Raw genomic sequence first — 57,171 nt, 5'->3', positions numbered from 1 at the left:
ATACCGGTTACGGCAAAAAGCCCAAGCGTCAGCGAAACGTCGTGGAATAGCGCGAACAGCGCACCCACTCCGAACTGCCACTCGAACCGGATCCAGATATAGGCGGCCACGGCCAGCGCAGCAAAGCCCAGCGCTTTGAACGCATCCCAGCCAAGCTCTTTGGAAACCTTGCCAGATACCGAATCAACGCCGTCGATCCGCGCATCGGCATGGTTCTTTTTGATTTCAGCCGTGATCGTCCGCGCCATCTTGTCCGACAGTGCTGCATCGCTGTCAGCGCCTTCGGGCAACTTCATCCGGATCGAAATCTCGTTTGGCTTGCCATAGCGCTGGATGATCGGTTCACCATAGCCAAGCTTGTCGACCTGCTCGCGCAGTTCAACCACCGGGGCCGCAGGACTGCGTTCAAACGTCACGCGGATCATCTGCCCGCCGACAAAATCAACACCCAGGTTCAGGCCCTTGGTCAGCACCAGACCCCAAGATGCCGCGATCAGGATCATGCTGACAACGTAAAACGGCACCCGCCATTTCAGAAAATGGATGTTGGTATCGTCAGGAACGAGTTTGAGGAGTTTCATAAGTCCTTATCTCCCCTTACAGGTTCAGGTCAGCAGGGCGCGCGCGGCGCAGCCACTGCATCACCCACATGCGGGTCAGGGTCACAGCCGTGAACACCGATGTCACGATGCCGATCATCAGCACGATTGCAAAGCCCTTAACCGGCCCCGATCCGAACGCGAACATCAGCACCGCTGCGATGACGTTGGTGATATTGGCATCGAAAATGGCGCGGCTGGCTTCTTTATATCCCATTTCCACCGCCGCCACGACCTTGCGCCCGCGATGCCGCTCTTCACGGATACGCTCGTTAATCAGCACGTTGGCGTCAACCGCGGCACCAATCGTCAACACGAAGCCTGCAATGCCCGGAAGCGTCAGCGTGGTGTTGATCACTGCCATAATCCCCAGGATCATGAGCACGTTCACCACCAGCGCCACATTGGCATACATGCCAAAGCGGCCATAGGTCACGAAGATGAAGACCATCAACGCCAATGTGCCCACACCCATCGCAATCATGCCACGACGGATTGAGTCCGCACCCAGATCCGGCCCGACCGTGCGCTCTTCCACTACCTTCAAATCAACCGGCAATGCGCCGGACCGCAGCGAAATCGCCAAAGCATTGGCGCTCTCTGCCGTAAACCGGCCAGAAATAATCGCACTTCCACCAAGGATAGGCTCGTTAATCGTTGGCGCAGACAACACTTTGCCATCAAGGATGATCGCAAATTGCTTGCCGGTGTTCTGCGTTGTCAGCTTGGCAAACTTTGCCCCGCCTTCGGTGTTGAAGGTGATGTTGACGACAGGTTCGTTGGTTTGCTGGTTGTTCGTCTGCTGCGCGTTGGTCAATTGATCGCCGCGGATGCCGCCCAACCGCTTCACCGCGATGGCCGGCACTCCGCCACCTTCAGCAGGGCTGATGAACGGCACGATTTCGCTACCGGCAGGCGCAATTCCTTGCGCCACGTCCGATGGCAAAGCCGCTGTATCAACCAGCTTGAATTCAAGCTTGGCGGTCTGCCCCAGCAGGTTTTTCAGCGCCTGCGGGTCTTGCAACCCCGGTACTTGAACCACGATGCGCGTCGGGCCAGACCGGATGATTGTCGGCTCTTTGGTGCCCAGCGCGTCAATACGCTTGCGCACCACTTCGACTGCTGTGTCCATGGCCTGCGTTACTGCTTGATCCACGCCTGCATCCGTCGGCTTCAGGATAAAGCGATTACCGTCGCTGACGTTTATGTCCCAATCGCGCTGGCCTGTCAGGCCGGCCCCATTGGTCAAGGGCAGGATCGCCTCGCGCACCGCATCTACTTGCGTGGGATTTGCGACAACGAACGTAAGCGCGCCATCACGGTTGGAAATGTCGCTGATGCGGATGTTCTTGCCATCCTGCCGCAGCTTGGTTCGCACAGACTCTTCCATACCCTCAATGCGCTGCTGGCGCACTTGGCTGGGATCGGCTTCGAGCAGAATATGGCTGCCGCCCGCCAGATCGAGGCCAAGGTTGACCTTTGGTTCGGGCAGTACGGATGGCCAGGAAAGGCCCATGGTGGAGGTGAGCGAGGGGATCGCGGCGATAACGCAAGCCAGCGTTATCAACCAGAGCCAGATCACCTTCCAGCGCGGAAATTCGAGCATGGGCGGTCAGCTTTCGGAAAAAATGTTAGTCGTTTGCAGGGGCAGTGCCGGCGGGCGGAATGATGTCGCCCAGCGTCGTGCGCACAGCCTTCACCTTTACATTCGGAGCCAGTTCCAGCTCGACATAATGATCGTCAAGCTTGACCACTTTGCCAATAAGTCCGCCTGCAGTTACGACCATGTCGTTGCGCTTAAGCGCCGCAATCTTGGCCTTGTGCTCTTTTTGCTGGCGCATTTGCGGGCGCAAGATCAGGAACCAGAAGATAAAGCCCATTGCCACTAGTGGCAGAAAGCTCATCCAGGCAGGCGGTTCACCAGCAGAGGGGGCGGCAGCAGCGAGGATCGTTAACATCATAAGTCCATTTCTGGGATCGCGTGTCCGGTATTGCAACAGCGCGCGCTCGGCATTTTAAACACAAAGCACGCCGTACAAGGCTTCGTGGCGCGGTTAGCAGTTAAAAAACGGCAAAGCAATCGAACGCCCGAGCACGGTACAGTCCCTCAGCCAAAAACGTTTTGCCCAATACCGCGCTTGCCAAGGCGCAACGTGCTGCTTATAGGCCCGCTCCAAGGTCGGGACGTAGCGCAGCCTGGTAGCGCATCACACTGGGGGTGTGGGGGTCGGAGGTTCGAATCCTCTCGTCCCGACCAATTTACTAGCGATTTTCATCGCATAAATGGACTAACCGCGCTCTTGTACGCGAGCGTGATAGTCCTGCTGGTATAGTTTTATCCTGCCACTCCGGTTTTGCAACACGCTATGGAGCGGCACCGCGCAGGGTATCATACCACACCAACAGCCAACTAGGCCGTGGAACAGATACAGTGGATCGCTCGAAGTTCGTCCTTTTCCTGGCACGTGGCGCATCAAGTGACATCACACGCCCAGAGGACGCCTACTTACTTCAACAATACGAGACAGACCGCGGCATTATCTTTGATACCTTCCATCGGCCCAACACAGACAGTCCGTGCCCACTGATCATCACAGAATGAGCGACTTCAATTCCGTATAGCCAGCCAGCCCTTCGCGCCCGCCTTCCCGGCCCAACCCGGAGCGCTTGAACCCGCCGAAGGGCAAGGCTGTGTCGAAACGGAAGGCATTTTGCGTAATGGTGCCTGCGCGCATCCCGCGCATCACTTGCATGGCCGCGTCACCATCATCGGTAAATACCGCGCCATAAAGGCCGAAATCCGAGGTGTTGGCGATAGCAATGGCATCGTCGATGCCCTCATGAGTCAGCACCGCCAGCACCGGACCGAACACTTCCTCGTGCGCAATACGCATGGCAGGGTCCACATCGGCAAACAGTGTTGGTTCAAAATAGAACCCGCGGTCAAGGTGCCTTGGCCTTCCGCCGCCCGTAACCAAACGGGCACCTTCGGCAACGGCGATACCGACATATTCCTCAACACGGTCACGCTGGCGCCCGATGGCCAACGGCCCCATTTGCGTGGCCGGATCGCGCGGGTGTCCGACTGTGATGGCGCGCATCGCGGCTTCTACCGCTGCCACGAAATCAGCCTTGTGCGCCGCTGGAACAATCGCGCGGCTCAACGTAGCGCATATCTGGCCCGCCGACATCGTGATCGTCTGTGCAAGTGTGTTCGCTGCGCTTTCGATGTCGAAATCATCAAGCACGATGGCTGCTGATTTCCCGCCCAGTTCCAGCGTGCACCGCGCGATGCGCGCGCCGCAAACAGAAGCAATGCGCGCGCCCGCAACGACCGAACCGGTGAAGCTGACCTTATCGACCCCGGCATTGCGCACGAGGTGATCGGACACGTCACGATGCGCTGTTACCAGATTGATCACGCCCGGCGGCAGGCCCGCAGCTTCGGCTGCTTCAGCAAGAATATAGGCTTCCATAGGCGTTTCAGGTGCAGGCTTCATCACCACGGTGCAACCTGCAAGGAGCGCCGGTGCGATCTTGCCCGTCATGATGCCGTAAGGGTTGTTCCAGGGTGCAATGGCAGCCACCACGCCAACGGGATCGCGCAGCACAACGCCCCGGCCCGGACCGTCAAAAAGCCCCCGCTCTTCCTGCCACGGAAAGGTTTCGGCCATGTCGGCGTATACGCCAAACCAAGCCGTCCCGCCCCCGATCACAAATGGCGCCACCGCAGCGAGCGCGCCGATCTGTTCCACCCAGGCATCGGCAAGATCAGGTTCGCGCCGTTGCAGTTCTGCTTGCATCGCGCGCAAGTAACCCGCGCGTTCGGCAGGCGTTAAGCGCGGCCAAGGGCCATGATCGAATGCTTCACGGGCCGCAGCAACGGCTGCATCCACATCCGCTTCGTCCGCTTCTGCAACGCTGGCCACGACCACTTCTGCCGAAGCGGAGATCACGTCAATCGACCGGCCAGATGACGCTTCCACCCAACGCCCGGCAATGAACAGCCGGTCCGGGTGGCGAAGGTGCGGAGTGCGGATGGTGTCAAAGCTCATAGGGTACTCCAGTGCTCCCGCGCAGGGGAGCGATTTGGCAAATAAGACGGCGGCGGGATCAGGCGATTGCGCGCAGCAGGTGGTCGCTGGCTTTTTCACCGATCATGATCACGGTGGCGTTGGTATTGCCGATGGGCAGTGATGGCATAACCGAAGCGTCAACCACCCACAGCCCTTCAACGCCGCGCACGCGCAGTTCGGGATCGACAACCGAGGCGGCATCCGATCCCATGCGGCACGTGCCGACGGGATGGTAGAGCGGAACCGCCGCCTTTTTTACGAAGGCGCGCAATGCTGCCCCCGTGACATCCGGGCCGGGACGCAATTCCGCTTCTATCGAGTTAGCAATCGGCGCTTTGGCCAAGATCTCTCGCCCTATTTCGATCGCGCGGGCAAGGCGCTCCACGTCCTCTTCAGCGGCCAGCAAGCGATGGGTGATCACTGGAGGTTCATCTGGCCGGGACGAACGTAAAGTGATCCGACCGCGCGCCTTGGGCCGGCCCACGCTGACCGTGACGCTTACCGCTGGCCGATCAAGCAGGATGGCGCGGCCTTGCGCGCTGAATTCAAAGGCAAATGCCGTCAGCGAAATCTGGACATCGGGTATCTCTTCAGCCGCCGACGAGTGCGCGAACGCTTGGGCGTGGCACATCGACGAGGTGATCGCCCCGCGCCGCCGGAACAGGAAATCAAAGGTCTGCCCAACAGCGGCAAACCCGCGAATGTCGCTGTTGATTGTGGGCGTACGGGTTGCGGCGATCAGGTGAGTGCCGACGTGTTCCTGCAAGTTTCGGCCCACTTCAGGGCTATCCACTATACAAGCGATACCGTGGCGTTGCAGTTCGTCGGCCGGGCCGATGCCCGACAGCATAAGCAGGCGCGGCGTGTTCAGTGTGCCAGCAGACAGCACTACCCCTTTGCGCGCGCGCAGGATCTTTTCTGTCCCGGCGCGCCGCACAACGATTCCGGTCGCACGCCCTTGTTCGATCACCACGCGCAAGACTTCGGTCTCGGTCATAACGCGTCGGGTGGATCGGCCAAGCTTGCCGCGCAAATACCCGCGCGCTGCGCTGCAGCGCAGCCCGCCACGTTGCGTGGCTTGCGAAAAATCGGTGCCTTCGCCGGACTTTTCGCCATTATGATCGCGGTTGCGCGGGATACCGAAAGCCGCTGCCGCATCGACAAACTGGCCGATCACCGGATAGTTTACGCGGTTGTCGCTAACCGAAATCGGACCGGAATCACCACGCCAGGCATCGCCGCCCCGGCTATTGGTTTCCATCCGCCGGAAATAGGGCAGCACATCATCATAAGACCAGCCTGTAGCGCCAAGGTCTGCCCAGCGATCATAATCGCGGCGATGCCCACGCACATAGATCATGCCGTTGATGGCGCTGCCGCCGCCCAGCCGCCGGGCTGCGGGCCAGATGTCCTGCCGTCCGCCGATGGTATCATCGGGTTCGGCGGTGACGCCCCGGTCATAGTCAGGATTGTTGACGACAGCGACGGTAAGCGCGGGCACCAGCGTGCGCAGATCGGTATCGGGCTTGCCCGCCTCGATCAACAGCGTATCTACGCCCGCATCGGCCAGTCGCCCAGCCAAAGCGCATCCCGCCGACCCGCCACCGACAATGATGATATCTGCATCGAAGCGGGCCATGTCAGCGCCCCGCCCCTTCGGCCACGAGCGCACGCAAATCAGTCTGACGGCTCAAGGCAAAATCGCGAAACGATTGCGCGGACCTGCCGGTCAAAAGTTCCACATCGCGAGATTCGATATCAAACCAGCCATCGCGTATACCCACTTCCATCGATACGATATCGTCGCTCGACCATGGAATTGCATCGACACTGTGATCCGGAACGGCCTCTCTCGGGACGCCCATGGCATCAAAGAATGCATAACGTTCTTCGGGCGTCACATCGATCCATCGGATCGGGAAGTCCGCTACTTCGGCAATGATCTGCGAAATGGCCTGGTACGTCAGGCACTCCGGGCCAGTGATGTTGTATGTGCGGTTGGCCGTATCGGGCGCGAGCAGAGCAAAAGCGGCGCTGCGGATACAATCGTCGCGCGTTACCACGGGCATGCGGCCTTCACGCGTGGCGCCCTGCCATTCCCCTGTGCGCAACGGCACGCGCGGTGCCGCTTCAACCAGCGCATCGGCATATTGGGCATTGCGTAGCGATGTCCACACCAGCCCGGATTGGCGTAGCGCTTCCTCGGTGCCGCGATGATCGACTACTGCAAGCGAGGGGTTGTCTGGTTCCTTGCCGATATATGATGTGTAGACGACATGGCCTACACCGGCTGCGCGCGCAGCCTCGATCGCGCGGGTGTGCTGCGGGATGCGGAAGCCGACTTTCAGCGCGCTGATCATCAGCATCCGGTCTGCACCGCGCAAGCCGTTGCTCATGCTCTCGTAGTCGTCAAAATCGCCTTGGCGGACCTGCGCCCCGGCAGCAGCGAATGAGGCCAGCTTATCGGGGCTGCGACTCAGCAGGATCAGGTCGGCGGCCGGAACGCCTTGCGCCAAAAGGTGGCCCACAACGCCCCGGCCGAAAGGCCCGGACGCACCAGTGATGGCGTAACGGGTCATTTTACGGCTCCCACATTGGCAGAAGCGGGTATGCGCAGTGCATAACCCTTGACCGGGTGAGTGAAATGCCACGGCGCAAACTGGCGGCCCAAGCCAGGATCATCGGGCAGGCTCGGCAGATCGGGCGGGAACGCTTCGCTGGGTGGCGCGGAATGAAACCATATCTTTTCACGCAGAAGCAGGGTGTAATACGTCATTGCAACGCCCAGCCCTTTTATCTTCCACACCCCGTTTTCTCGGACGTATTCATTTTCATAAATGGCTTCAGCCAGCAGGAAGAATTCGGTCGTGGGCGGCGAGTTGCCCTGCACCTGCGCGCGGGCGCGTGATCGCGCGGTCTTTCCATCCTGCGCGATAGTGACCAATGGCTGCATCTGGACGTGGTTGATCACCTCGTCCCGCAGCAGGCCCCAGCGGCCATCCCCCAGCACGTCCAGCAGGAACGAATGAATACGAGTCTTGCCAAAATAGCGCCCACGCTGCCCGATTTCCATCCACGGAGCATCGTCGCAAAACAGATCGACCATTTCATCGAACATGCGATTGTCCATGAAGTAGCCATAGGAATATTGCAGCCGCTCGATCGCCTCACGGTCCTCTTGATGGGTCATAGCCGCCGTCAGATGCGCGATGCGTTCCTCCTGCGCGGCAAGACGGCGTTCCAGCGCGTCGATGCGGTTGTTCACTGTCCTGCTCCCTGCGCGGAAATCAACGGACGATAGGCCATCCGCCCACCTAGTGGCAGCGAGGCTGGAACCGGATCGCCTTGCTCGGCAAGGCGCTGCGCATATTCGTCGATCACACTGCCTGCATCGGTAATGCCGATGACCGTGCCCGCTTCATCAAGGTGGATCATGGCACCATACAGGATGAACAGAATCTCGGTCCAATCTTCCGCGTCGTCGGCAATTTTCAGCGTGTGGACCGTGCCTGGCGGTTCAAACAGATAGGACCCGGCGACATTGTCCAGGCTGTCAGGATATTCAAGGTAGGTCCACTTACCACTGAAAGTATAGGCGTGGACTTCACCTGTGTGCTTGTGCGGCACGATCTGCAAGCCCGGACGGAACCGCATGCGCACCGCATAGCGGCCGCCTTCTATGTCGGACATCAGCAGCTTAAGTTCGATGGCCGGATTGCCGGACCAGTTCTGCGCCCACGGCATGCCGAGGGTGTCGCTATGGAAGGATTCACCGCCGGTAATGCTCATGTCAGATCTATCCTCGTCCCGTCGGTGCGGACGGCATCCCAGGTATGGGCACCATCTTCATCATTCCGATGTTTGGAAGATAGGGCAGCAATGCCCCTGCGAAGAATGTGGAAACGACCGATCAGGTGGAAGGTTTTACCTTTCCACTTGTGACAAGCATGACAGCAATAATGACGGCAATCCGTCTTTTGAGGAAGTAAAATAACCTAAATATTCCAATATTTTAGACACAACTTCGCTGCACAAAAATGTTCGGCGTCGTGGTCGCAGGTGTTAACCTGCCTTTGCCACTTGCGTGCCGGACCTTGCGGATGATCAATGACGATGATTGACAGGATCGGGTCGGAATTTGACAACACACGTCAATTCCAAAACAAAAATGGCTGGAGAGCATGGCTGACATTTTACTACCGCCAAGTACGTCCCCGGCTGATTTCAGAAGCTTTCTGAAGTCTTGCGAAGCCGCTGTAGGGGCCGAATGGGTCAAATTTTCGGTCGCGGATGTCACTCCCTATGGCCACGTTGCCATGCCGTTTGATGATGACGACCACATGCCGTCTGCAGCCGTTTGCCCATCATCAATCGAAGAAGTGAAGGCTGTCGTTGCCATCGCGAACCGAATGCGTGTACCCTTATGGCCCACATCGACCGGGCGCAACATAGGCTACGGGTCATCGTCCGTAGCGGATCGCGGCACGGTTGTACTGGACATGCGGCGGATGAACCGCATCACCGACTTTGATCCGGACCTTGGCACCGTCGTGGTCGAACCTGGCGTCACTTATCACCAGTTGCAGGATTTTATTCAGGCCACCGGGCATAATTTCTGGCTCGATTTTCCAGGCCCAGGCCCGATCGTTTCGCCCATTGGCAATACGCTGGAACGCGGGCACGGCGTGACGCCCTATGGCGATCATTTCGCACATAGCTGCGGCTTCGAGGTGCTGCTATCGGATGGAACGCTGTTTCGCACAGGGCTTGGCGGGGTGACAGATACTACCAGTTGGCAAGCGTTCCGCTATGGTTATGGTCCGACGCTGGATGGCATTTTCACCCAGTCCAACTTTGGCATCGTAACCAAGATGGGCCTTTGGCTGATGCCTGCCCCGAAAGCGCACAAGACGGTGATCGCACACTGGCCTGATCCGTCGGATATCGTCCGGCTGACCGACGTGGTGCGCGGGTTGCGGTTGGATGGCACAATCCAGACTGAGGGCGTGCTGGGCAATGCCGGCATATTTCTGGCCGCAACACGGCGCAAGGCCGATGTCTATGATGGGTCGGGCGCGATCCCGCAGGAACTGGCCATTGCGGAATTAAAGAAGATGGGCCTTGGTGCGTGGAATTATGTGTTCACGCTCTACGGTCGGCCGGATCGGGTTGAATCTGATTGGAAAGAAGCAAAGGCGCGGTTGGAAGCTGCAGGAGCAACCCTGATACCAGATGCCAAGGATGAGCAGCAGATCAATGAATTGACGCTAAAATCCTTTGCGCTGTTCAATTGGATCGGCGGCGTCGGGCTTACTTGGTGTGCGCCTGTAGCGCCGATGCGGGGTGCAGACATGCAACGTCAGCTGAGATTGGCGCAGTCCATCACTGATCGCCACGGTGTCGATTTCATGGTCGGCACTGCATTTGGTGAACGGGCGGCACTCAACGTAATGCCGTTGATCTATGATCGGGCAGACAAGGCGCAGATGGCACGCGTCAGGGCCTGCTATACTGAAATGGTGGACGCAATGGCCAAGGCAGGTTTCGGCATGTATCGCACGTCAGTCGGCTTCATGGATCAGGTGGCAAGCCTTCACGGACAGGCCAATCTCGACATCAATCGCCGGATAAAGCGGGCGCTCGATCCTAGCGGGATCATCGCTCCCGGCAAATCGGGAATTCGGGTATGAAGAGGTCGTCGCTGATCGTTGCTGCGGCCTTGGTTGTGGCTACACCCGTGTGCGCCCAAAAGCCAACAGCTACGAAACCGGAAGCCATCTGGCGCGCAACTTGCGGCTATTGTCACGGCAGCGTGCCGGGCGCGCCGGAATTGCGGGGGATCGGCCTGCCCGAAGAGACTGTGATCACCGCCGCGCGGCACGGCGCGCCGGGAATGCCCGTTTTCCACGCGAGCGAGATCAGCGATGCTGATTTGCGGGCGCTGGCACGATGGATCGGACGGCAACACACGCCTTTAAAGACCACGCCTGTGAAGACTGCGCCATGATCAGACGCCGCGAATTTATACTCACGAGCGCTGCTGCCAGCACTGTCGTATTGCTGCCCGGCGCAGCACTGGCATGGCCTGCGCTCGCAAATTTCGACATTGTTGAAGTGGGCATGATCAGGGGTGTTCCAGGCGTTACTGGGACGCTGAGGATAGCAAACGGTGCATTTCTAACCCCCGATCAGGCCCGACGCCCGGTGGGCAACCGCCTATTGGCGCTGCTTTCCCCGGCCAATGCCGCGCTGCTGGGGGAATATGTGCGTTTCGATCAAGGGGTGAAGCTGGACGATCAGCCCTTCCCGGCGCTCGGCTTGCCAGAAAGTCTGGCGATCAGACCTGATGCACGGTTGGTGTCGGTGCACTGGACAGTCTGAGCGGAACGCCCGCGTGCATTGCTTCAAGCGTTGGTTAGGTTTAGTCTCCTGAAGTGATTTGTCTGCATGTGTAGCGGGCCAACGCGATTGGGGATGAACCGGGTGCAGTGCCACATTACCTTGCGCCAGCTGGAAATACTTCTGCTTGTCATCGAGCAGAGCAGCTTTCGCAAGGCCGCCGCATCGCTGGGCCTTTCACCGGTGGCGGTTGGCGAACATATTCGCGCTTTGGAAGATCGCCTGCGCGTATCGCTTTTCCACCGCCGCCGTGGCGGACCGCCTTTGCTGACGCCTGCCGGCGAACTGGCAGCAGAACGTGCGCGGGCCGTGATCGCCGCCGTCAACCATCTTGAGGCGGATTTGCTTCCGCTTTCGACAAGGCCCAACTGGCGCATTGGTCTTGCTCCCTTTGTCAGTCGCAATTTGCTTGGCCGTGTGGCCGAACTGCGCAAACGCTACCCCGACCGTTCGATTACGACGGATATTTGTGACAGGGAAGCTGAAGCGATCACCACTATGGTCGCAAACGGTGTTTTCGACATCGCCATCACGATTACCGATTGCGCAGACGGCGAAAACCTTGACGGACCTGTGCGTAAGGAAATCATCATCGACGAACCGCTGGCGGTGTTCGTTTCGCAATCGCATCCACTGGCTGGCAAGCGCGGGGTTTTAGCGGTCGACCTTGCCGATTTTCCCATTTCAACGCTGAGCGTTGCGCATCCGTTGCGTCACGTGACGGATGCTTCGCTCAAAACCTGCGGCCTTGGTGAACTGCGGCATGCGATCGAAACCGACGATTACAGCGAAATCCTCGCGTCCGTCAGCCATTCACGAAGCTTTGCCTGCATGTTCGCCGAAAGCGGGCGGGCAGATACGATTGCGCATCGTTTGATCATGCTCGATCTGGCGTTTGCCTTGCCCGCCCCCCAAGTCGTTTTGCTGACGAATGAAACCGCAGCTTTTGATCGGCAGTTGCGCCTCGCTGCAGAATACCTTGCCAATCACTATCGATCAGAAGCGGGAACGGCGCGCCGGTCAAAGGGATCGGCTTCTCGCGACAAAATCCCTGGGCGGCTTGCCCCCGGTACCCAGCGCCCTGCAGCCCGATTGGTACAGCCAACGCCGTCTGTTTCCGGAAACCTCTGTTAGGTTTTCAGCGCAGGCAAGCCAATCCGTCCAGCATCAATCTGCTTGAACTTGCTCCAAGCAGGTCCCGGACAACAGCTTCATGGGCATCAATCACGGCGCGGGCTTTGCGCAAGACCTCAGATCCGGTCGCAGTGAGGTGAATGCCCCGGCGACGTTTGTCATCCGAGGCGAATACCGGTTCAATCCAGCGCAGTGCGATAAGCCGCCTTGCGCACTGGCTTATCGTTGCAGGCGTGATGCCAAGCAAGGCAGCAATTTCCGATTGTGTTGACCCGGGATCCGTATCGATCAGCCAAAGCAAGATCGCCTCACGCGGAGTAATCCGGTGGGCAGCAAGTTGTTTTTGCAAACGTGCTGTCAGGGATGAACCGGCGTTGCTCAGTTGCAGCACAAGGTGGTCTTTAAATCCGGTCGTTTGTGCGTTCGTCCATTCGTTTGTTGACGCCATATCAAGTGCATTCCGGAAAAAGTCGGGCGGGAGCGCGGCTGCGCCCCCGCCCTCCATGTCAGAACTTCTTCTTGACCGAGACCGCCCACTCACGCGGCCTTCCAGGCAGGCCTGAAACTACACCGGCACCGGCGCCCGACAGATCGAACTTCGACAGGAAGTAGTATTCGTTGAACAGGTTGGTGACTTCTAGCGAAATGTCGACATCCCTGTCCGCATTGCGCCAAGTCAGGCGGGCATTGGCCAGAGTATACGCTTCGGCGGTGGAGAACAGTGCCGATGGCGAACCAGCGGCAGGAACCGTTGCCGTGCCGGCAATTGCGCCCTGACGCGAAACGTCAATGCGCGGCGTGATCGAACCTGCCGAACCAAGCTGCGCTTCATATTGCGCACCAATGCTCCACTGGGATTTCGATACACCACGCGGCGGCGCCACCAATTGGCTTACGAGCGCCGGATCAGACGAACAACCCGATGTTGCTCCCAACGGATTGACAACCGCCGGAACAACACACTTCCAGTTCCAGTCAAGAAACGAAGCCGAAGCATCGATCTGTAATCCTTCGATGGGGCGAATATAGAGTTCGAACTCAATGCCCTTTACATCGGCATCGCCTGCGTTCTGGGGCACCGCACACGGACCGGGGCCGCCGAACTGTGGGCACGACAGCAGGGTTAGCTGTGCATCCTTGAACTTGTTGAAATAGGCCGAAACGTTGAAGCGGACCTTGCGATCAAAAAGATCGGTTTTCAGGCCAAGTTCAAACGCTGTAAGCTTTTCCGGACCGAATGGCACTGCTTGTGCAGCATTGAACGGACGCGGTGCAATACCACCACCCTTAAATCCGGTCGATACCGTGCCATAGGCCAGGATTTCGGGCGAGAAGCGGTAATCCAAGCTGGCGCGATAATCGAACCTGTTGCCCGAATAGCTGCCGGTGCGGCCAGATAGCGCCGTTCCGTTGGGACCGGAATAACCAATGCCGTTGGCTGCCCCAACCGGATCAAGGAACGCGTTGATCGTCGTGCCATCCAGATTGTACCGGAAAAACGTATAGTCCTTGGATTCATGCGTATAACGGCCACCAAGCGTTAGCGTCATCGCATCGGTGGGATGAATGATCGCCGTTGCAAACGCAGCCTTGGACTTTGAACGGACCGGATCGTTGCCGATAAACTGCAGCGGGAACAGCGGCAGCGGACCGGTTGGCAGAGCAATCGCGACATAGCGAATGTCCTGCAAGGTATAATATGTCGTTTTTTCGTCAGAGATGTAACCACCCACAGTCAAGTCGGCGATCGTGCCGAGCTTTGCATTGAGACGCAGTTCCTGGCTGACGAACCAGCTATCGAGTTCGCTGATGCCAAAGCCAACGTTGGCAGGAGACAGATCCGTGTCGGAACTGAACGATGTATCGAATGCACGATAAGCGGTGATCGACTGGAGCTGAATGTCGTCGCTCAGCTTGAAATCGGCGTTGGCGGCAACCCCCCAACCGGTATATTCGGTCCGACCGTCACTGTTGACTGCCGGCAAAGGAAGGCCCTGCAACGGTGGAATAGCACCGGCAACAAACGCTCCAGCGGTTGAACCAGTGGTCGCATAGTTGCAGAATGTGCCGCAAATGAAGCGCGAGTCATAAGGCACACCGTTGCTGGTCTGCACATTGGGGTTGCTGTTTTCTCCATAGAGCAACACTTCAGCAGAATTGAAGCGACTATCACGGATGTAGTCACCACTAACCATGACATCGACGGCATCCGACGGGTTGTAGCGCAAGATGCCGCGAAGCGCCTTGTAGCCGACATCACCCTGCTTGTTGACGACGCAATCCGCACCGCCAGCGCGCGTTGGAACGCCACTCGTAGGATTGGCGCAGCCGTAGTCTATGTTTTTGACATAGCCTTCCTGATCCGCGAACGTCCCCGACAAGCGGCCAAACAAACCCTCAGCAAGCTTGAAGTCCGCACTGGCGCGCAGATTGATGCGACTACGGCTGCCGTAAGTCGCCGAAACATAGCCGCCACCTTCACCAGTTGGACGGCGCGAGATAAACCTGATCGCGCCACCTTCGGAATTGCGGCCAGTCAGTGTGCCCTGCGGCCCGCGCAGCACTTCGATGCGCTCAACGTCGAGCAAATCGAAGTTCGCGCCAGTCAGGCGTGGATAATAAACGTCGTCGATGTAGAGGCCGACACCAGGCTCAAGCGCGGGGTTGAAATCGATCTGGCCCATGCCACGGATCGACGCGGAAATAGACGGGCCAAATGCTGCGGTCGTCGGACGCAAGACCACGCTGGGGGCCTGGTTGGCAACTTCAGTCAGGCTCGACTGACTGCGCGACTCAAGCATCTCTGCATCAACCGCGGTAATCGCGATCGGTGTGTCCTGCAGCTTCTGCTCGCGAAATTGGGCTGTCACGACGATTTCGGCGACACCCGAAGATGGTTCCATCGCAGTTTGCTGCGCAGCATTTTGCGCGAATGCCGATGACGAAAGTGCAATACCCGAAAGACCTGCGCACAATGCAGCGCGCGTGAAATTCCTCGATCTGTAGCTTGTCATGTCCACTCCCTCCTGTTTTTCGAACACTTTTTCGGTGCCGCGGCCCTTTGTGCTCTAGTTATGATGTATAACATACGATTTCGGTCATTTCCAACCTAAATCCACCCCGAAATACCTCATACGGGGCATATATTTCAGAAAATATCCTGCCAACTTTCCAGAAGTGACCCCAAATAAAATGCCTTTACGAAATCGGTAGAGTGGTGGTGTCCTTGATCGCTTCCAGCACAAAGCTGGACCGCATATCCTGCACTCCCGGCAACCGCAGCAAAACGTTCTGAGCCAGCGCGGAATAGGCAGTCATGTCCTTTGCCACCACAGTCAGCAGAAAATCAAACTGTCCCGCCGTGATATAGCACCCGATGATCGATGGCTCCCGCCTCACAGCAACTTTGAACAAATCGACAATTGACGTTTCTGCTATTTGGGGAACCTTGACCTCGACAAATGCCATGATGCCAAGGCCCAGTTTTTCCCTGTCGAGAATCGCTGCATAGCGGGCAATGACGCCGCTATCTTCCAGTTGCTTCAGGCGCCGCAAACATGGGCTAGGCGACATGCCGATCTGATCTGCAAGAGCAACATTCGGCATCCGACCGTCAGCCTGAAGTATATTTAGGATCTTTTTGTCCGAATTTGAAAAGGTCATAAAGCGCCCCATATGAATCAAAATTGGTCACGTGATGACGGCACATATAGAATAACTGAACGAAAAGCGAAGGGTTGGCTTTCAAAAATGGGTCGTCTGACATCAACCATTGTCGGGAGGTCCCTCTGCCGGCCGTGAGTATCTGTGGTCACGATCTGACGTTTGGCAATCGTCCGCCAATTTGGCCTTGATGCAAGCGTCAGACTGTCTGATGACGTAGCAAATCGCCGAAAGATAGCTGCATTGAGCGCTGTGATGGTGAACCGTGGCACGACCTTCGATAAAATCAGCGGCACCACACCATGGTTTATGCTTTGCTAGGTCCCCCGCAGCCATGACGAACATGCTGGCGGAATTATTACTGCTCAACGCGCCATATTACGTCACCATATGACCATATATAACGATTATGGCGTCATAAAAGGTCAGAAATGCCCCGAGGTTCCTGATAAATCCTACTTCGATTGTATCCGGAGTTCTTCATGCTGCGTTGGCTTTTGCCCGATCCGTTTATCCTTGGGCTAGTAACCGCGCTTGTGCTGGCAACGGTCCTGCCTGCAACAGGCCTTGCCGCGCAAGGGGTGGCTGCGCTCTCGGTCGCAATGGTCGTGATGCTATTCTTCTTCGTAGGGGCCAAACTGTCGCGCGCCTCGATTGTCGAGGGGATTGCGCACTGGCGATTGCATCTGATTATTCTGTCGAGCACCTTCGTGATGTTTCCATTGTTGGCGCTGGCCTTGTCAAAGGCGCTGGCGGGCGCATTTTCGCCAACTTTGTGGACTGGTGTATTCTTTCTTGCGGCCCTGCCATCGACAGTTCAGTCCTCGATTGCGCTGACCTCGATCGCGCGTGGCAACATCGCTGCTGCGGTGGCCGCAGCATCGGCATCACAGCTTCTCGGCATTTTCCTTGCGCCTGCCATATTCAGCCTTTTGGCCGATGTGAACGGCAGCCACATTTCCCCGTCAGCGGTCGGCAAGATTGCTCTTGAAATCTTTGTCCCGTTCATCACCGGACATCTCGCGCGACCGTGGATTGCGGATTGGGTAACACGGCACAAAGCGCTGATCACGATCACCGATCGCGGTACGATCCTGGTTGCGGTTTATGCTGCGTTTTCGGCGGCCGTGCTGGAAGGCATCTGGAACCGGCTCCCGCCCGGCGACTTGCTCAAGCTGGGAGTGCTGTGCGCAATCATCCTGACGCTAGCACTATCGTTCACTTACGGCTTGGCCCGCGCACTTGGTTTCAACCGCGAAGACCGCATAGCCATTGTGTTTTGCGGCACCAAGAAATCGCTTGTGCAAGGGGTGCCAATGGCGCGGGTCATGTTCAGCGGCCCCGACCTTGGCTTGATTTTGCTGCCGATCATGATCTTCCACCAAATGCAGTTGATGGTCTGTTCTGCCATTGCCCGCCGCTTTGCCACAGGAGTATCCCAAGATGCGTGACGAAAAACCATGGCCGCAGGCGGGCCGCGAAAGGATGATGCTAAGTGCGCCGGTGGGCCGGATCGGGCGAGGCGAAGTCGACCCTGAACCAGAAATGCTAAGGCGCCTGAACCCCAAAACTGTGTTCATGATGGGCGACAACCCGGCGCTGCCCAGAATGCCTGAAAAACCGCGCCTTCTCGACTTTTTCCACTATCGCTTCAACGACATCACGATCCGGCACTTGCTGACCAGTGCAGAGCGGGCGCTGGCAGGTGGCATGGACGAAAAGATCGTTCTGGCGGTTCTGCTCCACGATTTGTCCAACGGTTGCCTGATCCGCTCGGATCACGGATATTGGGGCGCACAGATGATTGCACCCTATGTTGACGAAGAAATCGCATTCGCGGTCAAATACCATCAGTGCTTGCGTTATTTCGCGGATGCTGATGCAGATTATGCCTATCCCGAAACCTACGACCTCTTCTTCGGTCCGGATTACCAGCCGCCCGAATACATCCGCCAGGACGCGCAATTTGCCCGCAATCATCGTTGGTATATGTCAGCGCGGCTGGTGACCAAGTACGATATCTACTTCTTTGACGATCTGCCGCCGGTCAATCCTGAAATCTTCGTGGACATCATCGGACGCCATTTCCGCGAACCCGACGAAGGACTGGGCTTTGATGGATCACCCGTTGCGCATATGTGGCGGACGATGATCTGGCCGAACAATTTCCTGTAGTGACTAGTGTCAGGACCTAGGCCATTCTGATATTTGACAGTCCGTGCGCCACCGCATTGAGCGCGGTATCGAATGCTCGTTCGGGGTCTGCGCTGCCGACCATAAGCGTGTCCAGTTGCCGATTGCCCTCGAACAAAGACCAGCCAAGGGTAAAGGAATTGATCGTCGATTGGGCCAGTCTTGCCTCTGCCGCTGTCATACCCCCGGCCATCAGGTGGGCATCGATCCGTTCAGCCAGTTCGTTTGTCATTGCCTCGGTCGGCGCTACATAGGCGATCAGACGCGCGGAATCACGCCTGTGCAAGTGGCTTCGGCGCAGCGCCCTGCCAAGATCGATCAGCCATTCGCGGCCTTGCAACGTGAAGTCGACCTCGGCCAGAACTTCACGCAGCAAGGCTTCGGCCATGAGGCCATAAAGTTCCGCCCGGTTTTTGACATACCAGTACAGGGCCGGTGTTTGGACCCCGAACGCATCGGCAATCTTTCGCAGGCTCAGGGTTTCGAAACCTTCGGCCTGAAGGATGGCAAGGCCTGCCTCGCGAATGGCAGCAGTATCTATCGTCGGCTTTTTCTCCATCGGCGCCCTATCCACCGGCTCGCGATTTAAGGCAATGTCGCTCATTATAAAGCTGCGCGCCCAAGGATCATATCGGAAACCTTGTCACCCACCGCCATGATCGCCGCATGGGGATTGCCCGAAATCTGGGTCGGGAAGATCGAGGCATCGACCACACGCAGGTTTTCGATACCATGCACCTTGCATTCGGCATTAACCACCGCGGCTGCGTCGATCCCCATCCTGCATGAACCCATCGGGTGAGATGTCGTGCCCGCCACCGATTTCAGATACCTTTCCAGCGCCGCGTCATCATCAAGAGGCGCGGCGGGACGCGTGATTTCGCCGGCTATATCGGCGAAGGGAGGCTGCCTGATCATGCCAGTGAGTAAACGGTAAAAGGCTTTCATCCGCGCCATGTCATTTGGCGCCGTGAGGAGGTTATAACGTATGCGCGGCGGCACGGCGGGATCGGCCGATGCCAGCGTGATGCAGCCCCTGCTTTCCGGATGCGCAAGGCCGAAGCTCATCATCAGCTTGTGCGGGCCGGGTTTGGAGATGCCGGGATACCAGACTTTTGAAAGCATTGTCGCAGCGGCAAGGTTCAAGCGAAGGTCTGGCGAGCGATCCGATACATTGGTCCTGACCGACCCCGTCGCCACAATCGGCGGCCCCGCAGCAATGCCACCAAGCCCAAGTGCCCATTGCGCCAAAGACAGAGCGAACCGGTCGGCGCGCAGATTGCGGACAAAACTAAGCGGTTGCTTCACCGTGAATTCAAAACTGCCCCCGGGCTGGTCATTGAGATTACGGCCAACGCCCGGAAGATCGATCACCGGTTCGATCCCGATGGCCGCCAGTTCATCGGCCGGGCCGACGCCCGACAGCAGCAGGATCTGGGGTGATGCAATTGCCCCTGCCGCGACGATCACCTCGCGACTGGCGCGGACGCGCTTGCGCTTTCCGTTGTGAAGATATTCCACGCCGGTCGCGCAGCCGTTTTCGATAATGATCTTTTGCACCTGCGCGAACATTTCAATCGTCAAGCTCGGGCGGCTTGAAATCGGCCGCAGGAATGCATCGGCAGCGCTGACACGGCGGCCGCGACGATCCACGTTCAGATCGGACAGGCCAATGCCTTCGCCATCATTCGTCAGGAAATCGTCCGTCACTGCCCACCCCATTTGCCGGGCGGTTTCCAGAAAGGCCGGGGTGAAAGGACTCCGGTTGCTCGCCGGGGAAACGGCCACTTCGCCGCTGTCGCCATGGACGGCGTCAGCCCCGCGCCAATGGTTTTCGATACGCCTGAAATAGGGCAGCAAAGCGGCATAGTCCCAGCATTCAAGGCCGAGGTCCCGCCATTGATTGTAATCGTGCGGGCTGCCGCGATTATAGATCGTGCCGTTTATCGCAGAACTGCCACCCAGCCCTTTGCCACGCGGGACAGGTATCTTGCGTCCGTCCAGACCCGGCTCGGGTTCGCTCCACAGGCCCCAACTGGTCTTCGGGTTGAACCAGAGTTTCGTTGCAGCCAAAGGCATCCGGTACAAGATACTGCGGGTAGTGCCCCCTGCTTCCAGTAGCAGGACCTTACCGCCACCTGCCCCACTCAGCCGATTGGCAAGGACGCAGCCTGCAGACCCTGCGCCGATCACGATATAGTCCGGGTTCACAGGGCGTTCCTTGCGCAATCAACCGGCAAAATGGCGATCCACTTCTGTCCACTCTGCGGTTTTCAGGTACTGGCCGATAATCCTTGGATCGAAATCAGCAGGCGGTGCGCCGCTATCTTGGCGGATGGCGTCCAACCCCTGCTGGATTGCCAAGACCACGCGCCACAGGATGGCGGCTGGATAAATGGCAACTTCAATTCCGATCTGCGCAAGTTCTTCCAATGACGGCGCAAACCACGGCGTGCCGGGCACGACAACCGCCATGATGGGAACGCTAACGGCATCGCGCAGTCGTTTAAATGCGTCAGCATTGGCAAGACCGGGCACGATGATCGCATCCACGCCAATGTCTTGATAGGATACCGCCCGCGCAATGGCCTCGGCCAGATCGACGGCATATGCTGCATCGCTACGGCCCACGATCAGGAAATCGTCGCTGCTGCGAGCGGCAAGCGCGGCCCGCAATTTGCCCTGTATTTCCTCTCGGGTTGAAACGGCGGGCGGCCGGTCCAGCCGGGGCGGCAGCACAAGGTCTTCAAAAGCAATCGCTGCAACGCCAAGCTTTTCGAAGCTACGCACGGTGCGGGTCACCGCCTTGGCATCGCCAAAGCCGTTTTCGCCATCGACCATGACCGGCAGTTGCGAGCCTTCCATGATCCGGCCAACCGCATCGCGGTATTCTCCAAAGCTTTGCAAGCCAGCATCCGGCAAAGCCAGTTGCACCGCCGCCAAGGCAGAGCCGCCCACACCATATGCGGTGAACCCCGCAGCCTCGATCATGCGCGCGCTCAAAGCATCGTGCGCTCCGGGCAGCACCAACGGATACCCGGTTGTGGCCAAGGTCGTCAGGTCGAGAGCGGGACGCCCACTTGTGCGCTTCGGCTCAGCAATCGTCATAGCTGCGGCCTTTGCAGAACTCGAAAACTTCGCGAAGCGTATAGGGGTCTTTGCCCGTGATGAATTTGACATGGTGCGAGAGGATCGCGTGAAAACCCATGCTCCAAGCAATATCCGCCGTCACCATTTCATCACTGGCCCACAAATGCGTATCGGGGTGCGCGTCCATGCTTTCCGAATACGTGCGCGGCACGCCCATTGCGTCGAATTGGGCATAACGCTCTTCGGTCGTCACCGGCACGTATTCGATCGGCACATTGTAGACTTCCGACGTAATCGCAGCGATGTCGCGAAAGCCGAACAACTCGGTCCCGCTGATCTCATATGTCGCCCCATTGTGCAGGTCCGGGTGCATCAGGCAGGTGGCGGCGCACAAGGCGATGTCGCGCTTTGACACAGGCGCCATCAGCCCCTCACCCGCCGCCTGAATCCATTTGCCAGTGCGCAGGGCTGGCTGCGAGGCAATGGTGGGGAAAACCTCGGCATAAGTTGCGTTGCGCAGGATGGTGTAGCCCAACCCTGAATCGCGCAAGTCGCCCTCAGTCACGATATGATCGGTGGCCGACAGTGTGGGATTGCGGGGATGAATGCCCGCGACCGATGTATAGACAATATGCTTGATGCCTGCCTTTCTGGCAGCATTGATTGCATTGCGGTGCTCCGGCACGCGCTTGGTCACCGCCAAACCGCTGATCAGCATTAGCACGTCACTTCCCGCATAAGCGGCTTCCAACGCTGCCGGATCGTTGTAATCCCCAGCGTGGACAGCCACACCGAGTTGCGCCCTTTCGGCCAGCTTCTCAGGCGTCCGGGTGACGAGTGCCAGATTGGCAGGCGCGATCTGGTCGAGCAGGATGGCGGTGATCCGTCGCCCCAAATCGCCCGAGGCACCGCTGATGACGATCTTTTCCATATCCGTTATCCTCACTGTACCGTCACGCCGCCGTCCACGCTTAGCAAGGCGCCAACCATGTAGCTGGCCGCGTCAGAGCAGAGGAACAGTGCGGTTTGCGCAACCTCTTGTGGCGAAGCGATGCGGCCGATGGGCGCTTGGGCGTTCATCGCCTCACGCGCGCCGGGCTGCGCCAATGCCCCTGCCAGCATCGGTGTATCGACAAAGCCCGGACAGATCGCGTTCACCCGGATGCCATGACCGATCAAATCTAGCGCCGCCGCCTTGGTCAGCCCGGCAACGCCATGTTTGCTGGCGACATAGGCGGCCATGCCCGGTGCTGCGATCAACGCGGCGATGGAAGCGGTGTTGACAATTGCGGTGCCGCCAGAAGCCTTGAGCGCGGGAACTTGCGCCTTCATCGCATAGAACACACCGCTGAGATTGGTGGCGAGCAAAGTATCCCAGTTCTCGACCGAGAAATCTTCGAACGCGCCACCAATGGCCGATGGCATCCCGGCGTTGTTGAACGCGACATGCAAAGCGCCGTAAATCGCGAGCGCGTGGTCGACCATAGACTGACACGACGCCGGATCGGATATATCGACAAACACCGCACTGGCGATGCCTCCACCGTCCACAATTGCCTGAGCGCCCTGTTCGGCCAAGGCAATGTTGCGGTCGGCCAGCACGACTTGCGCGCCTTCGTCCGCAAAGGCTTGTGCTGCAGCAAGTCCGATACCGCCTGCCGCGCCCGTTACCAGCACCACTTTGCCGGAAAATCGGGCCATCAGGCGACGACCTCCAGCCATTCGACGGTGGGCGGACCTGACAGGCACGCGCTCATCGCGGGCATCATCTCCAAAACGTAATCATAGGTCTGATGCGCAAGCTGCGTTTCCCAGCTTTCGAACAGTTGCATCGAGACATAGCGCGTGTCGCAATCGCGCTGACGGGTCAGGTTATACAACGAATAGCTGGGATCGCGCTCTCGGATATTGTGGACATGCTGCGTTGCCGCAGCTTCGAAAGCTGCCTGTTTACCCGGCGTGATGTCAAAGTGAATCAGCATGGCTTTCATGATCAATACCCCACGGTAAAGCGTTCGCGGTGATGCGCTGGCGTCACAACCTCGTCGATCAGCACCATCGAATAATCTTCAAGCGAGATGCGGCTTGTGCCATCGGCGGCAAACAGCATGTCGTTCGCACTGGTGCGGAAAACGCCGGTGCGCTCGCCCGGCCGCAGCCATGCCGACGGGGCCAGAAACACCCAGTCGAGATCGGTCATGTCCTTGAGCATGTAATAGAGCGCGCGCGTGCCCAATATCGAATTGCGATAGGGGTCGAACTCTTTGTCCCAATGCGAGGAATCAATGTATTCCCTGCCCTCTGGCGTCATCAGACTGGCCGCGCCACCAACGCAGACCAAGCGCGGAACGCCCGCTGCGCGGGTGGCATCAATAATGGCCTGATGACCGGCAACGCTCTGGTCATAGACTTCATCCGGGCTGGACGTGCGACCGGGGTGGAAGGCGTGGATGACCGTATCATGGCCACGCAAGGCTTCGGTCAGCGCAGGCACATCGAACACGTCACCTGCCGTGGCAGTAAGATGATCATGCGCTACCAGCGCCGCCGGATTGCGCACCACCGCAGTGATATCAAGTTCCGGACGAGACAGGGCTTCGGTCAGAATGTGACCGCCGACAAAGCCGGTGGCACCAAGAAGAGCTACTTTGTGTTGCATGATGCGTCCTTGGGTTTTGAAGGTGATAATTGCAGCGTGCCGCGCGCTGAAAGGTCGACGCCGAACAGACCGTCCGCACGCGGCGCGACCTTGATCGACAGCCTTGCTTCGCGGCCCAATTGGCGCAGCATCAAGGCCATATCCCATCGTACCAGCGCAATCGCACCGCTGGCAGCCACACGTTCACCCAGGCCGGCCTGCCATTGCCGAACCAGATCACCCAGCAGGATACTGCCCTCTGGCGCAATCGCCACAAGCCGCGCGTCGAGCAAGGCAACGGGCGCAGCAACTGCCTTTGCTTGCCCCATGACGGGCATGCCGCCTCCCACCGCGAACGCTGTTGCCGAGGTGGCTACCCCCAATAAAGATCGGCGCGTCAGGGCCCCCTTCATTGCGTTTTTCCCTTGGCCAGATAGGCAGCAATCCGCTCAAGCTGGACATCGCTCACCTCGCCCCGGCTGATGCGCGGCATATTGCCAATGCCCTGCCGTGCGGCCATTTTGACATAGTCCGCTGTCAGATCGTTACGCTGTTCCAGCCGCGCAATTGCAGGCGCCATCCGCCGCGCCAGCAAGACCGTACCCATCCCCATCTGCCGATGGCACATACTGCACTTTTCGACGAACAGCGCCTCATCGGGCGACTGCGACGAACGGTCCTGCATCACCCCGCGAAAGGGGTTCAGCACTTGTGCGCCGCTATCTTTGGCAGGCGGCGTTTGCGCGCCGACCGTAGCGGCGCAAAAAGCAAACCCGGCGACAATCAAGCTAGCACGCTTCATGGCCGCTTCCCCTTGGGCCAGATGCCGCTTTTGCCCGGCGCGATAATGCCATTGGGATCGAGTGCATCCTTCACCCTCGTATTCAGCCGGCGCAGCGCATGGCCGTTGAAATCATAGCAATCGGCAACGAGGTCCATATAATCGATATGCGTGCGGTATTCGCCATAGCGATGCGCACTGGCATCGGCCACCAGCGCGCGGAACATACCATCCACCCGGCCCATCATTGCAGGATCGTCCTTGTTGTAGAGGATCTGGTTGACGTTGGTCAGGCTGCGTTCGCCCATGGCAAAGCTGGCGTGGTAATCCATGTCATAGCTTTGATAGAGTGCATAAGTTCGCTTGAACTGATCCATCGCCATATCGCCGCTTGGTGGCAGCACTGGCGAATAACCGACATGCCCGCCGCGCCCGCCATGCCAGTTGGCATTGGCCAGCGGGAAGCTGACCGGAACCCCGGTGACCGGCGAGCCTTCTGGCGGATCACCGCGCTTCCACAACGCCGGTTTTTTGGATTGGATCGGCTTCTTGTCAAAGGCGCGGTCGAGAACCCGCATCGACGCTTCGACCACGTCGAGATGGCCGTAGAACCTCACCTGAACGCTCCACCAGCCGATCTTGAACCGCTCACGGATCGCTGCCACCACTTTGTCGTCGAGCGGCCCCTTGTCTGTCGTCCACTGTTCGCGCGTGGTCATCACCGCCGCCGATCGCAGCCAGTTGCCGATACTGGGTGATTGCTGGATCAAACCATCGCGGCGCAGCGGCATCAGTGTATCGATGGCCCAGCCGAGGTCATCGGGCTTATCAAATTCATAGTCATAGCCCGCTACCGCTTCTGGTTCGGGCATCAACCACAGACCAAGTTTGGTCACGATGCCGAGGTTGGATTGGCAAAACATCGTGTCCCAACCAGGACCAAAGCCGTTACGATACAGCGTCCAGTTGGGTGAGCCGTCCATCGCGCCCATGCCTGTGCGTACCAGATCCCCATCGGGCAGGACCACTTCAAGCCCGCATATGCGCGAGGCATGATCGCCATAGGACGTATAGCCCACCCCCCGGTCAAGCGCGTTGCCCGCAACCGAGCCCCAGCTATTGCCCGGCACCGACAGCCACAACGCAATGCCCTTTGATTGCAGATGGTCGTAAAGGTCGAAAAACCCGACGCCCGGCTCAACCAGCACGGTTCCGGTTGCGGCATCGACCTCGATCTTTTTCATGCGCGACAAATCGAGCACCACCGCGCCGCGCGTTACCGGTGCAGATCCGCCATAACCAAAGTTCTTGCCCCGACTGATCGGCCACAATGGCACACGGTACTGGTTGGCAATACGCACAATTTCGCGCACTTCTTCGGCACTGGCAGGGGCCAGTGCGCCTGCGGGTTCGTGCTTGGCTTCGTCCGCCGCGAAATGATCGGCATAGGCATTGCGATCTTCATCGGTGATCATCACCTGATCTTTGCCAATTGCTGCGGCAAATGCACGCCATGCTGCGGGGTTGATCGAGTTCATGCCAAAGCCTCCCTCCGGCGCGTTCGCACCACCGACAGCGCAACCGGCAGCATCAGCATGATCATGGCCGCGCAGACAAAATAGGGCGCATCGGCATTCTGGCCGAAGGTCCATCCGAAAAATGGCGGCGCAATAATTCGGGCCAAGGCGTTGGACGCCATCAACAGTCCCATCACGCTACCTTGCCGTTCGGGCGGCGTCCCGCGCGAAACCAGCGCGCCCGCGTTGGGGAAGGCAAGGCTATGCCCCATCATCAACAGCGACATCAGCACCACAGACGCGACCGGCAGCTTGATGATCGGCTGCAGCAAAATGGCGATGATCAGCACGGTCAAGCCGCCGACAATGATCCATGCCTCGCCAAAGCGTTTGACCAGCGGGCCGAGCAGGAATGCCTGAACAAACAAACCCGCTGCACCAACCGCGATGAACGTCAGCCCCACCTCATGTGCGCTCCACGCAAAATTGCGCTCGGTCCAAAGGCCGAAGATCGCCTCCATCGACGAAAATGCAGCAATCCCGAAAAACGCGATCAGGAACAGCCGCAGCAACAGCGAATTGCTGCCAACAAATATCCATGCCTCACGGTAGCGTGGCGCAGGTCGGGCCTGTCCGTCGGAGGGCCGGGTTTCAGGCAAAGCCAGCCACGCCCAAGCCGATGCGCCTGCGGCTAGCAGAGCGGCAGCAAAAATCGGCGGATGGAACCCAGCTGCGCCCAGTTCCGGCATCGCCAGCAATCCGCCAATCGCCGGACCTGTGGCGAAACCCAGATTAAATGCTGCACCAAAATAGCCCATGCTGCGCGCCCGATCCTGCGGCGGTGTAATATCGGCAATGACTCCCTGCACCACTCCAAGCGTGCCGCTGAAAAAACCGCTGACGATACGGATGGCAATGGCCACGCCAAGGCTGGGCGCATAAGCAAAGGCCACGTACGTCAATGCTGCGGCACATGTGGTCACGATCAATACCGGCTTGCGCCCGATGCGGTCAGACTGGCGGCCCCAGAAGATTTCGCCAAACACATTGCCCAACGAATAGGCCGCAAACAGGCAGGCCACCCCGAACGAGGATGCACCGAACAGCGAACCGTAAAACGGCAGCAGCGGCAAGATCAGGCTGAAACCGGCGATGTTGAGAAACACCAGCACCAGCAGCAAGGGCATCGGCCCCTTCACGCGCCAAACCTTGGTTCGGGCAGGCCGGTCACGCCAAGCCCATCGATGACAAACATCGCACCATCTTGCGGATCGGCCTCGCGCCCCAGGAACGCCGGGCTCAGCGTGGGCACGAACAACCGGTCAAGCGCCGGTCCGCCGAACATCACGCTGCCGGGCAGTTTTTGCGGAAAATCGATGATACGCTCAATGCTGCCGTCGGGTCGGAAACGGACGATCTTGCCACCTTCGCAAATGGCGCTCCATATATGGCCTTCGGTATCGACCGTAGCGCCATCGGGAATGCCGCCCATATCCTCGGTCCTGGCAAAGGCGCGGCGATTGCTGACTGTCCCTGTGTCGATATCATAGTCGTAAGCAAAGATCGTTTTGCGGATGGAATCGGCGTGGTAAAACGTTGCATCTTCCGGCGACCAACAAGGTCCGTTGGCCAGGAAGATGTCATCATCAATCACGCGCAATTCCGTGGCACCAGGATCGAGCGCGAACAGTTTTCCGCGCGCTTCTTTCATCCCACGATCGCTTGAACCAACGATAAAGCGCCCACGGCGATCCACTTTGCCGTCAGCAAGCTGGACCTCATCGTTGAGGTACGGGCTGGTTGCCAGCAAGGCGCATTCGCCGCTGGCAAAGTCTAGCGTGTAGACGCCGTCACCCAACGCCACAATCGCGCCGCCCCCTTCACACAGGGCCATCGATCCGACAATGTCAGGCAAGGCCCACTGCCGCGTTTCGTGCAATTGTGCGTCATGACGAAACACCTGACGCCCCAGAATGTCGATCCAGTACAACGCCTGTTCGGCCACATCCCAGACAGGTCCTTCGCCGATGACGGCCATTGGCACATCAAGCCGGGTGATCATTTTCCCGATCCTCTCTAAGTGGGCTTTCAGCCTCTATTTAATACCCTTAAATGATGCGCTGCGAATCGCCTTCATGTCAAGCGGGTGAGAGGACGCTTCGAGATTGAGCAACCCTGGGTCACAAATATCAAAAAGAGCTGCGGCATAGAGCATTCTATGACTACAGCGGCCACAAACCCGTCTTAAAAAAGCAGAACATGACACCCTAACAGCGATAATATGATGTTGGAGAAGGAGGGACTTGTCCCGATGAATTTGATCGCAAGAGACAACAGCCAAACACTCACCCAGACTGCAACATGGTCGCGCAGTGATGCAGTCTCGCCGCTGTCTGCCAGTAATACGGCACCCAACGCATATTTCGTGATCCTTGAAAGGAACCCCGCCCGATGAAGCTGCGCCGCACCACCATATTCATCCCCGGCAGCATGGACGAGGCAGCGCAGCGCGAACTCATCCAGACCTGCGGCGCGGACCTCATCTGCCTTGATGTCGAAGACACCGTTGCGGCCCCGCGCAAGGCAGACGCACGCGATCGCATCGTCCGTCTGCTGCACGAGGATATCTGGGGCCGGTCGGCACGCGCAGTGCGGATCAACGCAGTATCGTCGGCCTATGCCGCTGATGATCTGGCGGTGATTGTTGGAAACGCAGGCGGGCGGGTTGACACGCTGTTCCTGTCCAAACCGGACAAGGTTGAGGAAATCCGCTGGATTGACGGAAAGATTGACGCTTTGCGCGCGCAGTCGGGCTTTGCGAATCCCATCGGCTATGTCGTCGGAATCGAATCCGCCTATGCCCTGACGAACATTGACATGCTCGCATCATGCTCGCCCAATGTCGAGGCGCTAGGCTTTGCCATCGGCGATCTGTCGGGTTCTTTGGGGATGCACATCTCAGCCTATTTGATGGATCGCGCACTCTATCCGGGCGACATGTACCATTTCCACCGCGCGAGGATCATTCTGGCGGCCCGCACGTATGGTTTGTGGGCGCTGGATGCGCCGTGGCCTTTGATCAACGATCACGCCACGCTGGCAGAAGATGCCCGCTGGGGCGCGATGATGGGGTTTGACGGTAAGCTGGTGCTGGCTGCCGAACAAGTGCCGATCGTCCATCAGGCCTATCGCCCGACCGAGCCTGAACTGGCGCGCGCGCGCGCGATGCTGGCCCGCATGGCAGAACTGACCGCAGCGAACGAAGGCGCAGGCATGGCCGATGGAGAGTTTCTCGATCCCGTGGTGATCGCGCCTGCGCTGGCCACCATCGCCCGCGCCGAGGCCCCATTGTGACCCCGCGTCAGATCCTGCTGTTGTGCGCGTTCGGCGCATTCCTTGATGGGTACGACATTCAGGCGCTTGGGCTGGCAATCCCCGGCCTTGCCCAACAACTGGCCGTAAAGCCGACGGAATTTGCGCCCGCGTTGTCTGGCTCATTGGCGGGCATGGCCGCAGGAGCACTGCTGCTGGCCCCCTATGCTGATCGCTTCGGACGGCGAAACATGATGGTGCTGGCGTTGCTGCTGATTGGTTTGACCACAGTGGGAGCGATTGCCGTGACCACGCCGGGACAATTGGCGATGTGGCGCACGGCGACCGGGCTGGGCATGGGTGCGCTCTTGCCGCTGGCGGTGACGATGTCGGCTGAAGCGGCACCTGCTGCGCTGCGGGTTTTTATCGTCACGCTGATTGCATCATGTTCAGGCTTGGGTTCGTTTGCCGCAGGCCTTTTGGCACCCGTGCTGGACAAGCATTGGGGATGGCAGGGCATCTTTGCGATAGGAGCCGCCATGCCGCTGGCCGCTGCGCTGGCGTTTTCGATCATGCGCGAAGCGACCCCTGCCCAGCAAAGCGAACGGCCGGTGGTCAAGACTACCACTTTGCCTGCAGCGGTGGCCGGGTTGTTTTCGGCCCCCTACCGTCTGCGCACCACCCTGCTGTGGAGCATCTTCTTCATCAGCCTGTTCGCCACATATTCGCTGATAAGCTGGCTACCCACTTTGCTGACAACCGCCGGGTGGGCGCGGCCCGATGCCATGCGGGCGACAGGTTTTCTGGCGCTGGGCAGCATCGCGGGCGGACTGTTGCTGGCTCGCGCAGCTGACAAAGGCCATGCAGTGCCCGCCCTTGCCAGCGCTTATGTGCTGGCAGCCATCGCCTTTGCCAGCATCGCCACGACCCCTACATCGAAAGCCGCTTGGATCGCGGCAATCATCGCTGTGGGAGCAGGCTCCATCGGCTCACAATTGGCACTGGGGTCACTGGCTTCGACGTTCTACCCTGCCACAATTCGCGCCACCGGAGTGGGCTGGTCAAGCGGCATCGGCAGGGTAGGCTCAATCTTCGGGCCACTCGCGCTGGCAGGCATGATGTCTTTGCAGTTCCAGCCTGCCCATATCATCGGCTTTCTGGCCGTGCCGATGGCAATCTGTGCTGTGCTGGTCTGCTTGCTCAAAAGGGCGCTTGTTCATGAAGTTGCGTAACGCATTTATCATTACCGCGTTGACACTGACCGGCGCTTCCGCGCCGGACGAACACTGGACCAGCTATGGCCGAGACGGAAGCGAACAGCGGTTCAGTCCGCTGAACCAGATCAATGTCGAAACCGTCGCGCAACTGGGATTGGCATGGCGTTTCGACATGCGCGACGGGCGCGGGGTGGAAGCGACGCCGCTGGAAGTAGACGGCGTGCTCTATGTCACATCGGCTTGGAGCGTGGTCTATGCACTTGACGCAACCAATGGCAAACCCTTGTGGGTATTTGATCCTGCCGTTGATCGCTCCGTCGGGGCGAGAGCGTGCTGCGATGCGGTCAATCGGGGTTTGGCCTATCGCAATGGCCGGATCTTTGTGGCGGCGCTGGACGGCAGGCTGATCGCGGTTGATGCCAAAACCGGGAAACAAGCCTGGTCCACGCAAACACTGGACGGCGGTGATTGGCCCTATGTCATCACCGGCGCGCCGCGGGTGGCGGACAATCTTGTGCTGATCGGGAACAGCGGAGCAGACCTTGGCGCTCGCGGATATGTCACCGCCTATGATGCCGATACGGGCAAACTCGCCTGGCGGTTTTTCACCGTTCCGGGCAATCCGGCCAATGGCCCCGATAACGCAGCGTCCGATCCGATCATGGCGAAAGTGGCCGAGACATGGGCGGGCGAATGGTGGAAGCAAGGCGGCGGCGGCACCGTATGGGATTCGATTACGTATGACGCTGCGCTCGGCCAAGTGTACATCGGCGTCGGCAACGGATCACCCTGGAACCGGCAGGTGCGATCAGCCGACAAAGGCGACAACTGGTTTCTCGCATCGATTGTCGCGCTGGATGCGCAAACAGGCCAGTATCGCTGGCACTATCAGGCAACCCCGGGGGACACTTGGGACGCCACCGCCACCCAATCGATCATCCTTGCCGATGTGACGGTCGCCGGAAAACCGCACAAAGTGTTTATGCAAGCACCCAAGAACGGGTTCTTCTATGTGATCGACCGGGTGACCGGAAAGCTGCTTTCGGCAGGCAATATCGTGCCGATGGCCAAGACTGCCGATACGCCAAAAGGCGAACCGATCAGCTGGGCATACGGCATCGACCTTGAAACGGGACGGCCACTGGAAAATCCGGAGGCGCGTTATCCGGGTAACACACGCGTTATGGTGCATCCCACCGGCATGGGCGCGCACAGCTGGCAGCCGATGGCTTACAATCCAAAGACCAATCTCGCCTACATTCCCACCCAGGATTACGCGGCCACCTTTCAAGCCGATCCGCAGTATATGCCAATAGCCAACTCGCGCGCCAGCGGGTTGATGCCGGGCGGCGGTATTCCGCAAGACAATGCCGTGCGCGCCGGGATTGCAAGAAGCGTTCATGCAAAGCTGATCGCGTGGGACATTGGCGCGCAAAAACCGGCATGGGCGCTGGACTATGCCTTTGCCGGAAATGGCGGGCTCTTGGCCACGGACGGCAATCTCGTATTCCAATCAGGCGCCGACGGCATTTTCCGCGCAATCAACGCGGTGACCGGCAAACCAGTTTGGACATTCGATGCCCAGGCAACCGCCATGGGCGGGCCGATCACGTATCGCATCGGCGGCACCCAATACGTCGCGATTGCCATTGGCAACGGCGGCGCGCACTGGCTGGCAGGCGGATTAAGTTCGCCCCAGCGCAAAGGCTTGCCAACCGGCCGAGTGCTGGTGTTCAAACTGGGCGGACGTTTGACGTATGATCGCGTGGACACCGCGCCCGATCCGGTCAGCCCGCCCGATCCGGTAACCCGTGACAAGGCCGTCCTGCGCCGGGGTTCCGAGAAATACGGCGTCTTTTGCGCTGCATGCCACGGCTTTGGCGCAATCAGCGGTCAGGTATTGCCCGATCTACGAAGGTCGCTGGTGATGCATGACACAGAAGCGTTTCGTACCGTGGTAAAAGCTGGGGCCTTGCTGGGCAATGGCATGCCCCAATTCGGCGCCGAACTGCCCGACGACGATGTCGAAGCGATCCGCGCCTTTCTGGCAGATGAGGCCCGCTTTATCGCCGCCGCGAAATGAGGCTGGCCACGGGGGTGCGATCACTTCGATCAAGCTGCTGCCAGTCGCTCCACCAGCCGGTTGTAAATCGTTACGCCCTTGTCGTGAACCGTTGGCATGATTTTTGGGTTCTGCGTGGCGTTGATCACCTTTTGCTGGCCTTCGATCATGGCCTTGTCTTCGGCAAAGGCCATCGCCGCCACTTCCATCAAGGCGTCACGCATGGCTTCATCGCCGTGGTCGCGGTGCGGCCCCCACGAAAAGAAATAGCGTGCGGTGCCATCACCGGTGGGCGTGACGGCCTGGCTCGTAAATGTGGTGCCACCTTCAACCAGCGCAAAATCGGGCGGCCCAAAATTGCTCGCTTGCGCGGTGCCAACAGGGAAGTTTCCGCCGGTCATCAACAGAACTCCGGGGATCAGAAAATCGTATGTGGACCACACATCAGCCGGGCCACTGCCGCCACGCTGCGGCAGGCCCGGAGCATCGGTAACCCAGCGTTCGACACGGATGCCACGCTCCAGTGGTGTGATTTTGGGCAGGCTGTCAGCGAACACCCCAGTGGCCTGAAAACTGGCGGCATGAACATAGGTCAAGTGGCTGAAATCGAGGAGATTGTCGTTGATTAATGAAGCCTCGGCCGCGTAATCAAGAAAGCCACGACCAAGGATATAGTCGGGATTGTCAAAACCGACAGCGGGCGGGATCAAGGCTGGATCGGCCAGAGCCGGGTCGCCCATCCACACCCACGCCCAGCTATGGCGGTCCACCACCGGATAGGACCGGATACGCGCACCATCGGGGATCTTGTCCTGTCCCGGGATTTCCACGCACTGTCCGTCTGCGTCATAACGCAGGCCGTGATACATGCAGCGCAACGAAGCCCCCTCACAACGTCCCTTCGACAGCGGCGCAAGGCGGTGCAAGCAGCGATCCTCAAGGGCGCGCAACACACCATCGGCCCACCACAGCACCACTGGCTCGCCAAGGATGGACATAGCACTGGGTTCATTGCGCGGCATATCGGGAGTCCAACCGGCAACATACCAGGCATTGCGAACATAGGTCATGGCACTCTCCGTTTTCTTTATTGAACAAGGTTCAATGAACAACGTTCACTTGTCAAGTGCCCTCGCACTGCTCACAGTGTATCAATGAAGCTTGATGCCCCACAGATCACCCAAGCCGCCCTCGAGCTGTTGCAGGCCGAAGGGCTTGACGGGCTGTCGATGCGTACTTTGGCAGCCAAACTCGGAGTCAGGGCCTCGGCGCTCTATTGGCATGTCGCCGACAAGGACCGGCTCTACGCGCTGATGGCTGCGCAATTTTACGCCTCTGCCTATACTTACGCAGATCAGTGCAAGTCGCCGCGTGCATGGCTCGAAGCGCTCGGCCGCCAGTTTCGCGCAGTTCTGCTCGATTATCGCGATTCCGCGCGTCTTTGCGCAATTGCCCCGCCCGACGAGCCGCGCTCGCCAGAGATTGCAGGTAGGATTACCGCACGGCTGATTGCGCTGGGCATGGCTGAAGCCGAGGCGCTGGGCGCTATTGCTTCGGTACTCGCGCTGACGCTGGGCTGGGTTGTCTATGAACAATCGCGCAGTATGCACGAGCATCTTGCCGGAATGATGGATCTGGATACCACCTTTTCCGACGGCCTGGTTGCGTTGCTCGATGGCTTGCAGACGCTCTGAAAATACATCCCGCAGCAAGCTCAAAAGCAAAAAGGTGAAAAGAACGATTGGAGTGTTTTGGAGCGACACGACGTTAGATTGCTCCGATACCGCAATCGTTCTCAAGACTTGGATGATTGCCGACACACGCTTCGAAGGAAGCCGGGGTGTTGGGGCCTAAAGACGCTGGTTGTGCGTATTTTTATGGCGCCCCCGCTTGGCCGAACCGCATTTGAACCTTGCAGAGCATCCTCACTTCGCCACGATCGGGCCTGTCCTGCAGCAAGCACGAAAAACTGCTTCAGATGCGCCAGAGATATACGGTGCCAGTGACGTCCTTTGCGTATCAGCCTTGATCTGTGGCGTGCGCACAATGAAGCAATTCAAAGCTCGCTGCTGCACGAGATCCAGCGCGCGACCAATTCACGCGCCTTTGCAATTGTGCTTATCAAAAGCGCTTAATGGAAAGAACGTCAAAGGTTTGCCGAAGTATCTCGGTCGAGCGTTCATAATCGGCCAGTGCCAATGCTGCGATTAGAGCGTCGATGACGCAAAGTTGAGCAATTCGGCTGGTCATGGCTTCGGTCCGAAAGCGCGTTTCGCGGGCCATCGTAAACAGCACAATGTCGGCGAACGCCTGTATGGGTGAGCGCCCGAAGTTGGTGATCACCACAGTCTTCGCGCCCGCCTCATGCGCAAGGCGGGTAGACGCAACTGTTTCATTTGTGGAACCGCTGTGCGAAATTGTCAGCGCCGCAACGTCCGGTCCGCAGCGCGATGCCGAAATTGCCTGGATGTGACTGTCCGTGACCACGCGGGCATCAAGGCCGATCCGCAGCATCCGGTAATGCACGTCCTCGGCGATAGGTGCGGATGATCCGATACCGTAAATCTCCACGCGTTTTGCCGTGCGGATGATATCGACCGCGGCTGCCAAAGCCTTTGGGTCAAGCACAGAAAGCGAATCGCGCAGGGCCTGAATACCGGAATGGAAAACCTTGCGGCACACCGCCTCAGTCGTGTCATCCCGCGACAAGTCTTCGTGAATGAACTGGACTGGTTGGACAATTTCCTGAGCCAAGCTCAATTTTAGATGCTGGAATCCGCTGAGCCCGATTCCCCGGCAGAAATTGATTACGCTCCCTTCGCTGGCCTCTGTCACATCAGCCAGTTCAGTGATCGACATGCCGACCACTTCGGCAGGATTGTCTAGGACATAACCGGCTATCCTTCCCGCAATTCTCGACATTTGCGGCAGGGCTGCGCGAATTCTCGTCAAAGCATTTTCGACAGGTGAGGCTGGATTTACATCAGTCCGCATAGCTTGGCTTTCTCCACAGCCGCGAACGGCACCCATCGCCTTTATCTAACATTGTTTCAGCGTAATGAAAGTCTTACTGATTTTGTCTCATTTTATAAATTGGTAAAAATGAGTTTATTTCACATTGCTGTCATGTGTCTGGCCTAGCTCCCGCTCCGAAGCTGGCCAGCCCGAACCGCGCGAATCAATCGCGGCAAAGGGGGGCCTCCATCATTCGAACAACAATGGGGACGATCAATGATCACTGTGCCGACGCTGCGGCTGACTGCCGCTGCACTTATGCTTTCGTGCAGCGCTTACCCGGCGCTTGCCCTTGCCGCCGATGAACAAGCCACCGCGCAAGGGGCAGTTCCTGCTGCTGAAGATGCGGATGCTGAACAAGGCAACCGGTCCAATATCGTCGTCACCGGCGTTCGCGCAACCGCAACACCGCAGGCACAGCAAGCCGCTATCTATGGCAACTATGTGCAGATCGTTGACGCGCAGCAAATCGCCGCAAGTGGCGCCAGCAACTTTGCCGAACTCGCCCAGTTCCTGATCAAGGGTGCCAACATCGGTTATTCGCCCGATGAAGGCGAATACACGATCCGCCTTGATGGCGGCGGCGACCGTGACACACTGGTCGTTCTCGACGGCGTGCCACTCTATGACCGCGGCCCGGCGCTGGAAGAAATCTGGGGCACCACCACCATCGATCCGCACATGATCGACCATGTGGAAGTCTTCCGTGGCGGCAACAGCCTGTTCTTCGGATCGAACGGCGGCATCGGCGTGGTCAGCATCCGCACCAAGCGCCCCGATGGTACGAACAAGGTTGAACTGGGCGCAAGCTACGGCTCGTTCAATTCGCGCGAATTGTGGGGCAATGCCCGCATGGCGCTGGATGGTGAAGGCGGCGCGCATAGCGTAATGGTCTATGGCAGCAGCCAGAACACCGACGGCCCGCGTATCTTCAATCCGGCAGACTTTGTGGACAACGTCCGTCTTGCAGGCGGCGTCCAGAAGTATACGCTGAACCGCAACAATGTGGGCGTGAAGTACCTGTTCAAGCCCACAGATGACACCGAAGTGCGCCTGAACGCCCAGTATACCCAAATCGAATTCTCGGACGCGTTTCCGGACAACGAAACCTATTCGCCCAACCGCGTACGCTATCCCATTATCGATGGCAGCATCCTGCACAAATGGTCGGATGCCTTGACCAGCCAGCTTGATCTGTACTGGAGCAACCCGAAGCTCAACAACACCGAAACCTTTGCCGAAATCTGCCGTGTCAGAACCGGCTGCTTCGATACGCAGAACGGGCGCGCAATTTCCTTTGGCACGGCAACTGGCCGTTCAATTGCCTATCCCAACAAAGGTTTTGGCGCAGATTCAAAGGTTTCAGGCTTCAAGGAACTTGGCGCAAACTTCCGCAACACCATCACTTTGCCCGAAGTGGGTGAAGCTGTCGCGGGCGTCCAGGTGGTGTCCTACCGCAATGACTCAGACCCTGTTTTCCCGATCAACAGCGACTGGAACACCACGACGGGCGTCTATCTCGACCTGCGTCCACGCTTGCCTTTCAGCCCTTCAACCAACATCAGCCTTGCAGGCCGCGTTGACTTCTCGAAGGTATTCGACAGCAAGTTCATCTGGAAGTTCGGTGTGCGCCAGCCCATAGGCGATTTCTATATCCGCGCCAATGGCGGCACATCCTACAGCCTGCCCAAAACCAACGAACTGTTCGCCGACAGCCCCACAACGGTGGGCAACCCTGCTTTGCAGCCCGAAACGACCAAGACGTACAACGGCGCATTCGGGTATCAGCACACGTCGGGTGATCTGACCATCAGCGCGGAAATCGGCGCGTTCCGCACCGATATCACGGCCCGCATTCAAACCACATCCGGGCTGACCCCCAACACTTACTTCAACAACACTGCACTGACTCAGATCCGTGGCATAACCGCAGACTTCAATCTTGCGATTGGTGAACAGTGGTCGCTCAACGCCGGCTTCACCAAGCAGCAAGCGCGGTTGAAGGGCTCGCTGCTTCAGATCAACGAAACGCCAGAATACATGATCCAGGGCACCCTCGCCTGGAATTCGCCAGACCAGCGTTGGCACATCAATCTGTTCCCCCGCTATCAGGGACCAGAGTTTTCAACCGGCGGCATTGGTGGAAGCCTGCGGAAGAACTTCGGCAATTATCTGGTCGTTAACGGGTCGCTTGGCTGGTGGGCAGGCGAAGACCGCCAGCACCGCTTCCAGGTGCGCCTTGTCAACATTCTCGACGAGAAATACGCCGAGCGTTACGGCTACGGTAACCAGCGTTTCAGTTCGGCGTTTGTGCGCGGTGAAATCACCACGACCAGCCCGAGCTACTTCTACGGCTACCCGTTCGAAGGCAAGCCACGCAGCGTCTACGTTTCATACACGACGACGTTCTGAACCGGCGAGGGCACCGGCGTAAATGCTGGTGCCCTTCCTTCCTTCTGCCAAGTTCCTGATGGGTCACTTGATTGTCATAGCCGGAGCGTAGCTGCGGCCATGGCGGTGACATGAGACTGGACATTGGCAAAGACGGAATAGGAAGCATGCTCGGTATCGGGCTGGTGCTTCTTGCCTTGTTTTTGTCGCTCACCGGCTGCCCTGCAAGCACAGGCAATACGCCCGTCAAAGTGGTGCTTATCCCGGCAGACGGCGGAACGGCCAGCGGGACTCTTGCCGATTTTCAGCCACTGTTTGCCACACTTTCGGAATCGACCGGCATGACCTTCGATCTCAGTGTTACCCAATCCTACAGTGCCGCAGTCGAAGCGCTGTGCACCGGGAGTGCAGATGTGGCCTTCGTTGGTCCGGCAGCGTATTTGCAAGCGCACCAGCGCGGCTGTGCCGACTTGCTGGCGGTGGGTGTGCGCGGCGGAAAATCGCTTTACTACGCTGGAATTTTCGTGCCCGAAACGTCGCCACTGCGCACGATCTCAGATCTGAAGGGCCGGAGTGTCGCGTTTGGCGATCTTAACTCCACCTCGTCTTTCCTGATGCCTGTATCGATGATGATAGCCGCAGGGGTTGATCCTGCGCGTGATCTTGCCGCCGTGCGGCTTACCGGAAGCCACCCCAACAGCCTTGCAGCATTACGGGCCGGTGAAGTGGACGCCGCAGCGCTGTCGTTCGATTCATTCGACCGGGCGTTGCGCGCAGGCATTCCGGGCGTTGAAAACTTTCGCGTCCTCGCGCGCAGTGCGCCGATGCCGTATCCGCCATTTGTCGTCAGCACACGCCTTTCGCCTGATCGACAGGACCGGTTGCGCAAAGGCTTCGACAAACTCTCTCCCCGCGATCTGAGAGGTTATGCCGGTCGCAAACTCGACAGTTATACAACAACAGTTGAGCACACGCCGTTTGATGAACTGGCTGCAGCGCTAGCTCCTGTAACCGCCGAACGCAAAGCCGCAATATTGCACCGCGCGGGTGGGCGTTAAATCTCTGATGCGTGTAGAAACATCTGGTCTGACAATGTGTCAAGCATCCGGAGTGCTGTCCCTTGACGCTGTGTCTTTTTCACTAGCTGAAGGAAGTTTTTGCGCTCTGCAAGGTGCGTCGGGTGCCGGAAAATCAACCCTGCTAAGCCTTCTGGGAGGCCAAATCACCCCAACTCAGGGTCGTGTTTTTATTGATGGGCACTTGTTAAATCCCAACACACTTGCACGATTGCGCCCCCAAATCGGCCAAGTCTATCAGGATCATCGGCTTGTCCGCCAAGCCAGCGTTCTTGCCAACATCGCGGCAGGATTGGCCCCCACCTTGCCCCTGTGGCGCGCGCTAACCCAATCCTTCCCCGCCCCGGTAAAAGCGCGCGCGGCCAGATTGCTTGAGGCTTTGGGGCTTGAGCCGACGCTTCTGCTGCGCCCCGCTTCAACACTCTCCGGCGGGCAGGCACAGCGGGTCGGAATTGCTCGCGCGCTGATGGCAAAGCCAAGACTGGTGCTGGCCGATGAACCGGTTGCCAGCCTTGATCCACAAACGGCGAGGCTGACGTTATCGGTGCTGGCCGATTTCGCACGCGAGCATCATGCCACGGTGATCTGCGCGCTGCACCAGCCTGAACTTGTTGCGACGTTTGCCACGCACACTCTGAACCTCGATCAAGGCCGCTTGGTGAGTACTGCTTCACATGCAGGGATCATGGCAGCATGAGTGTTCCGGCATCGTTCCGCCCATTCCTGTTCGCGTTGGGTACTGTCCTGATGCTCGCATTGCTGGCGTTCAGCGCACAGCGGATGGACCTTGGCCGGATTAGTACCTCTGCGGCAAATATCCTTACGGGGCAGAGCGATAACCGGCCCGCGATTGCAGACCAGTTTTGGCCCCTGCAACTGGAAACCCGCGAAGAGTGGACCGCCCGATCAGCCGATACTGCAAATTTGCCCGCCTTCACGCATATCGAAACGCAGATCGTACAAGAGCGCCAACTCGATCCTGAAACACTACGCACGGTCACTGCCAATGTGCACCGCACATCGCTCGTCCATCCGTTCGGCTATGCTCTAGATGTTGCGGCGAAGATGCTTGAGAGCATTGAGATCGCCATTTGGGGCACTCTTTTGGCGGTTTGTCTGGGTCTGCCGCTGGCATTGCTACGCGCAAGTGCAATTGGACTGCCTGCCCCAATCCGCTCTGCCTCGCGCATGATCTGTGCAGCGCTGCGTGCTGTGCCTGAACTGCTTGTCGCGCTTATTCTGGTTGCTGCCATCGGGTTCGGTCCGCCTGCCGGAATTTTGGCACTGGGGTTTCACGCAGCAGGGTTCCTCGGCCGGTTCTTTGCCGATGCCATGGAAGATGCCGACCAGAAACCCGTGGGCGCATTGCGGGCAACCGGTGCTGGCCGTCTGGTGACGTTTGCGATGGCGATTGTACCGCAAGTGCGCGGACCATTTGCATCATCAACGCTCTACATCCTTGATCGCAATGTGCGGATGGCAGCGGTGATCGGGATCGTCGGCGCAGGCGGCATTGGCCAAGAATTGAAGGGCCGCATCGACATGTACGATTACGGCCACGTCACCACCATCGTCATCGCCATTTTCATCGTCGTACTGGCGTTGGACGAAATCGCCGTCCGCCTGCGCCGCCACACCTGATTGATAGCAAAACCCGGGAGACTGCCCATGTCCAACACCCGTCGTGACTTCCTCAAGACTGCTGCTGTAGCCGGCGCTGCAGGCAGCCTGCCTGCAAGCATTGGCCGGGCGCTAGCGGTTCCTGCCAACCGCCGCAGCGGCACAATCAAGGATGTGCGCCACATTGTCATCCTGATGCAGGAAAACCGCTCGTTCGATCATTACTTCGGCTCGCTTAAAGGCGTTCGCGGGTTTGGGGACCGACATCCTGTGCCGATGGAGGGCGACAAGCCGGTCTGGTTCCAACACAACGGCGCGCGCGTTCTGCCGCCATTCCATCTTGATACGCAGAGCACAAACGCACTGAAAGTGCCGGGCACGCCGCACAGCTTTGCAGATGCCCAAGCCGCCTGGAATCAGGGCAAATTCGGCCTTTGGCCCAAGTTCAAGACCGACTATTCGATGGGCTATTACCGCCGAGAGGACATTCCGTTCCAGTTCGCGCTGGCCGAAGCATTTACGATTTGCGATGCCTATCACTGCTCTGTCACCAGCGGTACTGATCCCAACCGCGTCGTGTTCTGGTCAGGCGCGGGGTTTGATCCCGAACTGTGCGCCAAAGGCATCAATTCGCAGGCTGACCGGTCAGAGCCCGATAATCTGCGCTGCTGGATCAAGGGCGCCCTACCCCAACCCGGCTATACTTACGCAGGCAATGCGCTGACGTGGAAGACTATCCCCGAAGTGCTCGAAGATGCTGGTGTTGATTGGCGCATTTATCAGGACCCGAACGACAACTGGACCGGCGCAATGCACGGCGGCCTTGCCTTTGAAGGCTTTCGCAACACCAAGCCGGGTGAGCCGCTTTATGAAAAGGGCATGAGCCACCATTCATTGGAACAATTGGCGCGCGATGTGCGTGAAGGCACGCTTCCCGCAGTGTCATGGGTGCTGCCACCGCGCCCATGGTCTGAACACCCTTCAGCCTCATCACCCATCGAAGGCGCAGAATTTACGGCCCGCGTTCTGGATGCACTGACGGCCAATCCCGATGTCTGGAGCAGCACGGTCTTCTTCCAGACGTTCGATGAGAACGATGGACTGTTCGATCACGTTCCGCCTGCCGCGCCGCCTTCATACAATGCCGATGGATCGCTTGCGGGCAAGGCCACTTTGCCGCTGGACGGCCATTATTTTGACGATCACGAAGATCGCCACACATCACGTGATGATGCGATCTCGGGCAAATTGCGCCCGTTTGGCCTCGGTCCGCGCGTACCGATGTATGTCGTGTCGCCGTGGAGCAAAGGTGGCTGGGTGAACAGCGAGGTGCTCGATCACACCTCGGTCGGTCAGTTCATCGAAAAACGCTTTGGCGTTACTATCCCCGGAATCAGCCCGTGGCACCGCGCGGTCTGTGGCGACATGACCTCGTGCTTCGATTTCTCGAAGAATGGCGATGCTGCCTTCCCTGACCTGCCTGATGTTGCCAATTCGGTCGCAACGATTGCCCGCCATCAAAAGCAGCCACGTCTGCTGCCACCACGCACCCCGCAAGGCCTGTTTCAGGAACCGGGCCTGCGTCGCTCACGCGCTCTGCCCTATGTTCTGGCAGTCGATGCAGCAGTTTCGGCCAATGGCGGAAACATTGAACTCACCTTCGTCAACGATGGTTCGGCAGGCGCTGTCTTCCATGTCTATGACCGGCTGAATTTGAACCGCATTCCGCGCCGTTATACAGTGGAACACGGTAAACGGATTTCCGATGCATGGGTAATCGAGGCAAGCGCAGGCTTTGACCTGTGGGTGCTTGGACCCAATGGCTTCTTGCGCCACTTTACCGGGAAACCAGCAACAGCCAATCTCGCACCGGTTTTGCAAATACGCCAAGCCGCACGGCGCTCGCAACTGGAAATCACGATTGGCAACACAGGGCTGGAAAGCTGTCAGATGACGCTGGGATCAGACGCTTACAGCATGGTCCCGGCACGACAAATCGCAGTTCCGGCAGGTGGCTCGGCACGGACGCTGTGGAGCGCCGAACGCAGCCAGGATTGGTATGACTTCACCTTGACTGCCAGCGGCATTTCCGTGCGCGCAGCCGGACGCATCGAGCGCGGCCTGCACGGGATCAGCGATCCGCTGATGCCAACCATCGCCTGAAAGGACTAACCATGCTTACACGTCGTCTGTTTATGGGAACCGCCGGTGCCGGCCTGCTGCTATCAGGATCGCTCGCGCGCGCGGCTGTAAAGACCAATCCCTTCACGCTTGGCGTGGCATCGGGTACGCCAAGGCCCGATAGCGTCATTCTGTGGACCCGCCTCGCGCCTGATCCCTTGCAAGGCGGCGGAATGCCGTTTGGGGACGTGACAGTTGGCTATCGCGTTTGGGAGGATGCCGAACGGCGCAAAGTCCTGCGCGAGGGCACTATAACTGCGCCGCAGGCAGATGCCCATTCCGTGCATCTGAAGCTTGAAGGCCTGCGTCCGGGCCGCGAATATTGGTACGCCTTCACCCTCGGTGATTTTGAAAGCCCGCTGGGCCGGACGCGCACATCCAGCCCTTCCAGCAACCAGGTCCGGCTCGCGCTGGCCAGTTGCCAATCCTGGCAGAGCGGATTTTATGCCGCCTATAACGACATGGCATCGTGGACGCCCGATTGCGTCATCCATGTTGGCGATTACATTTACGAAGGCGGCATAAGCACGCTGGGCAACCGCGCGGTTGAAAAGCCCGGCGAGACGCTGAATTTCCGCACGGTGCGCCAGCATAACAGTGCGGAAATCACAACGCTGTGGGACTATCGCAACCGCTATGCCTTATACAAAACGGACCCTGCATTGCAGGCGGCCCACGCCGCCGCGCCATGGCTGGTGACGATGGACGATCACGAAGTCGACAACAACTGGGCCGCAAACGTGCCGCAAGACCCGTGGGCGCAAACCCCGCTAGAATTCAAGGTCCGCAAGCTGGCCGCATTCAAAGCGTGGTATGAACACATGCCGGTTGAGAGGCCGCCACAAATTGATGGCATAGAGGCATCGCTGGACATGACCGGCATTTACCGTTTCGGCGCTGCACAAGTCCATCTGCTCGACACGCGCCAGTTCCGCGACGATCAGGTCTGTGGCAATGAGTTCCCCGGCCAACTGCCATGCGACAGCCACGCCGACCCGAAACGCAGCGTCCTTGGTGCCGCGCAAGAGCAATGGCTGGCCCAGTCTCTGCGGTCATCACAAGCCCGCTATAACGTGCTCGCCTCGCAAATGTGGCTGTCGCCTTATCGCTTTAACGATGCTCCGGCAGAACCAGCCGTAAACATGGATGCGTGGGATGGTTACCCCGCCGCTCGGCAACGCATGATCGATTTGCTTGGCGACGGAATCAGCAATCCCGTCGCGCTAAGTGGTGACTGGCATTGCGCGGCAGCTATGACACTCCACGCCTCGCCATTCGATGCCAAATCGAAACCGGTCGCGCACGAATTTGCAGGCACTTCGATCAGTTCGGATTGCGGATGGATGCACGAGATGGACACAATGCGGCCTGCCAACCCGCATGTTCAACACCTTAATACCCGCCAGCGCGGCTACTGCCGGTTTGAAGTCTCGGATAAAAGCTGGCTGACGACCTACAGGGTCGTTGAGAACGCATACGATGCCGGTTCACTGGTAAAGACCGACGCCGAAATGAAGTTGCACGATTTGTAGGTCCTTGCCGGCACCCTTTGCGCAACAGGGATCACTTGCGCAGGGGTGCCGGCCCTCGGATAGCTTTGCTTCCAGAAGCCTTGGGGAATATTGACTTGTGCGCCGCTGCGCGCCAATGGCCGCTTCGTCCTGTTCTATCGTGGCAGACCAAACAATCGCCCGGACGGGACAAATGCAGAATTATAGCGACGATCTGCGTATCGACGCCGTCATCACATGGGTTGACGGCCTTGATCCGCTACATTTGGCCAAACGCGGCCATTATCAGCCACAAGCAAAGCGCAACGCCAACGCCATCAATCCGCACCGTTGGGCCTGCAATAACGAGCTAAGTTACTGCCTGCGCTCGATTGCCAATCATGCGCCTTGGATCGGGCGGATTTGGATAATCACCGATGCGCAAACGCCCGACCTCTCGCAACTTCCGGACGAACTGGTCGCGCGCATCACAATCGTCGATCATCTCACCCTGTTCGCCGGCCATGAAAGCGCACTGCCAACGTTCAACTCGCTGGCCATAGAGACGCTGCTATGGCGCATCCCGGGATTGGCCGAACATTTCGTCTATTTCAACGATGATGTGTTTTTGACAGGGCCGCTGGCCCCCGGCGATGTCTTTCAGGGAGATGCGCCCGTGTTGCGCGGCGGTTGGGTGGATCAGCGCGCCATTGCTGCCGATCCTGCCAGCCGTGACGACCCTACGCTGCTTAACGCCCTCACCCAGATTAACGCAGCCTCGCTTGCCGGATTTCGACCGGACCGGCTGTTCCGGGCAGCGCACGTCGTCCACCCCTTGCGCCGATCAGTGATGGCCCAGCTTTTTGATCGGCACCGTGCCGCGTTCGTGACCAACATAGGCCATCGTTTCCGCTGCGTTTCGCAGTTCCTGCCACAAGGTTTGCACAATCATGCCTGCATTGCCTCGGGCAATGCGGTTCTTCATGCAAACGAAGATCATCTCCACCTACGCACCGGAGCTGTGCTTGATTACCCGCTGCCGCATGTACGGGCCTATCTTGCCCGCGCTCTCCAGCCCCAGTTCAAATTCCTGTGTATCAACGATCTGCCCCAAGTCGAAGCCGCAATCCCGGACACCCGGGATTGGATCGAACGCGCTATCGCAGCGTGACCATGGTGCAACTGTCTTTGGCGGTGGAATAGCGCGCCTTGTGCCGACCCTGAACCGGGATCAATCCAGCATCATGTCATCGTCTGCGGCGCCCACCACAGCGCGGCCAATGGCATCGATGAGCGCGTTCAACGCCACAGGCTTCATGATCACATCGTTGGCGCCGGCCGCATAGCAGCGATCTTTGAGATCAGGTGCAGTGTCGGCCGTCACCACGATGATCGGAATTTGGCTTTGCGTTTCGGCACAGCGCTGATGGGCAATGGCAGTCAGGCCATCCATGCCCGGCATCCGCAAATCCATCAGCACAAGATCATAGGTTTCTCTGGCCAACATCTGCAAGCCAGTTGGTGCGTCTTCGGCCTCTGCCATTTCGACGCCAATCACGCTGAGCATATCCTGCACGACTCGCCGGTTCAGGGCATCGTCTTCAACGAAGATCACGCGCATTCAATTGCATCCCTAAATGCACTGTTGGTTACAGCCATACTAAGCAACGTGTTGATGCAGGTTGTTATTATTGAAAGCCTTCTTCAACTCGGCGATCAATATCGCGGGCTTCAAAGGCTTCTGCAAGATAACGTCGGCGTTTACGAACTGGGCTGCAACCGTTTGCACCTCATTGTCAGGCGCTAGCAAGAGAAAAGTTATGGCCTGATGTGCCTTTGCACTAGCTAGCACGTTCGCCAGTTCCGCAGCGCAATCCTCGTCTTCCGGAAGTGCCGAAGTATCAATAATCATCAAACCCACATTGCCGAGCTTGAGCAATCCTTCGGCTTGTGCGAGCGTGCGTGCGCCAACTACGCCGTCGACGTGTGGCTCGATCACGGCCTTCACTTTGGCCTGACGCAGTTCGTTGGCATCCACCATCAGGGTAAGCCGCCCGGTCTCTGTGGCCCCAAGGTTGGTCGTCGCACCATCACCACCCTTGGCGACAGATGACGCTGCTTCTGCAACGCCTGCAACCGGCAGAACGATGCGGAAAGTTGATCCCGCACCTTGCTGGCTGGCCGCGCTGATTTCGCCGCCCAATGCCGTTATGATGTTACGGCAAATTGAAAGGCCAAGGCCGGTCCCGCCAAAATCGCGCGACATGCCATTGTTCACTTGATGGAATGGTTCAAAAATCAACTGTAGCTGGTCTTCAGGAATGCCAATGCCACTATCGCTGACCAGGATCTCAAGGTTCTGATCGTCGGTCGGCTTGGCAGTAAGCGCGATTTTGCCTTCGAGCGTGAACTTAATTGCGTTGGCCAGCAGGTTAAAGATCACCTGTCGCAAACGCCCGCCGTCCGTATAACTGACCGGCGGCACCGCAGAGGCGTCGAGCGTCAGTTCGATGCCCTTCAGTTGGGCTTCACCCTGCCACAAGTGGAAGCTTTCGGTCAGAATTTTGCCAACGTCACAGGCCTGCCGGTTCACGGTAATTTCACCGCCCTCCATCTTGGCAGTATCCAGCAAGTCATCGACCAGTGCCTGCATCGTCTGCCCTGCGCCCAGCACCAGACTGACCCGCTCACGCGTGCTCTTGTCGATGGTGTCGTCAGCAAGGATGATCTGCGTCATCCCCATGATACCGTTCAACGGTGTGCGGATTTCATGGCTCGTCATGGCCAGAAAATCGGTCTTGGCGCGCAGTGCGCTTTCCAGCCGCCCATTCACATCGGTTAGAACAATATTGGCATCGCGCACTTCATTGCGACTTTTCCGGATGGAAAGAAACGCCAAGCCTGTCACCACGATCAGGGCCAAAGCCGCAATCAACAGCCCGGTTGCAATTGTGCCCTTTTGCCGCGCGATTTCAAAATCGCGCTGCAACTGGCCTTGCTTCAGTTCGGCGATGCGGGTCTTTTGATTGGCCGAAGTAAATCGCGCCTCAAGCAGTTGCGAACTGGTTGATGTGATCAAATTGCGAACTTCACCGTCCAACCGCTGAAAAGCCTGGAGATGCCGCAAAGCCCGCTCTGGCTGGCCAAGCCGCGCATAGAAGTCCGCCGCAACCTTGTGCAGTTCGCGATAGGAAAGGTCGGTCTTTTCCAAATCCGTCCCTGCAAACAGCCTGTCCAACAATGCTGCGCCTTGCTGATCACGCCCCTGTTTGATGGCAATCATCGCCTGCACACCGTAAACAAATGGCAACCAATCGCGCGCTTCGGGGTTCCTGCCCAACCGCTCAGCCAAGGCCGCGTTTTGCGTGGCTTTGTTCAATTGGCCCATTTCAATCTGGACTTGCGCCAGGTTGCTCAGAACCCGCATTTCCAGCATCGGGCTTTCCAGCGCCCGTGTATTGGCCAATGCTGCAGCATACGCTTTTTCCGCATCTGCCCATCGGCGCAACGCTCGATATGCCTCGCCACGATTGTTATTCGCGCTCAGTGCAATGCCGGGGTCGTCGTTATAAATTTCCTGCGCTTGGTCGACATAGGACAGCATGCGCTCATAATCGCCCGCTTCCCAATAGATTTGCCCGATGTCCTGCAGCGCCATTGCTTCGGAACGCTTCTCGCCAGCTTTGCGAAAAATGCGATGCGCTTCAAGGTAACTGGTCAACGCTTCGGAAGCTTTGCCAACAATACCAGCCACCGCGCCTTGTGACCGCATCAGGTCGCCATGCAGCTTTGTTTCTGGCGCAGCGGATTTCACAAGGGCAAGCGCTTCACCAAGGCTTTGCTGCGCAGCATCCAGCCGGTTCAGGCCGATGTTCGCCTCGATCTTCAGCCACAATGCAGTAGCCCGCGCGACTTGTTGCCCTTTACCGGTAAACTTGTCCGTTTGGGTCAGCGCTTTTTCTGATTGCCGCAGCGCTGCGGCAGGGTCCGCCATCATGTCGGCTTTGGCAGCCGCAATCGCCCTGTCAAATACGCCCGTATCTGACGACGCAGCCCACGCGGACGTGGGCTGCGAACAAACATGCAAAAGGGCAATCAACACAATGTGGAGATAGTAGCGCATAGCAAGAGAGTAACCGTGATCGGTTAAAACTCAAATAAACACTGCGTTTTCACCTCTTCTCCGCAGGTCTTTTCGGCGCGTCCCTACTTAGAACCGTGTGCGAAATTGGCCGCCCACTGTCCAGCGAGCAATGTCGGAACGGACATTGCGGGTTTCCATGCTGCTGAACAGCGCCAGATTGGTCTTTCCATCCGCCATGGCCGCACCGTAATGTGCTTCGGCGCGGATGCGGCGGCGGGCGGGATCGGCAATGTCAAAACGCTGCGTGATCACCCCGCGTTCACCCGTTTCACGATTGACCACTCCGATTGAGCTGAATTCAACTTGTCCGGCTTCTACTTGTAGCGGCTGCGCCAAAGTGAAACGCAGATTGTCGTTTGATCCCAGCAGATTGGACTTTGCAAAGCCGACTTGCCAAGCCGTGCTGGTCATTTTGGCCAGACGGAAGCTGGCGCTGCGATCGGAACTGGTACGGGCGACTGTTGCCGATGCAAACAGCTGCAAGCTGTCACCAATCATCGTGTCCGATGAAAGCGTTGCGCTGCGCGATACCGTACCCTTGCCAAAGTCATCGGAAGACAGTGACCGCACACCCAGCATGGCGCGCGCTTCGTGCAATTGGGTCAGCGCAACCGAAACATTAGTGCGTTCGCCAAGCGACCGGTCAAACCGCACGTTCAGCGCAGTGGCTTCATAATCTCCAAGCAAACGCTGCTGGCTGATCAAATCCTCAGACAGCGGCGCATTACGGAAATCATTCTCGATGTCCCGCCGGTTGTTGGTCAAACCAAAGCTGATACGCAGGTTCGGTGCAACTTTGACCTTTGCCGACATATGGGCATCGCCCGATGCAAAGCCGAGCAGCGGATCATTACCGCCGGTAAGCGGATTGAAGTCTGAAGACAATTGCATCGCTCCGTTGCCGGCAATCGACAATGCACCATCACCAGAACCCACCGCAAACGACGCAAAACCATCAGGCGCGGCAACTTCAAGAGACGAGGAAAAGCCCGGCTGCAACCCGAAGCGTGTTTCGCGGGTCATGAAGCGGCCCTTCATGGCATAGCTCCATCCGTTGCCGCTCTGCCCGATGCCCGCTTTGGCATTGTCGGTCAGGCTGGCAAAACGCGGCTTGGTTGGCATCAGGCCATTGGCACCACCTTGGAAGCCAGCATTACCGCTAACCCAGGTCATGAACAGATCATACATATAGGACTGGAAGGCCCTGCCATTCACCGACTGGTCAAACAATCGGCTGGACAACGGGATCAAAAAGTCACGCTCGGCACTATCGATCTCTTCAAAGGCAGTGAAGTAAGCGTTGCTACCGGCCCAACTTGCCTGCACGCCTTTAGCCAACAACGCCTTGGCGTTTACTTCCTTGCCGTTCTTTTTATTGCCCGCCGCGCCGTCATAGGCGTAATACTTCAGCTTGTTGAAATCGAGCGCGGATTGTGCGGCCTCGATGTCCAGCAAGCCGTGTCCATAAACCGCATCGACTCCCGGCGCGCCCAAATCTTGCGCGCTTTCTAGGATAATCTTGGCTACGTCGCGCGGATGGTTCTTCAGCCACGGCCAGCGATCCTGGATCAGGGCAATTGCGCCTGAAACCAGCGGTGCCGCAAACGATGTGCCCGACATGCGGGTAACACCGCCCGCGCCATCAGAAACGAGCAGCATTTCACCCGGGGCTACAAGGAAACGGTTCATCAACAAGCCGCTTTCCTTGAGGTAGTCAGAGTTCGAAAACTTGTCACCGCCCGGCTTGAATACTGCGGTATTTTCGCATTTGGCCGATACTGTAATGCAGGCAGTCCCCGGAGTATTCGAAAACGCCGAAATGCGGCCGAGCGGATCGACCGATCCCACAATCAGGAAAGTGCTATCCAGTGCGCCGGACATATCGATGTTGCTGGTCTGGACCGATCCGTCATTGCCCGCCGCAATCACATAAATCGTCTTGTCCTTGAAGCTATCAATCGCCGACGTCTTGAATACATCGCGCCATTCAGATGGCAGCGTAAAGCCTTCAACACCCAGCGAAAGATTGATGACCGATGCCCCGCGTGAACCAACCGCAGAGATGCCGGCGCGCACATCGGCCCAGTTGGCGGTCATGCTGCTGTCGAACGGATTGTAGGCAGCAACTTTAGCGCGCGGGGCAATGCCCATGACGCCCTTGCCGTCGTGCGAAGCCACGATCAAGCTGCCAACCGCCGCGCCATGGGCATTGTTCACCCCGGTGTAGCCGCCCGAATAGACAACCTTGGACCGCACGTCCGCATCATTGGCCGCAAAGAAATCGACCAGCCCGATAACGGCATCGCTGCCACCGCCCTGAATCTGGGTGATTGCTGGCGTCCATCGCACCGCATTCATCCAGTGATCATAGCGGTCCATGCCCGAATAGTTCAGCACGGTGTCATACCAGTCGAGCAGGAATGCCTGGCGGTCAAACAACGCCCACCCAGCCAATGTTTCGGGCTGGTCCAACTGTACGTTCCACTTTGCCAGAAATGGCGTTTGAACAGCAGTTTTGAAATCACTGTTGGTGATTTGCTGAACTTGACCTTGCCATTCTTGGGCGGATTGCGAAATCATCCCGTTCAACAGCGATGTTACTTGCGTATAATCTTGCGTTTGTTCGGCAAGTGTCCAAGCGGCAGATATTTCGCTGCTCGATGGGACAAAGCTGTCGGTAAAGGCGCGAATGCGACCGATGCTTGGGTCGATTTCGCCCGCCACCGGGGCCAGGTCGCCCCAAAATGCGCGGATCAGGCCGCGATAGGGATCAATGTCACCTTCGAACGCGCGAATGCGCCCCATGGCAGGGTCGATCCCGCCCTCAAAAGCGCGGATGCGTCCGATGTACGGATCAAGATCACCTTCAAACGCCCGGATCAAGCCACGCAGCGGATCAACACTGCTGCTGTAAGAACCAACCGTGCCGCCCATCGCGATTACTGGTCGATCGTCAGTTTCATTCAGAACGGTATTGCTAACCGTTTCCGGTGCGTTTTGTGCAAAAGCAGTTTGCGGCAATATTAAAGCACTTCCGGCAAGAGCTAATGCGCTCCCCCCACTCAGCCATTTGCTTATAACAGTCATCTCGTCACCCCAGCAGAAAATTTCTACTTCCGTCATCTTGGATACGGGGAGCGTGTAAATTGCCACCTAAGGGTCACGCTTAATTTTCAGTAAATCACCAAGTTTTTTACGTTACGTGTTCGTCATTATTATAACAATCCAAAGATTATCAATAACGCCGTACCTCATTAATCCTCACCCTAAACAAAATTTACCGCATATTCAGACACTCAGGGCATTAAGCCTCTATGCAAGGCTTCGGTTCCTTACAATATGTGCTGGCTTCTGCCCTTGCAGGCGCAGCATTGCTTTGCTTATCGTTATCCCTGTACTGTCGAAGAAAATCTATAAATAACAGATGCGTAAAACCGGCACCACGGCTGCGCCACGCCTATTATCAACTTGACGTGCGGCAGCTTGAGCGAATCAGGACGCTGCTCGGCTTATCGGTAGCCAAAGCCGTTCTGGATCATTTGGCGGGACAGATTGAACGTGCCGTCACAATGCCGGCATCAGTCCTGGTTGGCGAAATGTCCTTGCAGATCGTAGTTTCGCACGATGAAGGTGCGCCAATGGAGCAAGCAATTGCTTCGATTTTGGCAGCATTACCGCAAACTGTATCTGTTGCTGGCGTAACATTGGCAATAACCGTTAAAGCGCGGCTATTGTTTGATACTGCGGTTGATACATATAGCGCGGCTGAACGCGCGCATTTGGCCAGCGGTTTTCTGCGCGCACATGACGGGGTTGAAGCTGGCCGCAACATTGCCTTGATCAAAGAATTCACAGAGGCATTGCACACAGGCGCGCTATCGCTGGCCTATCAGCCCAAGCTGGATGTCCGCAACAACACGATACCGTCAGTAGAAGCCTTGTTGCGATGGACGCGCGATGACGGGAGCGAAGCCAACATCGCTGAACTGATAACCCTGCTCGAAGATACAGGCAGTATTGCACCGCTTACCCTTTGGGCGCTTCAGCAGGCTGTTTTCGATACAACGATCATGCATCAATCCGGCTTTCCGATCCGGACATTTGTCAATGTTTCTGGCAGCTTGCTGTCATCGCCGGATTTTGCAGACGCAGTGATCGGCACTGTTCATGGCCATGCCGATAAAGTCGGCATTGAAATCACCGAAACTGCGGTTATCGCCGATCCTGATATGGCCCTGCGCAGCCTCGAAACCATTGCAGCAGCTGGAATTTTCATTGCCATTGATGACTTTGGCGCAGGCGTATGTTCGTTGGAATACCTGCAAAGGTTGCCCGCAAACGAACTGAAGATTGATCGCAACTTCATTGGCAGCTTGAGCACCAGTCATCGCAACCCTTTAATTGTTAAAGCTACAATAGACCTTGCACATGCATTGGAAATGAAAGTCACGGCCGAAGGCGTGGAAGATCGGCTCAGTTTGGCGTTGTTGCGGGTTATGGGCTGTGACATGGCGCAAGGATACTTGGTCGCACGTCCCATCGCTTTGGAAGAACTTCTCAAATTCCTTGAAAATAGCGCTTCGGCAACCAGTGGCAAATTGCTTGCACCTGCCGGAACCATCGTTGCCGACATGAAACGCCAAGCCACAGCCTAACCAGCGCTTGGACAGTCCGCGGCACGAAACTGCGCCGCTGAAAATACTCCACCGGCTTTGCCAATAGACAAACCATTTTCCTACACGAACCGATATGGTTATCTGATTGTGCGTCTCCAACAGGAAGGACGCCTATCCCATGTCATTTTTCGAAGCGCTGATCTCACCGGTCACCAAAATTCTTGATAAAGTCATTCCCGACAACGAAGCACGCGATCGTGCCAAGCTTGAACTGCTGAAGCTTGAAGGCTCACAAGAGCTTGAGCATTTGCGCACACGCATGTCCGCCATTGTCGCTGAAGCCAATTCCACCGATCCGTGGACAAGCCGCGCGCGTCCCGGTTTTCTTTATGTGATGTACGCCATGATCTTGTGGGCCTTGCCCATGGGGATCATCGCAGCCTTCCGGCCAGAGGCCGCCCAATCCATCGCCAGCGGCATCAATGCTTATCTTAACGGTTTGCCCGAACCACTTTATGCGTTGTTTGGCACGGGCTACCTTGGCTACACTGCAGCCCGCCAATGGGGCAAAGTCAAAGGCTCGGATCGCTAAATATTCGGCAGAGTGTGGTTAGCTTCTGGTAACCTTGGACTGGTATTGCCTGAGAAGCACAAGTTCAGGCCGTAAAACACCATGCAAAACCGCATCAAAACCACCTCTGCCACATTTCCCGGGTTGCCCGCCCTGTTGCCCACCCTGTTGCCTGCCTTGTTGCTGGCAGGGTGCGGCAACAACCCGTCACCTGATGCCGATTTCGAATCCCGCCTGGCTGCGGTCGAGAAAAAAGCCGAACAGGCCGAGATCCGTTCGAAAGAAGCGTTGACCATGGCCGCGTCTGGCAGTTCATCCTCTAGCGGCGGCGCTGCTCAACCTGAAGAATTTCCCGAAGAAATCATGCCGGAAGAAGATCCCTACAACGGCAATACGGTGCCGGGCCAGACGATGATCGGTCCACCGCCGCAAAACATGCAGGCACCTCCCATACAACAATGATCCCTATGACAACGGCTTGATTGTCCAAGATCACAGGCTATCACCGCGGGCAATAACCACCTTTTCGGGGATTTGCCATGACCGAGCCTGCCCAGCCCGATACTTCCGGGGCCAGCACCACCGTATTCGTGCTTAACGGTCCCAACCTCAACATGCTAGGCATGCGCGAGCCGCAAATCTACGGCTCCGATACGCTCGACGACATCGCGGGAATGCTCGAAGACCGCGCCCTCGAACTCGGTTTGGAGGTCGATGTCCGCCAATCAAATCACGAGGGCCACCTTGTTGACTGGCTTCACGAAGCGCACGCCACCGGCGTGAAAGCGGTCCTGCTGAACGCAGGCGCATATACGCATACATCGGTAGCAATCCATGATGCGATCAAATCGATTACCGTGCCCGTGATCGAGGTCCATCTGTCGAACCCTCACAAACGCGAAGAATTTCGCCACAGATCCTTCGTCGGCATGGCGGCCAAGGGCACCATCGCGGGCTTTGGTGCCAACAGCTATGTTGTCGCATTGGACGCCGTTTCCCGGCTCTAGGAAGCAGCTTTTCCACGCTCTGGCCACACAACCCCTTGCCAGCAACACAGCATGCGGGCATGGCGCGAGGCCTGTAATAATACCCGCGAGGAACAACAAAATGGGGCACGACCGCGGCGAAAAGGCCGAAAACATGGCAATCGACGGCAAGCTGGTGCGCGAACTGGCTGAACTTCTTGCCGAAACCGGATTGTCCGAAATCGAAGTTGAAGACGGTGACCGCAAAATCCGCGTCGCACGGCAATTGACCGCAGCGCCCGTTCAGCAATACGCAGCGCCTGCTCTTGCCGCCGCGCCCGTTGCAGCAGCTCCGGTTCCTGCTGCTGCGCCAGCAGTGGATGCAAACGCCGTAAAGTCACCAATGGTCGGCACTTGCTACCTTGCGGGCGAACCGGGTGTACCCAACTTTGTCTCGGTTGGCCAAGCCGTCAAGGCTGGCGACACCCTGCTGATCATCGAAGCGATGAAGGTTATGAACCCCATCGTTGCCCCCAACGCAGGCACCGTCACCGCAATTCTGGTAGAAAACGCGCAGCCGGTCGAATTTGACCAGCCCCTCGTTGTGATTGCGTAAGGGCCGCACATGGCCATCAAACGCATTCTGATCGCCAATCGCGGCGAAATTGCGCTGCGCATCCATCGCGCCGCACACGAAATGGGCATTGAAACAGTCGCGGTACACTCCACCGCAGATGCCGATGCGATGCATGTCCGGCTTGCCGATCATGCCGTCTGCATCGGCCCGCCAGCGGCCAAAGACAGCTATCTCAATGTCGCAGCCATCATTTCAGCGGCGGAAATCACCCACGCTGATGCGATCCATCCGGGCTATGGCTTCCTTTCGGAAAACGCCAAGTTCGCCGAAATCGTCGAAGCGCATGATATCATCTGGATCGGGCCAAAGCCTGAACATATCCGCACGATGGGCGATAAAGTTGAAGCCAAGCGCACCGCGGGCGCGCTCGGCCTGCCCCTCGTTCCGGGTTCTGACGGCGCGGTTTCGGAAATCGAAGAAGCCAAGCGGATTGCAGCAGACGTAGGCTATCCGGTCATCATCAAGGCCGCATCTGGTGGCGGCGGGCGCGGCATGAAAGTGTGCAACGGCCCCGATGATCTTGAAACACTGATGCAGCAAGCCGGAACCGAGGCCAAGGCCGCATTCGGCGATGCCACCGTCTACATTGAAAAGTACCTCGGCAATCCGCGCCACATCGAATTCCAGATTTTCGGTGATGGTAACGGCAACGCAATCCACCTTGGTGAACGCGATTGCTCTTTGCAGCGCCGCCACCAGAAAGTGCTCGAAGAAGCGCCATCGCCGGTCATTTCGGCAGAGGAACGTGACCGGATGGGCGGCATTGTCGCCAGCGCGATGGCCGATATGGGCTATCGCGGTGCGGGCACCATCGAGTTTCTATGGGAAAACGGTGAGTTTTACTTCATCGAGATGAATACGCGCCTGCAAGTTGAGCATCCTGTCACGGAAGCCATCACCGGCGTTGATCTTGTCCGCGAACAAATCCGCATTGCCGATGGCAAAGCGCTTTCGGTCAAGCAGGACGAGATCGAGTTCAAAGGCCACGCCATTGAATGCCGCATCAATGCTGAAGACCCGTTCACCTTTGCCCCGTCGCCGGGCTTGGTGAAGGGGTATCACGCGGCAGGCGGCATGCACGTCCGCGTCGATTCAGGCCTCTATGCCGGGTACAAAATCCCGCCATACTATGATTCGATGATCGCCAAGCTGATTGTCTATGGCCGAACCCGCGAAGGCTGCATCATGCGGCTAAAGCGCGCTTTGCAGGAAATGGTCATCGAAGGCCCCAAAACCTCGATCCCGCTGCATCAGCGGCTGCTGAACCAGCCTGATTTCCTCAGCGGTGATTACACCATCAAATGGCTAGAAGAGTGGCTGGCCAAGGACGCATAACCGCCCACCACCATCACATCAAAAAGGCCCCCGCTTCAAACGGGGGCCTTTTTTGTATCGCTTATTCTGATCGGCCAGCATCGGGCAAGCGTGCCCGGATTGCGCGCCAAGGCGGATCGGCGCGATCATTGCGCACCATGATCGCCTCCACTTCTTCAAACTCTTCCAGTTCGAGCGCTTCTGTGACGCTCAAGGGAAAATAGACGTTCTCGTCATTATCCACTCGTACCGCAATCGCGCCACGCCCCTCTTCGCTGCGCGTCACAATGCACACTGCTTTCACTGCCATATCTGATACCTTTAGGACTAATAAACTTCGTAGAAACCCGCGCACGACGGGCTGTTTAGTCGTAAGCGCCGCCGGAACCCGGCCTTGCGCAGGATTGGGATGGCGTAGATTTCGCGGGGCAAATGGAGGCCTTGCGAGTGGATATCGAGCAGTCAAACGA

General features: G+C 58.0%; 52 protein-coding genes and 1 tRNA gene (1 of these 53 only partly in view). 24 read left to right on the top strand and 29 right to left on the bottom strand.

The genetic code is table 11. The annotated features are described in order from the left end of the window. The 3 genes in view from secF to yajC are tightly spaced (at most 25 nt apart) and all read right to left on the bottom strand, a layout consistent with a single transcriptional unit that may run on beyond the window. Nucleotides 1-581, bottom strand: partial view of a protein translocase subunit SecF gene (gene secF, locus B7Y89_RS05765; protein ID WP_292936633.1) — the 5' portion only. It extends 397 nt beyond the left edge of the window; 581 of the gene's 978 nt are visible here — the first part of the coding sequence; the start codon lies at nt 579-581; its stop codon lies beyond the left edge, outside the window. Nucleotides 582-597: 16 nt separating this feature from the next. Next, nucleotides 598-2,205 (bottom strand): protein translocase subunit SecD, encoded by a 1,608-nt coding sequence (gene secD, locus B7Y89_RS05760; RefSeq protein ID WP_292936631.1) that lies wholly within the window; start codon nt 2,203-2,205, stop codon nt 598-600. A gap of 25 nt (nt 2,206-2,230) precedes the next feature. Then, nucleotides 2,231-2,560 carry a preprotein translocase subunit YajC gene (gene yajC, locus B7Y89_RS05755; RefSeq protein ID WP_292936629.1) on the bottom strand — a complete coding sequence of 110 codons (330 nt, stop codon included), beginning with the start codon at nt 2,558-2,560 and terminating at the stop codon, nt 2,231-2,233. Between the two features lie 219 nt (nt 2,561-2,779). Here yajC and B7Y89_RS05750 point away from each other — a divergent pair. Further along, nucleotides 2,780-2,856, top strand: a tRNA-Pro gene (locus B7Y89_RS05750). Between the two features lie 334 nt (nt 2,857-3,190). Here B7Y89_RS05750 and B7Y89_RS05745 read toward each other — a convergent pair. The 5 genes from B7Y89_RS05745 to B7Y89_RS05725 are packed head-to-tail and all read right to left on the bottom strand — an operon-like array spanning nt 3,191 to nt 8,464. Next, nucleotides 3,191-4,654: an aldehyde dehydrogenase family protein gene (locus tag B7Y89_RS05745; protein WP_292936627.1), complete on the bottom strand. Its 1,464-nt coding sequence runs from the start codon at nt 4,652-4,654 to the stop codon at nt 3,191-3,193. 58 nt (nt 4,655-4,712) lie between these two features. Further along, entirely contained in the window at nt 4,713-6,314 is a 1,602-nt protein-coding gene (locus tag B7Y89_RS05740) for a GMC family oxidoreductase N-terminal domain-containing protein (RefSeq protein WP_292936626.1), read from the bottom strand. A 1-nt stretch (nt 6,315) separates the two neighbouring features. After that, nucleotides 6,316-7,254 (bottom strand): SDR family oxidoreductase, encoded by a 939-nt coding sequence (locus B7Y89_RS05735; protein ID WP_292936624.1) that lies wholly within the window; start codon nt 7,252-7,254, stop codon nt 6,316-6,318. Beyond that, on the bottom strand, nt 7,251-7,940 hold the full coding sequence (locus B7Y89_RS05730; protein WP_292936622.1) for a nuclear transport factor 2 family protein: 690 nt from the start codon (nt 7,938-7,940) through the stop codon (nt 7,251-7,253). Before B7Y89_RS05730 ends, B7Y89_RS05735 begins: the two co-directional genes overlap by 4 nt. After that, nucleotides 7,937-8,464, bottom strand: a complete 528-nt coding sequence (locus B7Y89_RS05725; RefSeq protein WP_292936620.1) for a 2,4'-dihydroxyacetophenone dioxygenase family protein — start codon at nt 8,462-8,464, stop codon at nt 7,937-7,939. Before B7Y89_RS05725 ends, B7Y89_RS05730 begins: the two co-directional genes overlap by 4 nt. 392 nt (nt 8,465-8,856) lie before the next feature. Between B7Y89_RS05725 and B7Y89_RS05720 the strand changes: the two genes are divergently transcribed. The 4 genes from B7Y89_RS05720 to B7Y89_RS05705 all read left to right on the top strand — a co-directional run bounded on the left by B7Y89_RS05720 (nt 8,857) and on the right by B7Y89_RS05705 (nt 12,208). Beyond that, nucleotides 8,857-10,365 carry an FAD-binding oxidoreductase gene (locus B7Y89_RS05720; protein WP_292936618.1) on the top strand — a complete coding sequence of 503 codons (1,509 nt, stop codon included), beginning with the start codon at nt 8,857-8,859 and terminating at the stop codon, nt 10,363-10,365. Further along, nucleotides 10,362-10,682: a cytochrome c gene (locus tag B7Y89_RS05715; RefSeq protein WP_292936616.1), complete on the top strand. Its 321-nt coding sequence runs from the start codon at nt 10,362-10,364 to the stop codon at nt 10,680-10,682. The genes B7Y89_RS05720 and B7Y89_RS05715 overlap by 4 nt, the downstream gene beginning before the upstream one ends. Next, on the top strand, nt 10,679-11,056 hold the full coding sequence (locus B7Y89_RS05710; protein WP_292936614.1) for a hypothetical protein: 378 nt from the start codon (nt 10,679-10,681) through the stop codon (nt 11,054-11,056). The genes B7Y89_RS05715 and B7Y89_RS05710 overlap by 4 nt, the downstream gene beginning before the upstream one ends. 93 nt (nt 11,057-11,149) lie before the next feature. Beyond that, nucleotides 11,150-12,208, top strand: a complete 1,059-nt coding sequence (locus tag B7Y89_RS05705; protein WP_292936612.1) for a LysR family transcriptional regulator — start codon at nt 11,150-11,152, stop codon at nt 12,206-12,208. Between the two features lie 4 nt (nt 12,209-12,212). Here B7Y89_RS05705 and B7Y89_RS05700 read toward each other — a convergent pair whose 3' ends face one another. The 3 genes from B7Y89_RS05700 to B7Y89_RS05690 form a co-directional block, all read right to left on the bottom strand. Then, nucleotides 12,213-12,656, bottom strand: coding sequence for a MarR family winged helix-turn-helix transcriptional regulator (locus tag B7Y89_RS05700; RefSeq protein WP_292936610.1), 444 nt, complete (start codon nt 12,654-12,656; stop codon nt 12,213-12,215). A gap of 58 nt (nt 12,657-12,714) precedes the next feature. Continuing rightward, nucleotides 12,715-15,222, bottom strand: a complete 2,508-nt coding sequence (locus B7Y89_RS05695) for a TonB-dependent receptor (protein WP_292936608.1) — start codon at nt 15,220-15,222, stop codon at nt 12,715-12,717. A gap of 184 nt (nt 15,223-15,406) precedes the next feature. Further along, entirely contained in the window at nt 15,407-15,883 is a 477-nt protein-coding gene (locus B7Y89_RS05690) for an Lrp/AsnC family transcriptional regulator (protein WP_292936606.1), read from the bottom strand. 470 nt (nt 15,884-16,353) lie between these two features. Here B7Y89_RS05690 and B7Y89_RS05685 point away from each other — a divergent pair, with 470 nt between their 5' ends. Next, nucleotides 16,354-17,322: a bile acid:sodium symporter family protein gene (locus B7Y89_RS05685; protein WP_292936604.1), complete on the top strand. Its 969-nt coding sequence runs from the start codon at nt 16,354-16,356 to the stop codon at nt 17,320-17,322. Then, nucleotides 17,315-18,046: a hypothetical protein gene (locus tag B7Y89_RS05680; protein ID WP_292936602.1), complete on the top strand. Its 732-nt coding sequence runs from the start codon at nt 17,315-17,317 to the stop codon at nt 18,044-18,046. The genes B7Y89_RS05685 and B7Y89_RS05680 overlap by 8 nt, the downstream gene beginning before the upstream one ends. Before the next feature lie 16 nt (nt 18,047-18,062). Here the strand turns inward: B7Y89_RS05680 and B7Y89_RS05675 are convergent, their stop codons facing one another. From B7Y89_RS05675 to B7Y89_RS05620, 12 genes are read right to left on the bottom strand one after another with little or no spacing between them, the layout of a single operon-like run. Then, nucleotides 18,063-18,623, bottom strand: coding sequence for a TetR family transcriptional regulator (locus B7Y89_RS05675; protein ID WP_292936600.1), 561 nt, complete (start codon nt 18,621-18,623; stop codon nt 18,063-18,065). Nucleotides 18,624-18,667: 44 nt separating this feature from the next. Continuing rightward, on the bottom strand, nt 18,668-20,275 hold the full coding sequence (locus B7Y89_RS05670) for a GMC family oxidoreductase N-terminal domain-containing protein (protein WP_292936598.1): 1,608 nt from the start codon (nt 20,273-20,275) through the stop codon (nt 18,668-18,670). Between the two features lie 18 nt (nt 20,276-20,293). Further along, nucleotides 20,294-21,172 (bottom strand): isocitrate lyase/PEP mutase family protein, encoded by an 879-nt coding sequence (locus B7Y89_RS05665; protein WP_292936596.1) that lies wholly within the window; start codon nt 21,170-21,172, stop codon nt 20,294-20,296. Next, nucleotides 21,159-22,085 carry an SDR family oxidoreductase gene (locus B7Y89_RS05660; RefSeq protein ID WP_292936594.1) on the bottom strand — a complete coding sequence of 309 codons (927 nt, stop codon included), beginning with the start codon at nt 22,083-22,085 and terminating at the stop codon, nt 21,159-21,161. Before B7Y89_RS05660 ends, B7Y89_RS05665 begins: the two co-directional genes overlap by 14 nt. A gap of 11 nt (nt 22,086-22,096) precedes the next feature. Beyond that, complete coding sequence (locus tag B7Y89_RS05655) at nt 22,097-22,855, bottom strand: SDR family oxidoreductase (RefSeq protein WP_292936592.1); 759 nt, start codon at nt 22,853-22,855, stop codon at nt 22,097-22,099. Beyond that, a complete protein-coding gene (locus B7Y89_RS05650; protein ID WP_292936590.1) occupies nt 22,855-23,145 on the bottom strand; it encodes an antibiotic biosynthesis monooxygenase in 291 nt (96 codons plus the stop codon). The genes B7Y89_RS05655 and B7Y89_RS05650 overlap by 1 nt, the downstream gene beginning before the upstream one ends. A gap of 2 nt (nt 23,146-23,147) precedes the next feature. After that, the gene (locus tag B7Y89_RS05645) at nt 23,148-23,813 is read right to left on the bottom strand and encodes an NAD(P)H-binding protein (RefSeq protein WP_292936588.1); all 666 of its coding nucleotides are present in this window, start codon (nt 23,811-23,813) and stop codon (nt 23,148-23,150) included. Next, nucleotides 23,798-24,205 carry a hypothetical protein gene (locus tag B7Y89_RS05640; protein ID WP_292936586.1) on the bottom strand — a complete coding sequence of 136 codons (408 nt, stop codon included), beginning with the start codon at nt 24,203-24,205 and terminating at the stop codon, nt 23,798-23,800. The genes B7Y89_RS05645 and B7Y89_RS05640 overlap by 16 nt, the downstream gene beginning before the upstream one ends. Next, complete coding sequence (locus B7Y89_RS05635) at nt 24,202-24,594, bottom strand: cytochrome c (RefSeq protein WP_292936584.1); 393 nt, start codon at nt 24,592-24,594, stop codon at nt 24,202-24,204. The genes B7Y89_RS05640 and B7Y89_RS05635 overlap by 4 nt, the downstream gene beginning before the upstream one ends. Next, a complete protein-coding gene (locus tag B7Y89_RS05630; protein ID WP_292936582.1) occupies nt 24,591-26,111 on the bottom strand; it encodes an FAD-binding oxidoreductase in 1,521 nt (506 codons plus the stop codon). Before B7Y89_RS05630 ends, B7Y89_RS05635 begins: the two co-directional genes overlap by 4 nt. Beyond that, nucleotides 26,108-27,277 carry an MFS transporter gene (locus B7Y89_RS05625; protein WP_292936580.1) on the bottom strand — a complete coding sequence of 390 codons (1,170 nt, stop codon included), beginning with the start codon at nt 27,275-27,277 and terminating at the stop codon, nt 26,108-26,110. Before B7Y89_RS05625 ends, B7Y89_RS05630 begins: the two co-directional genes overlap by 4 nt. Nucleotides 27,278-27,285: 8 nt before the next feature. Continuing rightward, nucleotides 27,286-28,152: an SMP-30/gluconolactonase/LRE family protein gene (locus B7Y89_RS05620; protein WP_292936578.1), complete on the bottom strand. Its 867-nt coding sequence runs from the start codon at nt 28,150-28,152 to the stop codon at nt 27,286-27,288. 389 nt (nt 28,153-28,541) lie between these two features. Here B7Y89_RS05620 and B7Y89_RS05615 point away from each other — a divergent pair, with 389 nt between their 5' ends. From B7Y89_RS05615 to B7Y89_RS05605, 3 genes are read left to right on the top strand one after another with little or no spacing between them, the layout of a single operon-like run. After that, nucleotides 28,542-29,444, top strand: a complete 903-nt coding sequence (locus tag B7Y89_RS05615) for a CoA ester lyase (protein WP_292936577.1) — start codon at nt 28,542-28,544, stop codon at nt 29,442-29,444. Beyond that, nucleotides 29,441-30,634, top strand: coding sequence for an MFS transporter (locus tag B7Y89_RS05610; protein ID WP_292936575.1), 1,194 nt, complete (start codon nt 29,441-29,443; stop codon nt 30,632-30,634). The genes B7Y89_RS05615 and B7Y89_RS05610 overlap by 4 nt, the downstream gene beginning before the upstream one ends. Next, a complete protein-coding gene (locus B7Y89_RS05605; RefSeq protein ID WP_292936573.1) occupies nt 30,621-32,702 on the top strand; it encodes a PQQ-dependent dehydrogenase, methanol/ethanol family in 2,082 nt (693 codons plus the stop codon). Before B7Y89_RS05610 ends, B7Y89_RS05605 begins: the two co-directional genes overlap by 14 nt. Nucleotides 32,703-32,731: 29 nt before the next feature. Here B7Y89_RS05605 and B7Y89_RS05600 read toward each other — a convergent pair whose 3' ends face one another. After that, nucleotides 32,732-33,751, bottom strand: coding sequence for an aromatic ring-hydroxylating dioxygenase subunit alpha (locus B7Y89_RS05600; protein WP_292936571.1), 1,020 nt, complete (start codon nt 33,749-33,751; stop codon nt 32,732-32,734). An 84-nt stretch (nt 33,752-33,835) separates the two neighbouring features. Between B7Y89_RS05600 and B7Y89_RS05595 the strand changes: the two genes are divergently transcribed. Continuing rightward, nucleotides 33,836-34,375 carry a TetR/AcrR family transcriptional regulator C-terminal domain-containing protein gene (locus tag B7Y89_RS05595; protein WP_292936569.1) on the top strand — a complete coding sequence of 180 codons (540 nt, stop codon included), beginning with the start codon at nt 33,836-33,838 and terminating at the stop codon, nt 34,373-34,375. Between the two features lie 427 nt (nt 34,376-34,802). Here the strand turns inward: B7Y89_RS05595 and B7Y89_RS05590 are convergent, their stop codons facing one another. Next, nucleotides 34,803-35,675 carry a MurR/RpiR family transcriptional regulator gene (locus tag B7Y89_RS05590; protein ID WP_292936567.1) on the bottom strand — a complete coding sequence of 291 codons (873 nt, stop codon included), beginning with the start codon at nt 35,673-35,675 and terminating at the stop codon, nt 34,803-34,805. Between the two features lie 237 nt (nt 35,676-35,912). Here B7Y89_RS05590 and B7Y89_RS05585 point away from each other — a divergent pair, with 237 nt between their 5' ends. From B7Y89_RS05585 to B7Y89_RS05555, 7 genes are all read left to right on the top strand, one after another. Further along, on the top strand, nt 35,913-38,108 hold the full coding sequence (locus B7Y89_RS05585; protein WP_292936565.1) for a TonB-dependent receptor: 2,196 nt from the start codon (nt 35,913-35,915) through the stop codon (nt 38,106-38,108). Nucleotides 38,109-38,218: 110 nt separating this feature from the next. Next, nucleotides 38,219-39,145, top strand: a complete 927-nt coding sequence (locus B7Y89_RS05580; RefSeq protein WP_292936563.1) for a phosphate/phosphite/phosphonate ABC transporter substrate-binding protein — start codon at nt 38,219-38,221, stop codon at nt 39,143-39,145. Between the two features lie 7 nt (nt 39,146-39,152). Next, entirely contained in the window at nt 39,153-39,860 is a 708-nt protein-coding gene (locus tag B7Y89_RS05575) for an ATP-binding cassette domain-containing protein (RefSeq protein ID WP_366415713.1), read from the top strand. Further along, nucleotides 39,857-40,804 carry a phosphonate ABC transporter, permease protein PhnE gene (gene phnE, locus B7Y89_RS05570; RefSeq protein WP_292936561.1) on the top strand — a complete coding sequence of 316 codons (948 nt, stop codon included), beginning with the start codon at nt 39,857-39,859 and terminating at the stop codon, nt 40,802-40,804. The genes B7Y89_RS05575 and phnE overlap by 4 nt, the downstream gene beginning before the upstream one ends. 27 nt (nt 40,805-40,831) lie before the next feature. Further along, nucleotides 40,832-42,946, top strand: coding sequence for a phosphocholine-specific phospholipase C (locus B7Y89_RS05565; protein ID WP_292936560.1), 2,115 nt, complete (start codon nt 40,832-40,834; stop codon nt 42,944-42,946). Nucleotides 42,947-42,957: 11 nt separating this feature from the next. After that, nucleotides 42,958-44,496 carry an alkaline phosphatase D family protein gene (locus tag B7Y89_RS05560; RefSeq protein WP_292936559.1) on the top strand — a complete coding sequence of 513 codons (1,539 nt, stop codon included), beginning with the start codon at nt 42,958-42,960 and terminating at the stop codon, nt 44,494-44,496. A 172-nt stretch (nt 44,497-44,668) separates the two neighbouring features. After that, entirely contained in the window at nt 44,669-45,625 is a 957-nt protein-coding gene (locus tag B7Y89_RS05555; RefSeq protein WP_292936557.1) for a stealth family protein, read from the top strand. A gap of 60 nt (nt 45,626-45,685) precedes the next feature. On the opposite strand, the gene B7Y89_RS05550 is transcribed toward B7Y89_RS05555, so the two are convergent. The 3 genes from B7Y89_RS05550 to B7Y89_RS05540 all read right to left on the bottom strand — a co-directional run bounded on the left by B7Y89_RS05550 (nt 45,686) and on the right by B7Y89_RS05540 (nt 51,619). Then, the gene (locus tag B7Y89_RS05550) at nt 45,686-46,075 is read right to left on the bottom strand and encodes a response regulator (protein WP_292936555.1); all 390 of its coding nucleotides are present in this window, start codon (nt 46,073-46,075) and stop codon (nt 45,686-45,688) included. Between the two features lie 39 nt (nt 46,076-46,114). After that, nucleotides 46,115-48,448, bottom strand: coding sequence for an ATP-binding protein (locus B7Y89_RS05545; protein ID WP_292936553.1), 2,334 nt, complete (start codon nt 48,446-48,448; stop codon nt 46,115-46,117). A gap of 216 nt (nt 48,449-48,664) precedes the next feature. Further along, nucleotides 48,665-51,619: a S8 family peptidase gene (locus B7Y89_RS05540; protein WP_292936551.1), complete on the bottom strand. Its 2,955-nt coding sequence runs from the start codon at nt 51,617-51,619 to the stop codon at nt 48,665-48,667. Nucleotides 51,620-52,167: 548 nt separating this feature from the next. On the opposite strand from B7Y89_RS05540, the gene B7Y89_RS05535 reads away from it, so the two are divergent. The 6 genes from B7Y89_RS05535 (at nt 52,168) to accC (ending at nt 56,722) form a co-directional block, all read left to right on the top strand. Then, nucleotides 52,168-53,253, top strand: coding sequence for an EAL domain-containing protein (locus tag B7Y89_RS05535; protein ID WP_292936549.1), 1,086 nt, complete (start codon nt 52,168-52,170; stop codon nt 53,251-53,253). Nucleotides 53,254-53,392: 139 nt separating this feature from the next. Next, nucleotides 53,393-53,806 carry a holin family protein gene (locus B7Y89_RS05530; RefSeq protein WP_292936547.1) on the top strand — a complete coding sequence of 138 codons (414 nt, stop codon included), beginning with the start codon at nt 53,393-53,395 and terminating at the stop codon, nt 53,804-53,806. 81 nt (nt 53,807-53,887) lie between these two features. Further along, a complete protein-coding gene (locus B7Y89_RS05525) occupies nt 53,888-54,247 on the top strand; it encodes a hypothetical protein (protein ID WP_292936545.1) in 360 nt (119 codons plus the stop codon). Nucleotides 54,248-54,324: 77 nt separating this feature from the next. Continuing rightward, nucleotides 54,325-54,792 carry a type II 3-dehydroquinate dehydratase gene (aroQ, locus tag B7Y89_RS05520; RefSeq protein WP_292936544.1) on the top strand — a complete coding sequence of 156 codons (468 nt, stop codon included), beginning with the start codon at nt 54,325-54,327 and terminating at the stop codon, nt 54,790-54,792. Between the two features lie 100 nt (nt 54,793-54,892). After that, a complete protein-coding gene (gene accB, locus B7Y89_RS05515) occupies nt 54,893-55,366 on the top strand; it encodes an acetyl-CoA carboxylase biotin carboxyl carrier protein (protein ID WP_292936543.1) in 474 nt (157 codons plus the stop codon). A 9-nt stretch (nt 55,367-55,375) separates the two neighbouring features. After that, nucleotides 55,376-56,722, top strand: a complete 1,347-nt coding sequence (gene accC, locus B7Y89_RS05510; protein WP_292936542.1) for an acetyl-CoA carboxylase biotin carboxylase subunit — start codon at nt 55,376-55,378, stop codon at nt 56,720-56,722. A gap of 61 nt (nt 56,723-56,783) precedes the next feature. On the opposite strand, the gene B7Y89_RS05505 is transcribed toward accC, so the two are convergent. After that, complete coding sequence (locus B7Y89_RS05505) at nt 56,784-57,011, bottom strand: hypothetical protein (protein WP_292936540.1); 228 nt, start codon at nt 57,009-57,011, stop codon at nt 56,784-56,786. Nucleotides 57,012-57,171: the final 160 nt, after the last annotated feature.

Origin of the sequence: Novosphingobium sp. 32-60-15, from assembly GCF_002280675.1 — a bacterium.
Lineage (GTDB): Bacteria > Pseudomonadota > Alphaproteobacteria > Sphingomonadales > Sphingomonadaceae > Novosphingobium.
This window is presented reverse-complemented; position numbering and strand designations above follow the sequence as displayed.

Excerpts from the sequence above, each read along its gene's own strand:
- secD (WP_292936631.1), bottom strand. The coding sequence starts at position 2,205 with ATGCTCGAATTTCCGCGCTGGAAGGTGATCTGGCTCTGGTTGATAACG.
- yajC (WP_292936629.1), bottom strand. The coding sequence starts at position 2,560 with ATGATGTTAACGATCCTCGCTGCTGCCGCCCCCTCTGCTGGTGAACCG.
- B7Y89_RS05745 (WP_292936627.1), bottom strand. The coding sequence starts at position 4,654 with ATGAGCTTTGACACCATCCGCACTCCGCACCTTCGCCACCCGGACCGG.
- B7Y89_RS05740 (WP_292936626.1), bottom strand. The coding sequence starts at position 6,314 with ATGGCCCGCTTCGATGCAGATATCATCATTGTCGGTGGCGGGTCGGCG.
- B7Y89_RS05735 (WP_292936624.1), bottom strand. The coding sequence starts at position 7,254 with ATGACCCGTTACGCCATCACTGGTGCGTCCGGGCCTTTCGGCCGGGGC.
- B7Y89_RS05725 (WP_292936620.1), bottom strand. The coding sequence starts at position 8,464 with ATGAGCATTACCGGCGGTGAATCCTTCCATAGCGACACCCTCGGCATG.
- B7Y89_RS05720 (WP_292936618.1), top strand. The coding sequence starts at position 8,857 with ATGGCTGACATTTTACTACCGCCAAGTACGTCCCCGGCTGATTTCAGA.
- B7Y89_RS05715 (WP_292936616.1), top strand. The coding sequence starts at position 10,362 with ATGAAGAGGTCGTCGCTGATCGTTGCTGCGGCCTTGGTTGTGGCTACA.
- B7Y89_RS05710 (WP_292936614.1), top strand. The coding sequence starts at position 10,679 with ATGATCAGACGCCGCGAATTTATACTCACGAGCGCTGCTGCCAGCACT.
- B7Y89_RS05705 (WP_292936612.1), top strand. The coding sequence starts at position 11,150 with ATGAACCGGGTGCAGTGCCACATTACCTTGCGCCAGCTGGAAATACTT.
- B7Y89_RS05700 (WP_292936610.1), bottom strand. The coding sequence starts at position 12,656 with ATGGCGTCAACAAACGAATGGACGAACGCACAAACGACCGGATTTAAA.
- B7Y89_RS05695 (WP_292936608.1), bottom strand. The coding sequence starts at position 15,222 with ATGACAAGCTACAGATCGAGGAATTTCACGCGCGCTGCATTGTGCGCA.
- B7Y89_RS05690 (WP_292936606.1), bottom strand. The coding sequence starts at position 15,883 with ATGGGGCGCTTTATGACCTTTTCAAATTCGGACAAAAAGATCCTAAAT.
- B7Y89_RS05685 (WP_292936604.1), top strand. The coding sequence starts at position 16,354 with ATGCTGCGTTGGCTTTTGCCCGATCCGTTTATCCTTGGGCTAGTAACC.
- B7Y89_RS05680 (WP_292936602.1), top strand. The coding sequence starts at position 17,315 with ATGCGTGACGAAAAACCATGGCCGCAGGCGGGCCGCGAAAGGATGATG.
- B7Y89_RS05675 (WP_292936600.1), bottom strand. The coding sequence starts at position 18,623 with ATGGAGAAAAAGCCGACGATAGATACTGCTGCCATTCGCGAGGCAGGC.
- B7Y89_RS05665 (WP_292936596.1), bottom strand. The coding sequence starts at position 21,172 with ATGACGATTGCTGAGCCGAAGCGCACAAGTGGGCGTCCCGCTCTCGAC.
- B7Y89_RS05660 (WP_292936594.1), bottom strand. The coding sequence starts at position 22,085 with ATGGAAAAGATCGTCATCAGCGGTGCCTCGGGCGATTTGGGGCGACGG.
- B7Y89_RS05655 (WP_292936592.1), bottom strand. The coding sequence starts at position 22,855 with ATGGCCCGATTTTCCGGCAAAGTGGTGCTGGTAACGGGCGCGGCAGGC.
- B7Y89_RS05650 (WP_292936590.1), bottom strand. The coding sequence starts at position 23,145 with ATGAAAGCCATGCTGATTCACTTTGACATCACGCCGGGTAAACAGGCA.
- B7Y89_RS05645 (WP_292936588.1), bottom strand. The coding sequence starts at position 23,813 with ATGCAACACAAAGTAGCTCTTCTTGGTGCCACCGGCTTTGTCGGCGGT.
- B7Y89_RS05640 (WP_292936586.1), bottom strand. The coding sequence starts at position 24,205 with ATGAAGGGGGCCCTGACGCGCCGATCTTTATTGGGGGTAGCCACCTCG.
- B7Y89_RS05635 (WP_292936584.1), bottom strand. The coding sequence starts at position 24,594 with ATGAAGCGTGCTAGCTTGATTGTCGCCGGGTTTGCTTTTTGCGCCGCT.
- B7Y89_RS05630 (WP_292936582.1), bottom strand. The coding sequence starts at position 26,111 with ATGAACTCGATCAACCCCGCAGCATGGCGTGCATTTGCCGCAGCAATT.
- B7Y89_RS05625 (WP_292936580.1), bottom strand. The coding sequence starts at position 27,277 with ATGCCCTTGCTGCTGGTGCTGGTGTTTCTCAACATCGCCGGTTTCAGC.
- B7Y89_RS05620 (WP_292936578.1), bottom strand. The coding sequence starts at position 28,152 with ATGATCACCCGGCTTGATGTGCCAATGGCCGTCATCGGCGAAGGACCT.
- B7Y89_RS05615 (WP_292936577.1), top strand. The coding sequence starts at position 28,542 with ATGAAGCTGCGCCGCACCACCATATTCATCCCCGGCAGCATGGACGAG.
- B7Y89_RS05605 (WP_292936573.1), top strand. The coding sequence starts at position 30,621 with ATGAAGTTGCGTAACGCATTTATCATTACCGCGTTGACACTGACCGGC.
- B7Y89_RS05600 (WP_292936571.1), bottom strand. The coding sequence starts at position 33,751 with ATGACCTATGTTCGCAATGCCTGGTATGTTGCCGGTTGGACTCCCGAT.
- B7Y89_RS05595 (WP_292936569.1), top strand. The coding sequence starts at position 33,836 with ATGAAGCTTGATGCCCCACAGATCACCCAAGCCGCCCTCGAGCTGTTG.
- B7Y89_RS05590 (WP_292936567.1), bottom strand. The coding sequence starts at position 35,675 with ATGCGGACTGATGTAAATCCAGCCTCACCTGTCGAAAATGCTTTGACG.
- B7Y89_RS05585 (WP_292936565.1), top strand. The coding sequence starts at position 35,913 with ATGATCACTGTGCCGACGCTGCGGCTGACTGCCGCTGCACTTATGCTT.
- B7Y89_RS05580 (WP_292936563.1), top strand. The coding sequence starts at position 38,219 with ATGAGACTGGACATTGGCAAAGACGGAATAGGAAGCATGCTCGGTATC.
- B7Y89_RS05575 (WP_366415713.1), top strand. The coding sequence starts at position 39,153 with ATGCGTGTAGAAACATCTGGTCTGACAATGTGTCAAGCATCCGGAGTG.
- phnE (WP_292936561.1), top strand. The coding sequence starts at position 39,857 with ATGAGTGTTCCGGCATCGTTCCGCCCATTCCTGTTCGCGTTGGGTACT.
- B7Y89_RS05565 (WP_292936560.1), top strand. The coding sequence starts at position 40,832 with ATGTCCAACACCCGTCGTGACTTCCTCAAGACTGCTGCTGTAGCCGGC.
- B7Y89_RS05560 (WP_292936559.1), top strand. The coding sequence starts at position 42,958 with ATGCTTACACGTCGTCTGTTTATGGGAACCGCCGGTGCCGGCCTGCTG.
- B7Y89_RS05555 (WP_292936557.1), top strand. The coding sequence starts at position 44,669 with ATGCAGAATTATAGCGACGATCTGCGTATCGACGCCGTCATCACATGG.
- B7Y89_RS05550 (WP_292936555.1), bottom strand. The coding sequence starts at position 46,075 with ATGCGCGTGATCTTCGTTGAAGACGATGCCCTGAACCGGCGAGTCGTG.
- B7Y89_RS05545 (WP_292936553.1), bottom strand. The coding sequence starts at position 48,448 with ATGGCGGACCCTGCCGCAGCGCTGCGGCAATCAGAAAAAGCGCTGACC.
- B7Y89_RS05535 (WP_292936549.1), top strand. The coding sequence starts at position 52,168 with ATGCCGGCATCAGTCCTGGTTGGCGAAATGTCCTTGCAGATCGTAGTT.
- B7Y89_RS05530 (WP_292936547.1), top strand. The coding sequence starts at position 53,393 with ATGTCATTTTTCGAAGCGCTGATCTCACCGGTCACCAAAATTCTTGAT.
- B7Y89_RS05525 (WP_292936545.1), top strand. The coding sequence starts at position 53,888 with ATGCAAAACCGCATCAAAACCACCTCTGCCACATTTCCCGGGTTGCCC.
- aroQ (WP_292936544.1), top strand. The coding sequence starts at position 54,325 with ATGACCGAGCCTGCCCAGCCCGATACTTCCGGGGCCAGCACCACCGTA.
- accB (WP_292936543.1), top strand. The coding sequence starts at position 54,893 with ATGGGGCACGACCGCGGCGAAAAGGCCGAAAACATGGCAATCGACGGC.
- accC (WP_292936542.1), top strand. The coding sequence starts at position 55,376 with ATGGCCATCAAACGCATTCTGATCGCCAATCGCGGCGAAATTGCGCTG.
- B7Y89_RS05505 (WP_292936540.1), bottom strand. The coding sequence starts at position 57,011 with ATGGCAGTGAAAGCAGTGTGCATTGTGACGCGCAGCGAAGAGGGGCGT.